This window comes from Alkalihalobacillus deserti, from assembly GCF_020734105.1.
GTDB classification, from domain to species: Bacteria; Bacillota; Bacilli; order Bacillales; family Bacillaceae_D; genus Halalkalibacter; species Halalkalibacter deserti.
The window spans coordinates 1-57,671 of the sequence record NZ_JAJAFR010000003.1; the positions used below are offsets into that span (position 1 = coordinate 1).

A 57,671-nucleotide genomic window follows, 5' to 3' on the forward strand; every position below is an offset into this window, starting at 1 on the left:
CGTGCAGTGTAACGGGGACGATCGCTAATTTTTGTTGGGGCATAAGAAAAGCACCTCCTTTATTTAATACATGTATCGTACCAGGAGGCGCTGCGTATTTATATGCGTTGTTTGAATGGGGGCTTACAACTATTCCATTAAAGGGCTTGGTGTAGAAATAAGAAAAATCAGAAGTGGCCATTTGTTGCGTAGTACAACGATACTGGCAGACACAACCATTAAAAGACGATTATGCTTAGCGTAATCGTCTTTCTTCTGCATAAAGAATATCAGCCCAAGCAAAATACGAAACTATCTTATTCTAATGTATTTTTTGCGTTTGTATAGGAAATCCTTAGTTTATTAATAACATTCTAAGGAGAGTTGATAATTATGAACTTAGGAGAGCAAATATTATCCGATTTAGTGGCAGCTTTAAAAGAGTTGTACTCTAACATTGAAGTGGAAAATACAAAGAATAAATTGGCTACTGTTCTATCAGAGTACTATATTCAAAGAGTTGAGTTAGGTGAGGTTCATCCTGATCTTGAGGATAAAATACAATTTTTCATTGCAGCCAAAAGACTCGAAGGGTTAAGTTCTATTACTCTAGACAACTATCTCTTAGAATTAAGTATGTTTGCTGATATCGTAAAAAAGAAGGCCGAAAGGAACTAGAAATGTTAAGAGAAGCCTGTGAAACAGTTAGACAACGTGCTTTTCTTGAAGTATTGTATGCAACTGGTTGTCGTTTATCTGAAGTTCATGGATTAAATAAGGCAGATATCAACCAACAGAATATGAGCACATTAGTTATAGGTAAAGGTGATAAACAAAGGGAAGTCTATTTTTCAATTAGAGCAATGTATCATCTAGATAAATATTTAAAAGAACGAAAAGATGATTGTCAAGCATTAATGATTACAGAGAGAAAACCTTATAGAAGATTATCTAAACGAGGAATACAAAGAGAAATAGGAATGATCGCTAAAAGGGCAGGATTGCAGGAAAAAGTAAGCCCCCATGTTTTAAGACATACCTTTGCAACATTAACATTAAATAATGGAGCTGAACTCGTAGCAATTCAAGAATTATTAGGCCATAGCTCGCCAGAAACGACACTTAGGTATGCAAAGATAACTCATGAAAGAAAACGTGAACAGCATAAAAGATATCTAATTCAATAATTGTCATTAGACTCTTAATGCGCAGCAAAGATCTTCATTTTTTAGAGAACTTTGTTAAGGAATGCACTTAAACAGCAGCATAGCTTAATAAGAGAAATAAATATAGAGGATGCAGCACATACTTCATCCTCTAGGCTTTGCCGAACCGTTCCTTTGCAGGTTGAGGGATATAACGACTACGGAGTTTTTTATGACCAAGCCTCTTTTAAAAGATTTACACCTAACTGGATTTCCTCACAAGTAAGATTACTGAACCCAAGTTTAATAATTGGATCATCAGAATGATTTTTTATGGAATAAATGGAGGTAGGATACACTTTAACACCAAAATAGGAAGCGTGTTCAATTAGCCATTCCTCTGAACGTTTTAGATGTATCTTAACTAATAAGTACAAACCAGATTGCTCCCCAATAATAGATATATTTTGTTTGAATTGCTTTTTTAATTCTGAAACTAAGCATTGCATTTTTCGCTTATAAACAAGACGCATTCGTTTAATATGGCGAATCCATTCTCCATCTTCCATAAATTTAGCCATTGTAAGCTGGCTAAGAAGTGAAGTGGTACTCTCGAAATGAAGAAATTGATTTTTATAACGGTTTAAAAGTTTCTGTGGCAATACCATATAACTTAAACGGATTCCTGGAAGAAAGGACTTTGAGAAATTCCCTAAGTAAATGACTCTTGTTGAATCAATGGAAGCAAGTGCTGGAAATGGTTGTTGCGTATAGCGAAATTCACTATCATAATCATCTTCGATAATAAAACCATCCTTCTTGTTAGCCCAATGATTTAGCATTTGCCTTTGTTGGATAGACATGCTTACTCCGATTGGACTTTGATGGGAGGGTGTTACATAGATTAACCTTGAAGTCATTTGTTCTAATTTTGAAAAATCAGTACCTGATTCATAAACTGGTAAAGTTTCAAGCGTGAAACAATGAAATTGAAAAGCCTCCCTTGCTCCATCATAACCTGGGTCCTCTACAATAATGCTAGTGAAATTATCCTTCAGGATTTGTCCGAGATAAATTAACATTTGTTGGGTACTACTGCCTATTATAATTGCATTTGGATCTGTTTTCACTCCACGAGATTGGAATAAATATGTAGCGATTTGTTCACGCAAGCACAGTTCACCAAAGGGTTCCCCGTATCGATAGCTCTCCTGTAATGTTAAAACTCGGTTTGCTATTCTTCTCCAAATTTTTAGGGGAAAATTGGTTTGATCTACGGCTCCTGCTCGGAAGTCAATTAGGGATGGTGTCACCGACTTTGTTTGCTTTTTATTAGAAAGAACTGAGGCATTTTGAAATAAAAGTGGATCTAATTCATTTACAAAATACCCTTTTCGACCTTCTCCACGGATATAACCTTCAGCTACAAGCTGCTCATATGCCATTAATGTCGTATTGCGGCTTACTTGAAGGGAGTCTGCAAGTTGGCGAATGGATGGCAGTGGGTCACCAGCTGGTACGTCGCCACTCTCTATAAATAATTTAAACTGCTCATAGATTTGTTTGTATTTGGGGGAGTCATCCTTAAATGCAAAAATGGCATTTTTCATTTGTAATCACCTCTGACATATTCATTTATTAATAATTGTACCTTTTTAAATGTCAGTTTGCATAATAGAATAACTCATATAAATCCTAAATTTTAAAATTTCAGATAGCCACATTACAAAGGCTTTATCAAGGAGGATCTAAATCGTGTATATACCAAAACATTTTCAACTCAATGATGAAGAAATGATTTATGATTTTATCGAAAGGTACAGCTTTGCCACTTTATTTTCTCAGCACAATGGAGAACCATACGCTAGCCATCTTCCACTTACATTAAATAAAGATGAAAGTGCTTTATATGGTCATTTTGCCCGCCCGAACGAACAATGGAAGGATATAGAAAGCCAACAAGTTCTTGTGGTTTTCCAAGGTCCTCACTGTTATATATCTCCATCTTGGTATGAAACAACGATGGCAGTCCCAACTTGGAATTATTTATCTATCCATTTATATGGAAAGATGGAGATTCTCGAAGATCAGAAAGTCATATTTGATTCTCTAAATGATATGGTAAACAAATATGAAAGTCCAAATAGCTCATACAATTTAAAGGAATTTGATTCCACATTTATTGAAGGAATGAATAAAGGGATTGTAGCATTTAAAATAAAAATAACAAAAATTGAAGCGAAAGCTAAATTAAGTCAAAATCACACAGTCGAACGACAACAGTTAGTGATAAAACAGCTTGAAAACTCTTCTGAACAAAACAATTTACAAATAGCATCTCTCATGAAAAATAACCTCAAAGAATTTAGGTAAAATAATCTTTAACGAAAGGAAGTATTGGATAGATGGCAACATTTATTTGTTTTGGTGTTATTTTTAACGCCAGGTCCAGCTGTATTTTTTCAGTAACAGGTGGTAAGAAAAATGGGATTGCGAGACGATCACCTTTATAGGTGGTCGTCTTTCATATTTGACAATTACTGCGCAGCAAATAACTTCTTAAAGTAAAGAAGTATCTTTTTATTTATAGGTGTTTGGTAGTTTCAACAAACAGGCCATTTAACGGAATAAGAATTCCAAATAAATTTGGATATTTAAGTTAATATTGGGTATAAGCGTGAAGAAATGGCTTTACTAAAGGGCAATTTAATGGAATAGTGGTTCAGAAAAAGTTTGAAATTTAAATGGATAGTGATTTTGTTAAATAATTAAAATAAAAGAGTTAGTGAAGGGATATGGTGATTTGGAAGTTAAATATACGAATGCTATTAAACCATTTAGAAGGTTGAAATTACTTGGAATGACCTTGATTACAATCATTTTGCTTACATTGGTCTCAGGGTTCCTTTATGAATATACCAGTTACAAAAATGTTAAAAGCAACTACCCTCCAGATGGACAAATGATTGATGTCGGGGACAGAGAAATACATATGAATATCAAAGGAACCAAAACGAGTTTGCCACCTGTTGTTATTGAAACAGGAACTGGTAATTGGTCCTATGATTGGTCGAACATTCAGAAAATACTATCGAAACATACCCTAGTAATCACTTATGACCGAGCAGGGTATGGATGGAGTGATCCGCCTCCTGATGGATTTTCTATCGATACGACGATTAATGATTTAAGGAAGATTCTCGAATCTTCTAAAATTCACACCCCTGTAATATTAGTGGGACATTCCGTTGGAGGGATTTATTCTCGTCTCTTTGAAGAAAAGTACCCAGAAAAGGTTTCTGGATTAGTACTTGTTGATTCTAGAAATGAATATTTTTCAGAACAAGCAAAATCATTTAATGACAAGTTTTTCGAGACACAAGACCAATCGATGAATCGCATATTATCTCAAATTGGAATAGTGCGACTATTCGGGGGAAATATGTTTTCAGATTCAATGCCAAATTACCTTTCTGCAAAAAAGTATGTAAATGTTCATTGGGACACTTCATTTTTCAAAGTATTGAATGAAGAAATTAAGCAAATAAAAATCAATGAGAAATTACTGGAAGATACTCACTCTTTAGGAGATAAGCCTTTAACAATTATCACACCGAGTGACGTAGAATTGCAGGCAACAGAATTAGGATTCTCAGAACAAGAGGTAGATAGCTTTGAAAAGATGTGGATGGACTCTCAAAAGAAATTGACCAATTTATCCACTAATAGTGAATTCATTTTAGTTCCTAATAGTAGTCACTCAGTAATGTATGACCAACCTGATGTAATAATAAAAGCTATTTTGAAAATGGCTGATGAAATACAAATTGATTATGAAATGTATTAAACATCGTGCTTAAATAAATTTTACAGATATTATTGTGCTTTGTTCCATAATCGGGCGCTATTCTAAAAAAGTTGATAAATTAACATTGATTGCTGAACAGTACAAATATACTGGCATACACAACTATTAAGACGATTATGCTCAGAATCGTCTTTCTTCTACATATAGAATATCAACCCAAGCAAGATACGAAACTATCTTATTCTTATAATGTATTTTTTGCGCTTGTATAGGTAATCCTTAGTTTACTAGTACAATCTAATGAGAGTTGTAATTATGAACTTAGGAGAGCAAATATTATCAGGTTTAGTGGGAGCTTTAAAAGAGTTATACCCTAACATTGAAGTGGAAAATACAAAGAATAAGTTGGCTACTGTTCTATCAGAGTACTATATTCAAAGAGTTGAGTTAGGTGAGGTTCATCCTGATCTTGAGGATAAAATACAATTGTTCTTTTCGGCAAAAAGACTTGAAGGATTAAGTTCAATTACTCTTGACAACTATCTCCTAGAATTAAGTATGTTTGCTGACATCGTAAAAAAGAAGGCCGAGGACATATCTACAGCAGATGTTCGAATGTACCTAAGTCAAGAGGGGACCTTAAAAATGAGCACAATTAGAAAGAAACTATCAATTTTAAAGAGTTTTTTTAGTTGGTTAGTTTCAGAAGAATATATTAAATACGATCCGACTATTAAATTAAAAGCTCCAAAAGATGAATTCCGACTTCCTAAAGCCTTATCAATAGAAGAGCTGGAAATGTTACGAGAAGCCTGCGAAACAGTTAGACAACGTGCTTTTCTTGAAGTATTGTATGCCACCGGTTGTCGTTTATCTGAAGTTCATGGATTAAATAAGGCACATATCAATCAACAGAATATGAGCACATTAGTTATCGGTAAAGGTGATAAACAAAGGGAAGTCTATTTCTCAATTAGAGCAATGTATCATTTAGATAAATATTTAAAAGAACGAACAGATGATTGTGAAGCCTTAATGATTACGGAGAGAAAGCCTTATAGAAGATTATCTAAACGAGGAATACAAAGAGAAATTGGAATGATCGCTATAAAGGCTGGGTTGCAAAACAAAGTAAGTCCCCATGTTTTAAGACATACTTTTGCAACATTAACATTAAATAATGGAGCTGAACTGGTAGCCATTCAAGAATTGTTAGGCCATAGCTCGCCAGATACTACACTAAGGTATGCAAAGATAACTCACGAAAGAAAACGTGAGCAGCATAAAAGATATCTAATTCAATAACTGTCATTAGACCTATACTGCGCAGCGAAAGATTTAATCCACCTTGTTGCCAACCATTAATAACAGCACCGATGTAGGCTGGAAAAGTAAATAAAGGATCTGGTACTGCTCGTGCTGTCAGTAACAAGCAAAAGGAATTGTTCCTCACTTAACCATCCAGATGGAATGAATTTTCTTTCAAGCAATGCTAATGGCATAAAAAATATTTTTAAACATCTATATAAAAATGTAATTCGATCAAGAAAATCTTTTATGTTCTTCGTTAAAAACGAACTGAATATAAGCATGATTGGTGATGCATATTTTCCTTTTGGGGAAAGGAGTGCAAATTCTCTTTTGCACTCCTCTTTGAGGGGAATTTTAAATAATAGCTTATGTTTTAATTCTATACGAACGGTTGTAGACGAAAGAAAGCCAATCCCATAATTATTTAAAATTGCTTGTTTTATTGCTTCATTTGTACTTAGTTCAAAAAGTTTTTTTGGAAATGAATTTATAATATTTAATTGTTCTTCAACACATTCCCTCGTGTGAGAGCCTTGTTCTCGCAGAATGAGGGTTTCGTTTTTTAATTCTGTTAAACAACTTATTTCTTTATATTTTTCTGCTTGTTCTATTGAACAGTAAGCATTAATTTTATCTTGAAAAAAGGGTTGGTAGTTAAACTTAGAGTCATTCATTCTTTTAGCAACTATGGCAAGATCAATTTTATTATCAATTAGCTTTTCAATAATAGTTGATGTGTTGTCGATGATTAGTTTAATCGTTATATTGGGGTGCTTTTTTTGAAAATCAATAACTAAATTTGAAATGACATAAGTACCGATTGTGGTTCCACACCCGACATGAAGCTCTCCACTTTCTAAGTTTGTAAGCGAAGATAATGCTGTTTCTGCCTGATCTGCCAATAAGATAATCTGGATTGCATATTTAAGCAACTGCCTTCCCGCGTCCGTTAATTCAACTTTTTTCTTAGTACGGTAAAATAAAGGTAACTCATAAGTATGGTCTTTCGGTTACTGGCAAAATCCCAATTGGAGAACGTTTTATAACAAAAAAAGGTGCTTGTGTTGGTGATGTCGTCGTTTTAACCAAGCCCATAGGAATAGGTATTTATACAACCGCAATCGATCAAAAGGTTGCATCCAAGGAACAGCAAGAAGTAGTTGTTACTGAAATGTTAAAGTTGAACAAGGATGCCTCTTTGGCAATGAGACATGTTCAAACACATGCCTGTACTGATGTCACTGGTTTTGGTTTGCTTGGACATTTATGTGAAATAGCCGAAAACAGTCAAGTATCGATTGAACTAGATTTACAAAATATCCCTTATTTGCAAGATGTATTCTCCTTATTAAAAGAGGGTGCATCTTCTGAGGGAATGTATAATAATCTTTCTACCTACAAATCGAAAGTTCATTATACAGAAGGCATTACTTCAGAAGAAGAGTTATTACTACACGATCCTCAAACATCTGGCGGTTTATTAATTGTAGTTCCACAGGATCAAGTAGATGAGTTACTTGCGAAATTATCGAAAAAAGATACATCAGGTTATGTTATCGGTCGCATAACTGAAAAAACTGATGTTCCGATTTTAACAAAGGATTCTTTTTTGTAAAGCAACCCAACTAGGGTTGCTTATTTTTATTTATACGCTAATTGCATTATAAACATAATAATAATGCATTTCACTTATTAGTTAAACCCTTTTACAATGAAATTAGAAATAATATATTGGGGTGTGACCGTCAAGTAGAATGACACAATTTTTGCTGATTAATTTGAAACACTCTGTTCTCCAAATATGGTTTTTCGGTGCTTCATTCTCCAACTATCTTCATTCAAATGAATAATCTCTACTCGATGTAAGACTCTATCCAAAATTGCTGTAGTAATGGCCTGGTCACCTAATAGTTCACCCCATTCTTTTGGGCCTTTATTAGAAGTTAATATAATAGAAGATTGGTTATAAAGGTTATTTATTAGATGAAAAAACATGTTAGCTTCTTGTTTATCCATTGCCATAAACATCAAATCATCGATTATTACTAAATCGGCTTCTCTTATTCGTTTCATTCTTGTTTTTGACTTCCTAGTAATCTCTTCTGTTTTTAATGCATGAATTAGGTCTCCCATGGTACTAAAAATCACTTTATAACCTTGGTTTAAAGCTTCAATTCCTAATCCGATCGAAAGATGGGTTTTGCCCACACCTGGCGGTCCAAGAAAAATAATATTATAGAGCTGCTCAATCCATGTTAAGTCCTTTAGCTGATTTAACTTCTTACTACTTAATGATTTTTGCTCTTTCAAATCATATTCATCCACTGTACTGTAAAACGGAAATGTGGCCCACTTAAATCGCTTTTCTAATTGTTTTTCCTCTCTACGGGTTTGCTCATAGGTTGCTACATCTAGGAGAAACTGAGTAAAGGACAAGTCCTTTTTCTCAGCCTCTCTTATTAATTCAGGTAACTGATTTGCTGTTTCAGCTAAACGAAGGTTTCTCATTAAATCTTGTAGTTGATTCAATTCAAGTCACCTTCTTCCAACAAAACAGTATAGGTATCTACTTTTCTCTTTTGTGCTTCTGTTTCCACAATCCAGCCAGAAATACTGTTTAATGGAGAAACAATCTCAGCGTTGTCATTGACTGTTTCATTAACTCGTCGTTGTCGTTTTAGGTATAAAACGATATCGCTGAAATCTGTTGCACTGTATAAGTTTCTTTTAATACATTCTTGTAGTGCTTCTGTTAAAACTTGCTCATTATGTTGTTTTGTCTCTCTTAATATAATTTGTAACTGATCCCGGATATACCGAGGATACTTCTCGCGAAGTTTATCTAGGTAGTCATATGCCACTTCTGTTTCCTCAAATCGATTTTCCACTGTATCAATAAATGCATCTATACCTTTGGTGCGATCTCTTGTATGCTTTCTATCTTTAATTAATTGTCCTTTACCATCGGGAATCTTATGTTTGGCAATTAATTCGCCTGTTTCAGAAAGATAGATTACTAAATGCTTATCATCCGTTTCCTTTATTGAGACAGTTTGATACTTATTAAAGGTTCCTAGTGAAAGAGAGTACCTATTAGACTTATACCGTATGGTATTGTCCTTATGGACACTTCTTGTTATACTATTTTCATGATTGTTTAGGAAATTGATGTTTCCTGTGACTGGTCTTAAGTGTTGCTTTTCCAAGGAGAACACTTCGACTGGTCTTTTTTTTGTTGTATTATGGATTTTATAGTTACCTGTTCGATTTAACCATTCCCATCCTTGCTCATTCCAGGAATCGATATTATGGAATACTCTATGTTTAGCAAAATTGTACTTTATAAAACCGACCACATTTTCAATCTTCCCTTTACTTTCAGGGTCAGCTTTCCGACAAACCCGAAGATTTAATTTCCTAGTTTCTTTATATTGTTGGAACTCTTTTGTCAAAATAAGATCCCCGCCATTTTCGCTGACCACCATCAAGCTGTCCTGGTCATAGACTAGTTCCGCGGGAATTCCACCGAACCATCGAAATGCACTTTCATGAGCTTTAATGACATCTTGTGTTGTAAAAGGTCTATCTAACCATTCTTTATATTTATATCTAGAGTTAGATAAAACAAAGGCAATAAAGTTAAGCTTAGCTTCTTTATTATCAGATGTTTTTTGTTTTGTGTGACCAAAATCAACTTGAATCTGTTCCCCCATTGGTGAGTCAGGGATAGCTTCATAGTCTCTTGGTGAGGTTTCTTTAGCTATTTTATATTCTTCACGTAATCCTCTAACGTAGGATCGAACAGTACTTTCACCAACTTTTAATGTCTTATATCTTTCCTGTAACCAATCTTGTACTTGTGCAGCTGACATGTCAGGATGTTCCCTCAACCATGATAAAATTAACTTCTTATAGGTATCTAATTTTCTTCTTCTTGTTTGTATGGATTCTACCCATTCGGCCATATCCGAAGGAGACTTTTTAAGATTACGATATACAGTTGATCTAGACACCCCTAACTTTCCAGCTACTTTAGACTTACTAAATCCTTGCTTAATTAACTGATGTATTTCCATATACATTTCCCACTTATCCACCTTTTCTGCGCCCTCCATTGATGTATGATTATCAGTAAATCATAAACATCATATAATGGTAGAGCTTTATATTTTACTGGTATATTTGGGTAAATAAGTGTTTCTTTTTATCTAGCGAAAACTGTCTACTTTAGTTTAGCAGTCACATGGGGAGTGTTTGAGATGAAAATTGGGATCATTATTGAAACAAAGGAGCCTGAAAAAGCCTGAAATACGTTTCGTTTTGCCAATGCTTGTTTAGGTAGGGATCATGAAGTTAAGGTGTTTTTGATGGGGGAAGCAGTTGAATGTGAACAAATTGATCATGAAAGATATACTGTTCCAAAAGAAATGAACAAATTTCTTGATAATAAAGGTATATTATTTGCTTGTGGTACATGTATCCAATCACGGAAACTTGAAGATCAAACGGTTTGTCCGATTTCAACAATGAATGATTGTGTAGATGTAGTTGAATGGGCTGATAAGGTAGTCACATTCTAAGCAACTGACGATCAAATTCTATAAAGAAGGTGTTTAACCATGTCTAATGAAGCCCATAATTTGGCTCAGAATTATATAGATTCTCCTGAAAAACAAAAAAAATTATACAAACGTACACTGGTCATTGTGAGTATTTCTCAGATTTTTGGTGGGGCAGGATTAGCGGCTGGCATTACGGTAGGTGCTCTTCTTGTACAACAAATGATGGGAACCGATGCATTTGCAGGATTACCAGCTGCTTTATTTACGTTAGGGTCAGCAGGTGCCGCTTATATAGTAGGAAAGCTTTCACAAAGTTATGGACGACGCATAGGGCTAACGGCAGGTTTTATAGCAGGTGGTCTAGGAGCAATTGGGGTTGTGATTGCGGCTATCATAAATAGTCTTTTCCTTTTATTTATTTCCCTTTTTATTTACGGTGCTGGCACAGCGACAAATTTGCAAGCCCGATATGCAGGTACGGACTTAGCCAATAAGAATCAGCGCGGTACTGCTATTAGTATCGCAATGGTTTTTACAACAGTAGGTGCTTTTGCTGGTCCCAATTTAGTGGATGTGATGGGGGATTTTGCTCTTTCTATTGGAATTCCAGCACTTGCTGGTGCTTTTATATTATCAGGGACTGCTTTTATATTATCAGGTCTTGTCATTTTTCTTATGCTTCGTCCTGATCCATTTTTAATCGTAAAATCAATGAAAGATTATAGTCAAAGTGAGGAATCTGCAGTAGATGCCGTAGAGGAAGTAAAAACAAACAATAAAAAAGGCATTACGGTAGGTGCAACGATCATGGTACTTACCCAAATGGTGATGATCGCGATTATGACAATGACACCTGTACACATGGAACATCATGGTCATGGCCTAAGTGAAATCGGACTTGTGATTGGAATTCACATCGGTTCAATGTATCTGCCTTCACTCATTACCGGTATTCTTGTTGATAAAATTGGTCGTACAATTATGGCTATCGCTTCTGGGGTTACATTGCTTCTTTCAGGTGTAATAGCAGCAATTGCCCCAGGTGATTCTCTGGTTTACCTTATCATTGCTCTAGCGTTACTTGGAATAGGATGGAATTTTGGTTTAATAAGTGGTACAGCTCTTATTGTCGATTCAACTGAATCTTCAACTCGTGCTAAGACCCAAGGTATGGTAGATGTTTTTATCGCTCTATCAGGAGCAACAGGTGGTGCTATGTCTGGTATGATTGTTGCTGGTTCAAGTTACACAACACTATCATTTGCTGGTGGAATCTTATCCTTACTACTTATTCCAGTCATAATATGGTCTCGTAGTGGTAAATGTTGAATTGGATTATTTTATAAATAAATTGAAGATTTATAATTTAACGTCAGATTTGATAAAATAGATGAACAAGACTGAATGTTTTGTTTTATATGATTTGATTTATTTGATTTTTAATTATTAGTTTGCGAGGAGGTGTGCCAATGTCTCTATTTGATCATTCTGCAATAGACTATGATTCATGGTGTACTACTCCGATCGGTTCTTATGTAGATTCACTTGAAAAACAATTAATTGATGAAGTTGCTGTATCTAGCCCAGAATTAGTAATAGCTGAAGGTTTAAGAGTATTAAAAAAAGGGGGAAGGTTAGTTGTTGGCATGATCGGTAAGCAAAGTGAGTGGGCGAAAATGTATGAAACACGAGCAAAGCAAAAGAAAGATAGTGTCTTTGCACATGCCCGATTCTTTTCAAGTAAAGAAATAAAGAACCTTTCTCAAACAAAACCATCTATTTTGCGATATGGGTTATATATCATTCCTGCTAATTATAAAAATTACGAAGAAGCTGATCAAATTGAAAAGGAAAATAAAATGTTAAATCAAGAAAAAGGTGCTGGCTACATTGTATCTAGGTGGGATAAAAGTTAATTTGAGTAGCACACATCATCTATAAATAAAGTTGATGTGTGCTTTCGTTTTTTTTTTTAGTACTTTTGCCTTTAGAAACAAGTACCTGTCATAATAAACTATAAACACTTATAATTTTATAATAATTTGAGGTGTAGTAATTGTTTACTATTGTACAGGGGCTTTAGTTGAACAAGAACCGTCACTTATAACTAGGATCTTTTGTTGCACAGTACAACGATACTATTCAATAGAAAATGATAGTCCACAATCAGGCGCGATTATAGAAGACCATAAGCCTAATTCCTCGGTAAAAATAAGAAGGATTAGGTTTTTTCACTTAAAAAATCCTTGGCGTTTTTCTATTGGTAAACACGTTGACAGCAAGTGGTAAATTTCGTGGCAACTGCTGGTAAAAAACGTGGCAGAGATGGTACATTCTTGTTGCCGTAATCAGACCATATGAATCACCAGTTGAAGTATCAGTACCAATACAGAGAAGCGGGATTTTTTCGTTAAACCCTTTAGGGATGGAATAAGATATTGTTCGGGCAAGTTGGGTTACTGCATCTGTTTCGCTAATATGTATAATTTTTTTCATAGTTAAAACCTCCTTTAGAAAATAGTTTTATAGTAACTCCCAATTGCTCCTATAACAATTTTTCATGAGGCTTTTTTGGTGTCGTAATAAAACATTTTTTCTTTCTGTTGAAATTTTTCGACTGTTGTTGCCGGAACATAAAATCTCTTTTAAGATTAAATCATAGATAGATTCATTAATTTAATAAACCCAAGGGAAGCACCCTCACGAAGCCTATTTACTTAGGGCTCGTTTGGGTGCTTTTTCTTATTTAAGGAGGAGTTGTGGATATTGAAAGATGTAAAAATCAAAGTAAAACTAGAAGATGCATTTCAGGAATTTCTTTTCCAAAAGGATTTGGAAGGGTGCAAAAAACGCACTATAGATGATCATAAAACCCACTTTTATTATTTTCTGAAATATTTAGCAAGAAAAAAGAAAAAACTAACTTACGTTTCAGATGTTACTGAAGAAGTGTGCAAAAAATACATACATTTCATGAAAAAGGAAAAGGTTAAGTGGGATGATCATAAAACCATTGAGAAAAGTGAAATGGGTCTTGAGCATTCGACAATTAATATTAGAATTACATCCTTAAAAGCCCAATTTAACTTTTACAAGACCGAGAGATATATTAAACAATCTCCATGGGGTGATATTAAAAAGTTAAAAGTTGATCAGCCTAAGATAAAGTTTTTAAGCAAAGAGGATTACTCAAAGTTACTAAAGGCTCCTGATCGGAGTACTTTTGTCGGGTATCGTGATTATGTGATACTTAATATTTTGCTTGATAATGGGCCTAGGATTTATGTAACCTTAAATATTTCAATAGAGGATATTAACCTTGAGGACGGCTATATTCTTTATCCTGGAGAAGTTACAAAAAATAGAAGATTTCGAGTTGTTACGATGGATAAGAGAATTGCGTTCTTGTTGAAACAGTTGTTAGAGCTTAATAAACAAGTTAATGATCAAGCTTTTCACATATTCCTAAGTAGTAATGGTGAAAAGCTACATAACAGTAGTTTCAGATCTAACCTAAATGAATATAGAAAAAGAAGTGGTATTAAGGTAAGTGTTACCCCGCATATATGTAGGCATACTTTTTGCGTCTGGTCATTTAACTTATAAAGCAGCAAAAGAATATACTAAACTCGCACCTGAAATCTATCAAGAAAAAAATGCTAAGCATTCACCTCTTAGTATCAAAAACTATTAAAAGTATTATTGGTCCAACATCCTAAAGCAAAAAAAGAGAATTATACAAATTATTTACTCTCTATTATTAGGAGGAGGTGAGCATCTCCAATACAATCTTAATGTATAGTATTAATTTAAAGGGGAGTACCAACAGGTATTGGTGTTTTATTGCTCTTTTTGATTCTCAAGTAGGATGTTGTATAAAATTATTACCTTTTTCTTGGACATGCAGGACAAAAGCTTTATAAGAGTAGTTTCAGATTAATCTGTATAAATATAGTAAGAAAAAGTCACATTATAATTAATGCACTCCAGACCGTAGACAAAACGCCTTTGAGAAAAAACTCTCAAAGGCGTTTTGCCTACGGTCTAAATGGTTGCCTTATTAGGCAACCGTATAATAGCTAAATTTTTAACAAATGCTGAATAGGACTATATTGATGATGTTGTGATTTTATATCTTCACCATTCATCTGAATGTATTTTCTCACCATGTTCATGCTAGAATGTCCAAGTATTCGCTGCAGTGTAAAAGGGTCACCACCATTTAAAATATAAAATTTCGCAAATGTATGCCGGAATGTATGAGGGGAAACTCTTACATCTCGTATGTCTGCTTCATCTCCATAATCAATAATTCTTTCTCTTATCCCACTTGCATCTAACTTCTCTCCGAAGTTGCTCAAAAAAATGTTATCAGCGGGATTTTCAAATGCCCTACTTTCATTGATTAATATTTTAAGTAACTTTGCTGTTTTTTGTGAAAGAGGAACAATCCTTTCTTTACCATTCTTCGCTAAATGTGCAGGAATTGTTATTGTCTTTTGGATTTCATCGAAGTGCTTTTTCACTATGCCCAATACTTCTTTGCATCGGATTCCTGTATCAATAAACGTAACCATTAACACATAATCCCTAAAGCCTGCAAAAGTCCTTTGATCAGGCTGCTTTAACAGGTCTTGGACTTGTGTTGTTGAGAAGGACGGAATGGTATCTTCTGTCGTTTTTAATAGCTTTATTCGTGCCGTCGGGTTAATCCGAATATAATTTTCATCAAATAAAAACTTGAAAAAGCATTTCAGGGTTCTCAGCCGTACATTAACTGTGACAGGGGAGAGACCCTTCTTCTTTATATGCTTATAAGCTAAGCTTGTATGATTATCCCAAAGCATCTTTTCTTTTGTCATGTAATAAATATAATCCCTCACCATTTCAGTAGTAATGTCTATGCCTAGTGTAACCTCTGGATAAGCATTGTTTAAAAATGAAACAAAATACCGAAAGTGGGTACTGTGATCCTTAAGTGTACGTTCTCTTAAACCTTCAAGTTCTTTTGACTTCATAAAGGTCTCAAATAATATCTCTAACTGTTGCTCCTTTTTCTCTTCAGCTAAAGGAACTTCATCATAAAACGTTCTTTGTATGATTGTCTTCCTACCCTTACGTTTACTTTGGTTTGCCAAAATAAAAACCTCCTTCGATTTGAGGGGAAAGATCCCAACATAGCAAAGGAGGTCGAACGGTTTTCTTTGTTTTGCCCACACGGTCTATATGTAAAACCTAATTTTGATTAGGTCTTAAAAACGTTGATTTGGCGGGACTGTGTAGGAATCGAACCTACCGGAGACGGCACGAGCCTCCCAAGCGGTTTTGAAGACCGTGGCGAACACCAGTGTCACAGCCAGCCCCAAAAAAGACCGTCAAATCAATGTTTCTATAATATACCCACACGGTTTCTACGTAAAGTCCCACACGGTTTTACTTGTAGTTCGCACGTATTCAATTATGCATATTTTTATAAAACAAATCAATAGAAAAATTACTTGTTTTTCTTAAAAAGAGGGATCGAGGTTCTTATTAAAATTAAAGAATAATAGAAAAGTTAAGGCTTTTATCGTTTTCCTACTGCAAACTTTACTAGAACATTTCGTAGTAAAATATAATCATTTTTTGAAAGCTCTTATAACTATCTAAGTTAAGTTGTTCTTGAGATTTAGGGCACTTTAACCCCATTTGCATATCGCGAACGAGGTTTTTATAATGAGCTAAATATGGGATTATTTAGTGATAAATCAATAGTACCCCCTGGTAAAGCGGTCATATATAGCCCTTTCACAGCCACGTATATTGTTCATAGTGCAGGGGAAGGCAACAGTAAGACGGCAGGCAGGCCAGGGAAGGACAACGGTCAATCATGAATGTGCTACAATAAAATTGTGTAGATATAAATGGGGGTTAATTATGGAAATTGATTATACAGGTTGGAAATTCAGTGATGATTTACATCGTTTATATGAGAGTGAAGGACACCATTATATGAGATATGGTATTGTTACTGTCCCGGTTGAAAGAATAACGGGGTTATCGTATTCAGGTGTCTTACGACAAGAAAAACTAAATGCCTTAGATAAGTCCGTAAAAAAAAATGGCTTTGATCTCCAAAAACATTCACCAAATGATTTAAATCTTACTCTATATCCGAATGGTGAATTTTCAGTTGGGTCAGGTGGAAATCATAGAACATACTTGGTAAAAAAAATAGGCTTGGAAACTATAACTGCATCCTTAGACGTTCTGGTGTTAGAGGATCAACTTAACGACGAAGAAATCAAGACATTAAGTAGATTAGGGATTTTTGAAAGAGATGATTATTTAAGAGGAATAGTTGATAGACTTGGCATAATACCAAACATTAATAAATGAATTAAATACAAGGCTGGTAATATGGTACGTTTAAACTGTACAAGCACGACTCAAAATCGTGTTCCTTCTGGAGTGCCGGTTCGACCCCGGCCACCGGTATTCTAAAACTAAAGAAACCCTTATAGGTCAATGCTTTGAGCAATCAGAGTGTTGACCTTTTTTGTGCTTTATTATGATAAAGTGACTTGCTAATCGTGTGGACAAGAAATTACGGTTTATTAGGTACCTTTGAGAACTATTTATAGATCTTAAAGGGAGATGAAGGACGTTGGCAAAAGTGAAAATTATGCAAAGGGCTGGATTAGAAAAAACAGTTGAGGAGTTATTTGAGGATTTTCAATTAGAGAACAGAGTGAAAAATTTATCAGAAATGACGATCCGGTTTTATGACCAGAATCTGATCCACTTCTTTCACTACTTAGAGGAGATTGAGATCCAGTATGTACGAGAAATTGAAAAAAGGCATGTTGATAAATTTATTCTTCATCTTAAAGCGAAGGAATTACAGGATACAACAATCAACACGTACTTGAGAGCTACGAGGGCTTTTTTATATTTTGCTATGAAGGAAAGTTATCTGATCAAATTTGAAATCAGTCTTATTAAAGCCAACAAGCAGCAAAAAGAGCCTTACTCGGAAGACGAGATAAAGAAGCTAATTAAAAAGCCAAACTTTAGAGAGTGTGGTTTTGTGGAGCATCGTAATTGGGTGCTGGTGAATTATTTACTTGAAACAGGGAATCGATTAAATACCGTACTTAATTTGAAATTGCTTGATGTTGATCTAGAAAACGGCATGGTTGTGCTGAATACGACGAAAAATAGAAAAGCCCAGTACAACCCTATGAGTGAACACCTTGTAAAAGTCGTAACTGAATACCTACGAATCTATCGGCTGAAGGGCGAAGACTACTTGTTTGTAAATGAATATGGTGAGCAAATGACTCGTAACTCGATGCAGCATGCTATAGCTAGGTATAACAAAAAAAGAGGGGTAGAAAGAACTTCTATTCATGCGTTCAGACATACGTTTGCTAAGCACTATATAACAAGTGGTGGAGATGCGTTTAAATTGCAGCGTTTGTTAGGTCACTCTTCTCTTGATGTTACTTTAAATTATGTCAACTTGTATTCAAAAGATTTAAAGGACGGTTTTGATAATCATAGTATATTAGCAAGTCATTCTGAAAATAAAAGGATGAAAAGGGGAAAGAGGTAATAAGAGATTAACAGCTAAACAAATAAAATAGCATTACAGTGACGCCGTGGATTTTTTCCATGGCGTTTTTTTACCGACTTTCTGTTGCACTAACATTGGTAATGTACTTTGCCAATTAAAGCATTTAAAACTTTTATTTCTCTTTAGATGAGTGAGATTTCAAAACTGAATGTGTAAAGGGTGAACCCTTTGAACCCACTTGGAGAGGAGTGAACCCTTTTTTTATCCCTTTAAAACCCTTGATACATAAGGGGTTTGGGTAATTTGGTTTTTTTCATTGCTTAAAATTGAATAAATTTTTAAAATCCTATTTTATAATTTAGCTATAGCAAATACAAGGGAGGTAAGAAGATGAATGCGCTAAAGTATTATCGAACAAAGAAAAATCTCACGATAACTCAGCTAGGGAATTTGATTGAAATGCACCCTTCTAATATTTCAATGGTAGAACGAGGGCATAGAAAAGCTTGGAGAAACATGAAACTAAGGTTAGCCGAAGCTCTTAATGTCACTGAAGATCAGATGTTTGATGAAAACAACAACTTGAAAATGTACTTTAAAAACATTAAGGAGTGATAAAAATGAAGGAAGTTCTTGATTTGTATCTCTTAAATTACTGGAAAATGATTGATAGTGAATGTTTAACTGATTCAGAATAAATTTAAATTTTAACAAAGTGGCATGAAATCTTATCTGAGAAATTTGAGGAAGAATATGCAAAGAAATAAATAGTTAAATAAGCTACTACTTTAAACTAGCTAAAAAGGCAGCAACCACCTTGTCTGCCAACAAGGTGGTTGTTCTAAATATTGTATTTTCAAAACACCATGAAAGTTGGTGAACGAAAATTAAACACACTATTCATTATATCATCGAGCAAATTAAAGACAAGATTCCTATTCTAACGGTTGCTGAAGAATCCAACTTGCAACTCAAAAAGAATGGAAGAAGAACTTACAATTGTTTATGTCCGTTCCATAGCGAGAATACACCTTCGTTTACTATATATTCGCAAGATGATCCTCAAAATGATCGCTTCCATTGTTTTGGATGTGGCGCCGATGGTGATCAAATTAATCTATATGCGATGTTGAATCACTTGGAGAACGGACAAGCCATTGCTCATCTTGCTCATCGTATTGGTTTGAAGGGTAAAAAAATAACTAGAAAACAACAACTAGAAGTGAGTAGGCGACAAAAGGATAGACAGCTTGAGAAGTTGTTTAAAGATGAGTGTAACAGTTTGTTTCGTTTCTTTTGTGATCTGCGAAAGCACGTGAAAGAAAGAGCTGAGTTTTATGGGGAAGAGGATTCGCTTCTGGTTTATTACCGTCAGAAGGAAACATATTATGATTACTTATTAGACGGACTGTTAGAAGGACTTAACGGAGAAACTCAGTATGATGATCTAATCGAAGTTTACAAGATTAGTAAGGAGGTTAGGAAAGAATGGAATATTTTATTGGCAGAACACGTGCAGACCTACTTAGACAGCATGGAATAGACCAGGAATTAGATTCACCACAAGAATCAAGGATTTTAGAGTTAATTAGAACAGCTCCTGTTCCTTTCGGGGCAATTGTTCCGGATGGATGGCTTTTAGATGAAACTGGGCTATATGAGCGAAGATTCTCTGACAGAGAAGAAGAGTCAGAGCCGAAAAGGGTTAGCTATGAACCGATCGTTATAAGTGAGGTCTATGAGAATATAACAAATAATAGCGAAGGGTTAACGGTTTCCTGGTGTATAGGAAATCAGTGGAAGTCGGTGTCTCACTCGAGAGATTACTTCATGGTAGCAAACAAAATAATTGACTTGTCCAATACCGGGTTCCCTGTTAATAGTAACAACGCCAAGAACGTTATTAAATTTATAACTGATTTTTTGGCTTGTAATCGTAATATCTTACCGTTTAAACACTATACGGAACAACTTGGTTGGACTTCTAATAAATCCGGTTTTCTTTTAGGGGAGCATTTTATATCGGGTGAAGGAGATGATATTTCTTTTCTTCCTTCTGATATAGGTGAACAACAGCTCGTAGAAGGGTTTGACTCGAAAGGGGATCTAGAAACTTGGCTTCAACTTACTCGGCGGTTAATTGGCTATCCAAAAGTCATGATCGGTGTATATGCCAGTTTTGCCAGTGTTCTATCCAGCATCTTCAATGTAGGTTCTTTCATCTTTGAATGGAATGGCGAAACATCTAAAGGGAAAACGATTAGTATGAAAGTGGCTGCTAGTGTTTGGGGCAATCCCTCAACGGATCAAGGCGGCATAATCAAAAAGTGGAACGTTACACCTGTCAATATTGAACGAACGGCTAGCCTTCTGAAGAACTTACCTCTCTTTTTAGACGACACAAAAGATTTATCGAGATCAAACCAAATCTCTGGGCTTATTTATAACCTAGCCAGTGGACAGGGGAAAGGTCGGGGGAGCATAAAAGGAAGTCAGAAAACGAAATACTGGAATACGATCACGTTTAGTACCGGAGAACAAAAGATTACGTCATTTACCAAAGATGGGGGAACAGCCGGGCGTGTGCTTCCGATTACTGGCTTACCTTTTGATAATGATGATATGGAAACGGCTTGCCTTGTTGAAGGCATAGAAATGGATCTACTAGAGTGTCATGGACAAGCTGGACAAAAGTGGATTCGGTATCTACTGGAGAATAGGGCTTCATGGTCGGAGTGGAAGGTATATTTCAATCAGATGAGGCTGTATTTCCTTCAACAAGCCAACGGAAACTCAGTTGTCGGGCGTTTAGCAAAGTATATGGCTATGATCGATACAGCGGCTATGTTATTCAATGATTGCTTTAGTGAGGCATATGATTTTCGATCAATGTTGGACACAGTTTGGCATGAGGTTGTTACAGAGAATGCAGAAGTGGATCGACCCTTAGAGGCGTTAAAAACTGTTTATAGTTGGATGGTTGCCAATAAGCATAAATTCAAAAATGATGACTGGTCGGACAGTTACGGTATCTGGAATCATGAAGGGATTTGGGATGAAGTGTATATCCATCCGCATATCCTTGAGGAACTTTTATCAAGCAAAGGCTATGATCCGTCATCAATCTTTGAAAGTTGGAACAATCGGCAATGGCTTATCACGCAAAAAGATAGGGGATGGAAAAAGCAAAAAACAGTTAAAGGTGTTAAATCCGATTATATCGTGATTCGAAGGGAAGCACTTGAAAGCTAAGGAGCACAGTAAGAACAGAGAAAGAACAGACCGATTGTTCTCGTTTTAGCCTAATGTACCAAGGGTTTCACTAATAGAGAATAGATAGAACAATACTATATATATATTAATCTATGATGCTTCCTTCTAAGCTTTGAGTATATATAGTGTGTTTTTTTCGAAAAACTGTTCTCTTAAATGAAAACTAGAAAAAATATTGATATGACGGGCTAAATTGAGAACATGAAGTCTGTTCTTTTACAGTGCTAAGTCTGTTCTCCAGCACATAGAAGATAAGGATTTTGGCTGTTGTCCTTTTTTTATCAATTACAAGGTTGGTGATGAGGTGTTAAACATTATCCCTTACAGTTATAAAGACGCAGAAATCAAAGAGTTGCTGAACAGTATGACTATTTTAATCGATACAAGAGAACAACGAAATGAACATATTACACAGTATTTTGATAGCAAAGGCATAGCCTATAAAACTAGAAAACTTGATACAGGAGATTATATGACCTTAATGCCGGCGAATGAAAAGTTAGGTGTTATGAAGCCGATTCAATTCAAAGCAGCCATTGAACGAAAAAATAGTGTTGAGGAGCTAGCGCAATCGATAAAGGATCGTACCAGATTCGAAAATGAATTGATCCGTTCACAAATGTTTAATTTTACACTGATCGTCGAGGATTCAAACGGTTATGAAAACCTACTTAAAGGAAATTACCGTAGTCAATACAGCCCACAGGCTCTGCTTGCTAGTTTGAAAACCTTTGAAAGTCGGTATGGTTTTACAACTGTTTTCCTCCCTAAAAGAGCGGTAGGGAATTATATATACTACCACTTTTACTATCTTGTTAGAAATCTGGTCAAGGGTTAAAGGAGATTGGCAAAAGAGGAGAAAACACATCAGAAAGGGTGGGGGTTTCATGGAGCTACAGGTGAATGATTTAACACCTAAGCAACAGGCGTTTGTCCATGAGTATATTAAAGATTACAACGCAACACAGGCAGCCATACGTGCTGGTTATAGTCGTCGTAGAGCGTCTGAGATAGGTTATCAACTCCTACAGAAAAATACAGTTTCAGACGCTGTACAGGCTCTCCAGGACGATATAAAAAGTACATTAAGAATGCAGTTCCTCAATGACGCCAGATTAGCAAGAAACGTTCTATACGAAGTAATGACAAATCCAGAAAGCTCGGATCGGGATAAGATTACGGCTGCAAAAGATTTTCTTGATCGAGCTGGCTTTAAGCCGTCAGAGAAAAAAGAGCTAAGTGGACCAAACTCCAATCCGATTGAGATAGTTTTTGTTGATCCGGAAAAATAGCCTAGGGAGAAAATTTTCTCTAGGTTATTTTTCAATAAGCGGGTGGTAAAATATATATATAAATGACAACTTTTATTGGTGAATTTTCTTTAGAAGTTATATCTTAAGTAAGGGTGAAGCAAATGTCATATAGTACTACTGATCACTTTGAAAAATTAAAGGAAGGACTATTTCAAGAGATCATTTCAATTAATTCTTTTCTTGAACTGTATATCCATATTAGAAAGAAAAGAAATGACCGTTTAGAAATATTAAACAAAGCACCAGCATTTTTTCAATTAACGCAAGAATCATTATTAACAAGTGTTATTATAGGACTGGCTAAAATTTATGAAAAAAGAAATAAAAAAGGAAGGACTATCTTTAACTTTTTAGACTTTATTGAAGCAAATTACAAAGGAATATTCTCTAATAATTTAGAGCTTATGAAAAAGCAGTCTAGAGATTATGAAATAACAAATGAGCTGATAAGTGAACATAAATTATTACTTGAGAAACAAGAACCTATATTAAATAATTTGTTTGCGTGGAGAGATAAAAGCTTTGCACATATGGATAAAAAATATTTTGATGATCGAGGGTTATTAGGAGAAGATTACCCTATTACAATTGAACAGATAAGACATTTGATTGAGTTACTGACTGATATTCTAAACAAATATGGTGGGGCTTACAATGGGAACATTCAAATTGTTAAAGCGACTAATGTTACTGATATAGATCGAATATTAAATTGGCTACATAAAGTGGAGCCTTATAAAATTGAAATTAACAAGCTGATAAGAGAGAGAGAAGAAACTCTTGAAAGTTAATCCTATAACCTTGTATGTAAAGGGGAGAGCTAAATGTGCGGACGTTTTACACTCACTACTGATCTTACGTCTTTGCAGCAGCAATTCGATTTTGACATTGCTCAAGAACTCACACCACGTTATAATATCGCACCTAGCCAACCGGTATTGACGTTGACTTCAGAAGGCGGCAACAAAGAAGGGAGCATGATGAGATGGGGTCTGATCCCTTTCTGGGCAAAAGATCCAAAGATCGGCTATAAGCTCATCAACGCAAGGGCTGAGACAGTCAATGAAAAGGCTAGTTTTAAACATGCCTTCAAAAGAAGACGCTGTCTGATCTTAAGTGATGGGTTCTATGAATGGCAAAAGACAGGTGGTGGCAAGCAGCCTTATCGCTTCGTGTTGAAGGAACGAAGACCTTTTGCAATGGCTGGCTTGTATGAGGAATGGAAGCAAGGGAATGCTCCCATCACGTCGTGTACGATTATTACGACTAGACCAAACGAGTTGACTAAAAAGGTGCATGATAGGATGCCGGTCATTTTGCCGGGCGATACATATGATACATGGCTTGATCCAAGGATGGATGATATAGAGTATTTGAAGTCGCTCTTGATCCCGTATGACGCTGACAAGATGGATTTTTATCCTGTCTCGACGCTGGTTAATTCGCCTAAAAACGATATTGCAGAGCTGTTGTCGCCACTAAATAGTTTATAAACCTCTTTGGTCTTTTCCCCATAAATTTCTGAAAGTTTAAATAGCATTCATAACCTCCTATTGTGGGCTATTCCCAACAATAGGAGGTTAGTTTCATAAGGTCAAGCAAATCTGTCTTAGTTAGATTTTCATAGCATTTATTATTAGGTTTCTGAGGAGTATCTGTTCTCTCATCTCCTTAATAAAAGAGGACACCGACAGACTACAGTTGTTCTGTAATCAATCAGTGTCCTTAGGCGTTCCAGCTTTGATTATTTAATTTCAAATGATTTTAATGAGAGGCTTACTTCTCCTTTTCCGCCACTGTGTCTAAAGTCATATGAATCTATACCTTGATATGGGGTAAAAGTTATTCTTTCATATCCACTTATATACGTCTGTATTAATTCAAAAGTGGGTATTCTTTGAAAAGTATTATTTACTAACTTCATTTTTTCACTAACGCTGTTCACGTACCAAAAATATCCTATATCTGGCCTAGTAATTGAATCCATATCCCCAAATCTTTGACCTTTAAAGAGAGGTAGTTCCATAATTAACTCATATTTTTCCATGTTAAAACTCACAGCTACGTTATCTTTCACCTCACCTAGCCTCTCGAAAGTATCAATTGCTCCTTCGAGTTCCTTAGGGTTGACCAAAAAAATTTTATTTGCTACCAATAGTAAGCCTGTTCTATTTTTTTCTAGTATTATTTTTTCATAATATTCATTGAATTCTAAGTGATTCTCTAATTGTAAACCAACGTTTGTGATGAAATTCGAGAATATAAAAAGATGCAAGCCATCTTTTGAAATAACATCCTCAATGTTTACTTCCAATTCAACTTGACCTTTAACATAATCCTGTCTTAGCGGTGAGTATTTAACAAATTCACCTTCATATATCCATCTATTTCCTTCTTTCAACGGGAAATAGTCTGTTGTAAGTTCTATGTCCCAGAAAGGGATTTCTTTGTAAGTGTATTCAATTGTTTCTACAGTAGTAATTCTTGCAGCATAGACAGTTGCAAATACAAGTAATGCAGTAGAAATTAAACTGGCAATTGTAGTAATCCAAATATGCTTACCATTGTCTTTTTGTAGAATTCTTTCTCTTTTCTGTTTTCTAATAATTCTTTTCAAAGTAAGCCCCCATTACAATAATTCACCTTCTTCATACTTTATTGTAGCAATTTTTCCATTTGCTGTCTCTATTATAGTAAAACCATGTTCAACTGCCTCTGCTTATTAACAAAAAAATAAGAGTAGGGAAAGTCAATCTCTAACGCTAATAAGTTCGACTTTTTTGGGAATTAACTGATCGGTATCTAAATCGCAATACCATGTAATATATTCTCCAAAAGAAGTTAACCTTTAGAATATTTAGATTATTCTATTATTATAACAATGTCGAAAGGGGTGGCGATATGTCGCTTTATGATAAACTTCCTGTTGATGTGCTAGTTTCATTCTATTATGAAATATTGAAAAATATTGAAAAATATCGAAAAATATCGAACAAGGAATCCTAACCGAAAGAATGTATGTGGAACTCGAACTGATTTGCAATGCAGCTGAACGTAAAAATGTAACAATCTTCTATAAAAAACATGCTTAATCAACTTCGTTTTCCTTCTCGAATGAGCTTTTGATCATGGTGGTTTATGGCGATAGTGAAGCTATCCGACAAGCATCCTAAATACTTTCTACCGCCTTGAGACAATCAATGCGGATATACTCAAAAGTATCATCGATACGCAATTTGATCTTCTTCATTTGCATATCAACTCGATCCACAACCCCTATAATTTCATGGTAATATCCGTCTCTCCAGTAGGCAATACACACATCTAGCGCATGGTTCAACGAATCCATAATAACTAAGCCGATCTCTTCTAATTCCTGTTCATCTAACTCGTGTTTTGGTAGCTTTTCCTGTTCTTCTTTGCGGTGCCGTATTGCTTCAACATGTTCCGGTAGCATCATACGCGAGCTTTCCCACATCATATTAGAACCTTTTGATATTTTATTCATTAGAACACCTCATCTCGTTATTCTAATTCATTATATGAGAATGTATGTTCTGTTATCAACTTGTAATAAGAATGTGTGTTTGAGTATAAGGAATACAGGATAAAGGTTTTCTAATGTGAAGGCGGTTCATGTTCTTGTGTCCTAATGTTACTTTTGATTTATCAATAACAGTCAGTAATGTGGAGTAAGTAAATCATCGCTTGCTTCATGTGTAGTAGACCATTACTGCGAAACAATGTCTTCATTTTTGGGTGACTTTGTGAAAGTGTAATTTTAAGAAGCATTTATTTAATAGTCGGTATTATGGTACTATTTTATTGAGAGATTTAAAATTAGAAGGCAGATTAAAGAAAATATTCTTCATACATAAAAATTCAAAAATAAGGTGAGTAGATGAAAATTAGAAAAAAAGGTGTACCAGTAATCATTTATAAGAACAATGTGCTACTCGAAGAGTTTCCAATAATTAAAGAGGCAGCTCACTTTATGAAAGGTGAGCTAGGGCGAGAACTCATTCCCTGGTCGATTATCAATAAGGGAATTCATGAAAATAAAAGTTATACACACATAAATGGTGCAATTTTCTTTTTAAACAATTGAGTGAAAAAGTACAAGATTATAGTACTAAGAATTTCAAACCAGAGGTCGATAAGTATACTTCTAATAAAAATAAATTTTCTAGATTAGAGTTCATTGAATTTATCAGCCAACATTTAGAACAAAGCATTCATTTAAAGCTTCAGATAAGTGATCAACGATTGCGTCAATACCATTTAAGTCCCAAAGGGTTGGGAGATGATTTATATTTTCTAACGGAGAGTTATCATCGTCAGAATAACTTGTATAATGGTAAATACAGCATGACGGACTTTATAACACCAAAAGCTTTAATCATACTGCAACAAAAAGAAAAGGCAAAACTAATTTTTGAGCACATGGTACCAAAGAACCTTTATTTAAGTATGTTAGTGAAAAAAGCACAACAAGGAATTTTGACTTATGCTGAAATCTACAATGTGATGATGAAATATTACTATACGTGCACAGTAACAAAGGAAGAGGGTTATCTATTACCCTCAACAAAAATGCAGGAAGATTGGGATGGGCAAAACTCTTTCTATCGCTATCAATTAGCTGGTATTGAATTTATCGAGAATCCAAAATTATTTTAATAATATTTACAATTATGCATGTTGAGCATTTAATGAATATGTCCACAATACATCATTACCTAACAGATTTAACCTTAAGCGAGGTTTTTGTTGGTTCCCTTACTACTTAGTACAACAATAATGGATTAAATATCTAAGAGACGGTTGCATTCCTATGTAATCGTTTTTTCTTATTTGACTTATACCGGATAGAAAAAATCTCCATTTTTAGGTGACTTTGGGAAACGATGTACTTAAGCTAATGGAGTTTAGTTGAATAAAAATATAGAACTTAAAGGCAAAATACAAAGGGATGTAAAACGGCACTAAGGGTCAACCGTCATCACATAAAAAGAACGGAATAGTTGATTGAAAAATCAAAACTTTATGCTATGAAGGGAAAATGCTATGCAACTTATTAAAGATGGACTGCTAATGATTCCGTTATTCCATGGTACTTCAACCTTATTTTTGGACGAGATTTTATCAAAAGGGCTAGGGGGAGTAAATCCGATAATAAAGTATAATATAATGGCAACACTTGAGAAACTAGTGCAAAAAGGTTATGAGTATTTGCCAAAGTCAGAACAAAGGTATTTGGCAATAAGTAATATGAAGCTTAAACAAACAGTAGGAAATTTTAGATATAATGGTGTCTATTTATCCCCAAGCAAAATTACTGCAGTTAAATACTCAAGGAATAGATATGGCTCTGAACTCATTACACATACTGTAGATTTATATCTTTTTTTAAAGGAATGTTCAGTTCCTGTTGAGATGGACAATGATTTTCTAAATCATATTATAAATAGTTCGTATCAACCAGTAGTAATTATGGCTTCAGGAATTCCTCGTTCTTTGCTGAAATCAGAGAATAATAATATATCTATCGATGTTAATTTTAAAAAACTTCAGTCTTTATTGGATGAGCCAACTAAAGATTTTCAATATTTTTCCCAACAAACAAATTTTGAATTACTTTCTCCCAAAATAATTACCTCGGAGCATCTTACGGTACTGAGTGGAGAAGAATACAATAACATTAGAGAAAAGTATAAGTCAGCTTTTCTTAGGTAAGGCTTTTTCCAGAATTTAAGGAGGAAGACTGGGCGAGGCTTAGCAAAAGAATAAATTAATAAGTTGAAAAATTAGAAACCAATACAATTATATATTGGTTACTCAATGAAATTGAAAAATAGATTGCGGGATCCATTCATAGTAATAAAGGGTACTATCAGTTGAAATAGGTAGGTTATGGAAATAGCCTGCCTTTCTTTATTGAACAATAACTGCTTGTTGTGCACAAAAACAATGTTTTACTATGAGGTACTTTGTTATAGTTTTAATCAAATTATAGAAACCAAATTTTGCATAAAATAATATTAGATAGAACATGGTACAATAGCCCTTGTAAGTTTGATATTTTTAACAAGGTATCGTTTACAGTATAATTATTAAATATCACGACATGGAAAAAGTAGGAGGATTTAAATGAATTATGATGTATTTAGTTTTTTAGTTTGGACTAGTATTATAGGTTTTCTTCTCTTCTTAATTATAGGTATTGTAGTCTTTGTTAAGAATAAACGTAGGAGTGCCATTAAATGGTTTGGATTTATGATTGGATGTTTAATATTTTTTATAGCACTTTTTCAATTTGTTTATCCTGAGGAATTACTAGTTGTAGACCATTCAACTGGGGAATCTGAACTGACAGATAGTTCAGAGGAAAATAAAATAAAACTTGATAGCAATAGTTTTAATATTTCATTAAAAACAACAGAGTATGATTCTGAGGAAAATTCATTACATATTGAATATGAAACTGGGCTACCTGATGGAACTGTAGTAGAGATAGCACGTTTTTCACCATCACTTCCAGATAGTTGGGGAGAGAAATATAACCCTTTTTCTTTTTCATATACTTATCGATTAATACCAAGGGGTGTGGAAACAACAGTTAAAGATGGATTAATAAGCTTTTCATTTGATAATTACGATTTTAATGATCTACTCTTCCTAAATTCACTCTTATTTACAACAATAAATATTTATTCAACAGACGAAATAAACCCATTTATAAAAGAAGAGTTTAGCACAGCAGATGAATTTAATGAAACGACTTCGGAACTTAAGAAAAAAATGAAGGAAAATGGAAAAGAGATTTTTGCATCAGATAATGAGGATGGTCTAGAAATCAAATTTTTTGATAAATATGAAATGAAAAATGCACATTCAATCGATGATATTTATGCTTATTATAATAAAGAATCTATACCGTATAAGGAGTTAGAAAAGAATCCATCCAAGTATGAAGGAACACCTATTTCATTTACAGGGAAAATTCTACAAATACAGACTGAAGAAGTAGATAATCCTGAATACAATATGTTGGATAACTATTCGGTTATTCGCTTAGCAGTCAATGGAGATTTAGACCAAGTAGTATTTGTAACAGTACAAGATATAAATGGTATGGAAGGAATAGTTAGTGATGATACCATTACAGTATATGGTGAATTAACTCGTTCAACAACATATGAATCAGTAGCTGGATATAAAATTACCCTTCCGTCAATAGATGCTGTAATATATGAGAAATAAAGCTATTATTAATAAAATACAGTTCGTAAAGAGAAAGAAGGAGAGCAGATGCTCTTCTTTTTTATTTAGGTGTGCCCGGCATGTCTAACAGCTAGGTGGTGAAAGTCCACTACAGGCTTGGCAGTGGAACTGTTAGCGAATGGCAAGGGTGTCTAGGGTGACCTAGAATCTGAAGGAAGCCGGACGCAAAATCTCGGGACAACGAACAGAAACTGGATATAAGGATGACTGGAGACGGACGAGTTTGCCTAAGAGGGACAGGGACAGGTCCCTTGTCCCAAAAGAAAACAGAGTGAAATGATTAAATTTTCAGTTTTTTAAGAGGATAAAACCAAACGTTGCTGTGCTCAGCTGGCCGAGAAGATGTGGTGACTACCTTCGTTAAGGGTATTGTGTTTGGGTCACTGATTACAGCCATTGAAATGTACCACCTCTGACATAGCATTTACCACCAAATGACAAAAAGTGTACCAAAGAATGACAGACTGTTTACCACTGCAATCCTTCTGGTGATAAAAGATATAAAACCATAGTTTTGAGAATCAAAAATGGCATAAAAAATTGATTGATTTTCCAATAAGATCAGTCTTCTGCAAACGGTCCAGATTAAATCTTGTATTACGTAGTAGACCAATACTACGCAGCAAAGATCTTTAGTTGAAGAATCGAGACTGCCTTAGTCAGTCTTTATTATTGCTAGTAGATATAATGTAGATTGTATCAAACGCCAATAGTTTTATAGAATATCATGTTAAACTGGATATAGATTTCGAAAAGTTGTTAAATATCTTTTAAGTAGAATTTTGAGGTGACATTTTGGAAGTCTTATACGATATTCTTTATAAAATAGTTATTGCTTTAGTTGTTGGTTTGCTTTCTTTTTGTTTTAAACCAGTAAGGGAAAAATTCAAAAAAACTAAATTATATTCTTTTATTATGAGGAAGCTGGGGAAAGAAAGGTATAAAGTGATTATAACTGGAAGTGTTTTTCATAAATCTAACCAAAGAAATGAAATATGCACTTTTGAAGTTGAATTACCGTATAAAGATATTAGCGAAGATTCAATGCCCATATCTCGGTCTAATGATTTAATAATAAAAGAAGTTAATAAAAAATATGGACGTAAATTCAATACATCAGAGTATTGGTTAAATCATATAGGTTGCAGAAACGTTACATATTATAAAAAAGATGATGTTTAACTATTGAACAAACGGGTGCAATCCTTTAAGAAGCAGGGATTGCTCTTTTTCTTATTGAAAGGGCAGAATAATGGAAGACGCAGCGAAATGAAACATTAAGAGGAGAAATGAGGTTTAAACATGCTTTTAAATAACTATATGAGTGAAAATTTTCCTAACTTAAATCTCAGACCACCACTATTTTATAATTGGGATATTGGTATTCGTTTTGAATTAGGTGTGGACTATGATGTTGAGTATGCTTATGAAAATAGTCCATATTTAAAAGGAGTTTATAAAAGAGCAATTACTTTATTTGAATCTTTACATTCACCAAATGATGATATTTATATTGTACTGGATGTGAATGACTTTGCAGACGGAGAAATCTTCAAACATAAATTAAACATCTTTTCTAAGTATGTAAAAGAGAAATCAGTTTTATCTAGGTTACAACAAAATACAATCCCTTATATTGTTCCAGAAGATGATGAAGATGCCATGTATAGAACACATAGATTTATTCTGAAGTGCAAAACATCTGACTTTAAATATACTCCTATGCTAAAAGCAATCTGTAATGAAGATATGGGAATAAAACCAAGTATTTTTCACAACGTATATTTCATAAATTCTAATAAGGACACTATATTTCAAGTTTATGATGATAGGGGTTGTGATTTGCTGGCTACCTCATCTGATACAATACGAGAGATTTATGAAAAGTACAATGATTGGATATTAGATTATGACCGAAGTGAAATTGATAAAGTCTTTAAAAAAAATTATTAAGCTAACGGTTGCGATGCTTGAACAGTGAAGCATCGCTTTCCTTGTTCCGCTAACTTGGCAGGTTTGTGGAACAAGAAAATTCATTTAGAACCCCTTCAATGGGGTTCTTAGCACTTAAGGTGTTCCTCCTACAATGCCGTTTCCGTTTGGCGGTGTTGGAAAAGCCACAGTTGGAGAAGTTAGTGGCTCACAACGGTCAGGTCTTGCATATACAATAAACATTTAAAAGTATTAAAGAGTTAGAGAGAAAATCTCCAACCCTTTAATTAAAGGTCTCTTCCAGATTAGTAGTCGTAATTATTATCATAGGGGTAGTAGTCATCTCTACAACGGCGTACCCATCTACATTCACGAACCCAACGACAGCGTGGTGGTCGAGGGGGATAAGGGGGATAGGGATAATAAGGCGGCTGTCCATAGGACTGTCCAATAGGCTGTCCCTCGAGTTGTCCAAAACGCTGTTGTCCATTTAAAGAATCAAGGTAATAAAATTGTTGTAGTTCGTTAGGATTCATTTGGGGTTGGTTATGGTAATTCAATAAAATCTCTCCTTTCTAATAAGTTCACTATACATCAACACTATATGTTTAAATAATGAAATTAAGTGGACTTATACCCAGAAAACGAGCCTGATTTTAGGTAAATAAACTAAAAAAGCTCTTTAGGTAAACTTAATGATAAGAGTAAATTAAAAGGAGGGATTTGAATAAAGATCACAATATTTAAAGATTATTCGGCAGATAAATAAAGAATGGTTTTACCTAAACAGGCTGGGAAACGTTTCGGACCGAGTGAAGACATTATGTGCTATCGTTTATCCGAAGGAAGATTTAGTTTTTCACATGGGAACAGGGATTATCTGGACTTTGTTTAATGGTTTTTTCTTTTTGATTACTATCTTAAATAAATTTTGCTCTTATTGAATTAACGGGTGCATTGATTGAATAAGGTCAGCACACTTCTTGTTGCATTAACGAGGTAATTAACTGGTTAAGAATAATAAACATCGCATGACATACCTTTTATTGAGGAGGTGTGTCCATTGAAGCTATTAGTTATTGATTTGAAATCAAAGTGGTGTTTTATTGTTTTAATTTTGTTCTATATTTCTTTGGTGTTATTCGTTAGCTTTGTAGGAGTCTGTTCGTTTTATCCAGGAAGACTTGATGGGATTTATACTGGAGTGTCACATAATTTTGTCCCTTTTGCTACCATTGGCACTTACCTATTTAATATTCATAGCTATAATTCTGCTACTTGGTTTTATAATACTTTCGGTGTGGTGTTACTATTTATCCCAATAGGAGTTTTAATTTCACTCCTTTTACCTAAATTAAAGAACGCTTTGACAATAGTATTAATATTGATGTTTAGCCTTACTATTGAGTCAGTGCAATACGTTACTCAATTAGGTGTGTTTGATGTAGATGATATTATGTTGAATTCATTAGGTGGATTTATAGGTATTTTGTTTTTTAGTTATTTAAAAAGAAAAAGGTTATTCAAAAGGGTGCGTTAGTGAAACAAGCGAAAGAAGAAGGATGCTGAGGAAATTAAAGAACTAGATTACAAGAAAATGGATGATTGGGACGAATTTGTAGAAAGAGCTGACGAACTAACCGCCTTTTCTTAAAGGTACAATATCACCATTAGGGAATTCCTTAACAAGTTTTCCTTCTTTTTCATATACGATATATGTGTTGTAAACTTTTGCATCAATTCTTGCTCGTTCACCAGTCATTTTAACCCATTTACTTAACCATTCATATTTTCTTTTAGGTTCATTGTTTTGTTCTTCTAACATAGGGGAACACCACCTTTATATAAATTATATCAGATTGATAATAAAATTTTTAAGTGATTAGAAATGTAGTGACAATGATTTTTTTTTGAAGTGTTTTGTTTAAAACTATCGCACTTGTTTTGAAGAAGAGTAACTAACAAAAAAAAGTCATTTGCTGCGCAGTACAACCATACTGCGCATTCAAAACAACATCTATTTGCACTTTTTCAAAAGAAGTCACTTGAAGGAACGGGTGCTTGAGTTTAATAAATAGTAATTTTAAACCAGGATCGACGTTGGTCCTGGTTTTTAGTATAAATTGCTGAATAGTAAGATTTAAACTTTTCGTTGCTCCTTAGCTTTAGCGTAAATAGTGGATCGAGGAACTCCAGTCATCTTAACAATGTCACTTACACTTAAGCCATTTGATTCTCTTTCAGTATATAGCTTCAAAGCCTTCTTCACGTCTTTCTCAGCCTTCCCAACACGCCCCATGTGCTTTCCTTGTGCCTTGGCTCTTTCTCTTCCTTCTGCCGTTCTTTCAGCTATTAAATCGCGTTCAAACTCGGCAATGGCACCCAGCATCGTAAACATTAGCTTGCCAGGTGGTGTGGTAAAGTCTATCTGCTCTTTCAAGAAGACTAAACCTATTCCTCGTTCTTCTAGTCCTTTTGCAATCTTATGTAAATCAAAAGTACTTCTAGCTAACCGATCCAGCTTGTACACGACGAGCTTATCTCCATCTCTCAAGTAGTCTAAAGCTCTAGCTAGTTCCTCACGATCGCTTTTAGCACCGCTTTGCTTTTCCATGAATATCTTCTCGCAGCCGTAATCTTTGAGCTTGTCTAGTTGTAACTCTAAATCCTGGTCTTTGGTTGATACCCTTGCATATCCGACAATAGCCATGTTGTTTATCCTTTCTCTAGTTGTCTAAAAGTTTCATAACTTCTGTACGATTAATATTAGACTAACTTCTAGACAGTGTAAAGAGGTTTTTCTTTAAGAGAGTGAGCTTGTTTTTCGTATGTCCAAAACTTATAACTTCAAGATTAGTATCCATATCTCCCTAAATGGAACAAATACTATCGCGCAATTAAAACTGTAATATGTTTTACCACGTAACAATGGCTGTTCTGTAGGTAATTTGTTATAGTATATATGTAAACAATTTACAAAATTGTGAAGTTGAAGAGGGTTAGATTGGAGGGAGAGCAATGTGTCAACCAACCTATAACAAAATTTACAGGTTGTTATCTTAAAGAAATTTTATAAAGGGAGGTAGTATTGACATGACTTACAAAAGATCTTCAGATGTATTTGGTATGTCAAATACGATATTAAGTGATTCCTATATTGATAGAGGGAATTTAGATACTGTCATTCAGAGGTACCTCGATAGAAGAACACATATTGCCTTACGCGGCGAATCGAAGTGTGGGAAATCTTGGTTCAGACAAAAGAATATACCTGACGCAATTGTTGTACAGTGTAGGTTCGGTAAGAGTGTTAAAGATATTTACACTGATGCACTATCTCAACTTGGAATAAAGCTTATAGTGGAAGAAACAAATGGTTCAAATATTCTTGGTCGTGTAGAAGCAAATGCTAGTATTGGTACAAGCTTATTAGCTAAATTAGGCGTAAAGTCAACTATTGAATCATCGAATAATGATGGCACTAAAGCCGAAGTGGTCGGCAGAGATATAAACGATTTAAAGTTTATTGCAGATATAATCATCAACTCAGGTAAAAGACTTGTAATAGAGGACTTTCACTACCTTTCAATCCCAGAAAGGAAGGCGTTTTCGTACGATTTAAAAGCTTTATGGGATTATGGCTGTTTTATAGTAATAATTGGGGTCTGGTCACAAAGTAACATGTTATTAGATCTTAATCCTGATTTATCAGGTCGTATATATGAAATGTCCATTTACTGGTCACCACAAGATTTAAAACAAGTAATAGAAAAGGGTAGCAAAGCTTTGAAGATAGAGTTTTCAGATGAAATTATCCCCTTGCTTATTTCTGATTGCTTTGGAAATATAGGCCTATTACAAAATTTGGTTTTACATACATTGGATATAGAGGAGATATTTGAGGAGCAAGCTATTAAAAAGTCGATTTCGAATATAAGTAATTTTGATCTTGCAGCAGCTGCATATGCAAATCAACTTGACTCTTTATATCAAAAGTTCGCTAGTAGGGTTTCGACAGGGATAAGAAGTAGAAATGACTCTACAGGAATCTATGCACATGCAATGGCTGTAATAGTAGAAGCCGATAATGATAAGTTAATTAATGGGCTGGGGCTTAACGAAATTTATGAAATAGCTCATTCAAGACAACCAAGAATTCAAAAAGGAAATTTAAGAACTATCCTCGGTAAGTTAGAGGAGCTACAGGTTGACAGCGAAGGTAGAGGTCTAGTTTTAGCGTATAATAATTCAACTGATGAAATAACTGCCGTTGACAGACAGCTACTCTTCTATAGAAAACATCTAACCCTAAACTGGCCATGGGAAGAAATGATAAGTGAATTGCAAGCATAACGCATTGTTTTTTTTCTAATATTAGGTCTTGTTTTTTAGAGTGTTAAATACATTTATTTATAGGTGAACAAAGCTACATCCTTTATTTGGAAGTTTATTATCTACAATCAGCATTCGACACATGTGGAGTGTATCTCGCAACTCATTTTAAAAGAAGGCAACTAACCCTTATGGGCGTTGCCTTTTTACGTTTCTTGCATGGGATTAACAAAGCTGTATTGAATACGGATACTACCGTCATGCTCACAAGTAATCTTTTCATAGAGTGAGTGCAGGATATTTGGTGTAAGCTCATAAAAGGATATAATTGTTTAGGACCTAAACTTTTAATATCTTACAGATTCGACATTGTTGAGTGTTGCAAGATATGAATTAAAATAAGAAAGCAGAAGCCAATTAGGTTTCTGCTTTTTAAACGTTACCAACTCTGAATTATGAAACTTAATAAAACATATTCTGAATGAGTAATGTCTGGAATATATTTATTTGATGAATAAATTTAGGGAGGAATTTTATTTGAAAAAGAAGTTATTAATTGCTGTGATAGGGCATCGGAACTCTGGTAAATCAGAAACATGGAAAAAACTATTTGATGACCTAAACATTCGTACAGCACAAAAATCACTTAGGTCACTTCAAGTTGGTCCAAATGGAGAATATACTGATGTGTTTTTGATTAATGGTTCCCCACAAGAAAGAGGAAAAACAGTTGAAGAAATAATTCAAGTAGATTGTGAACCTGAGATTGTATTGTGTTCAATCCAATTTAAGCGAGATGCACTAAGTACGTTAAAGTATTTTCAGAAGAATAACTATTTTATATATTTACATTGGCTCAACCCTGGATTTAATGATAGTTATGAATATCCTGATTCAGAAGATATTATCCCAGAGATATTAAAGATGGACTGCATTATTGGAAAAAGGAATGGAAAAGTTAATGCAGATGAACGAGTTCTAGAAATTCAAAATTTTATATATGATTGGGCTAACCGAAACGGATTACTTAAAAAAGGCATTGTAAAAAGCAAATAGAGATGAAGAGAATCATTACTATAAATGGTTAAATCTTTTTTATGATTTTTAAGATTTTTTTATTTAGAGTATTTATAAAAACCTATTACACAAGGTTTTTAGCTGGTGGCAACTTAATCATAATTGCCATCAATTTCATCTTATTAGATCCTACTCATCAAAAACAAGAGCCTATTAAATCAACGACTCAAACTGTTATAATCCTATCAATCAATCTATCCACCTTGACAGGGTGGGGTTTCTTAAAAGTTAATAAAGAAGGCATGTCCATTAGTGGGTGCCTTCTTTTTTCTGCATTAGATCAGTTAAATAGCTACTCTAATACCATAAATAATGTGTGGAATAAAGCAAATTTATATCTTACTAAAATATAGAGTTTATTGGCGAAAAAGAGTTATGTTGTCTTCTTACATCAACATCTGTCATTTGGATATATTTTCGAACCATTGACATATCAGTATGTCCCAAAATCTTCTGAAGGCTAAAAGGATCTCCACCGTTCAAAATATACAACAATGCTCCTGTATGCCTAAATGTGTGAGGACTTACACGTTTATTATTTATACCAGCACGTTCTCCATATTCCCTTAATTTATGGCGTACGGTACTAGGGTTAATACTATGGCCATCATACGTTAAAAACAATTCCTCTTCACCAAAATCTTCAGTCTCGATAATGTATTCATTTAACAGCTTCATTGTTTTTGATGATAAAGGAACAGATCTTGTTCGACGTGTTTTGGTTTCTTCAGCTTCTAATTTAATGAACCCAGCTTTTAAATCAACATTTCTTCTTTTTATAGCTACTAATTCAGAAATTCTCACCATAGTATCAAGCAATATAAAAATGATTACATTATCTCGAAAACCCGTATACAACTCGTCATCAATAACTGATAGTAATTTTTTTATTTCTGCTGGTGTTAATGATTCCAAGGTATCTTGTGGTGTTTTTACCGGCTTGAAAATTTCGTGAACAGGATTGGATAAGTAGCCCTCGTTATAACAGTAACGCATAAATGCTCTCATTGTTCTTATTCGTACATTTGCAGTTACAGGAGAAAGCTTCTTTTCATGCAACATGTACCCGATAAAACCACGCAATAAATCTGAAGTAATTTCCTCACTTGTCAGATCATTACGTAGATATTCTTTGAAGTAGTCAAAGTGTTTATAATAGTCATTAATCGTCCTATTGGCTAACGCTTCTGTTCGTTTATAAACCATAAATTTTTCAAACATCTCATGTAAGGTTAGTGAATGTAGTACATTGCTCATCTGTGTTGTCGCTTGATTTCTTTTAAGTTTCCTCATTGTTTTTTTCTGCATAAAAATAAGCCCCCTATAATTTTTATAGGCGACTACAAGTGATTGTTCCTCACGGTCTAAGAAAACGGTCTGCAACGGTTTCCTCTTTTTTGACCAAAAGACCGTGGGGGAATATCCATTAAGAAATATGTATGAGTTATCAAGCAAACACTTGATATAAAGGCATTTTTGGCGGGACTGTGTAGGAATCGAACCTACCGAAGACGGCACGCGCCTCCCAAGCGGTTTTGAAGACCGTGGCGAACACCAGTATCACAGCCAGCCCCATGATACGAGTCTTATTATAACTCGTCTGATTCACATTTTCAAGATAAAGATCTTATCTTACTTGTTTGAATATTTCATTTATCGTAAATTATGCAAAATAAAAAGGGATAAACCCTACGTAGAATACGTTAAAGTCTATCCCTAATTATAGTATTGTTATACATGTGGGGCTTTTCTTTTATTTAAACCCCCTTGTAAAGAAAGTATTTAAAAAGGAGTTTGAAAACTGTAAGTAACGAGAGAGCGAGAATTAAAAGTTTTTTACAAGTAGGGAGTGATCCCTCTCTCATCTAACTCTTCTTTTAAGATAAAGATAAAATCTTCCCCAAGTCATGTTCCAAGGCTTTATAATAAACTTCTAACATAGCTCGATCATCTAGGTTTTTGAACATATATTTAAAACCTCTTTCTTAAAATACATAAGCATATTTAGTATGTAGATACGAATTCAATTTAATTTCCATTTAAGTAGTTGGTATTATTTTACAAGATTAAAGTTTCTGAATTATTCCTAATTTACTTTTTAAATCACTTAATCTTCTATAGGCTTGTTGATACTCCATATTAATATGGGTTACTATTTCTATAGTAATAATACTACTGTAATCCCTACGCAATGCAGCAAAAACTAGAGGCTTTTTCTGTTTCATAATTGTCATTACTTCCTCAATAGGCAGAGTTACAATATAGGTTTGTGTTTTTAGTAATCTAGTAATGAATCTTTTGAATACAGGTACATTCTGTCTATGATCAGGAGTTTCTAATATCAAGGTATCAAATTGATTGAGTACAGCTTTAAGCTCTGGTTCTTTTAAGTCCATTTTTATCACTCCTTACAAAATTAATGCCAAATGAAAATACTACATTAACCCTGAGGAGGTAATTTTCATCGACAACTGGCAGACATGGGTTTCCCGTTAGTCCCTATAGCTTTGCGTCCTTACTTTTCAATAAGTTTGCCTTTTCTTATCTTTGTGTCATATATACCCTATCTTTACTATGATTAAACATGCACATTTAAGTATGAAAAATGTTTCTACTTTTTGAGAATACTAGATATTACATAAGCCTTACAAAGTCATCTAAGCATCCTTAAGTAAATCTTTCCTGACCCCACATGTCGTTTTATTTCAATGAACTCATTCTATTTTGGACTTTTCTTTTCATAATAACGATGTCATCATTCTTATGATAGAAGCTTTTTGTCATCTGTTATACAACACCTTACACATAATAAACGAACCATTTACATTTACAGATATAGGAAAAATCCTATATGTCAGATGAACTCAAAAGGCTCGTTTATTTTTAGTTCTAATCGTTTATGAAAACAATAATGTTTATGTATAAAAGAGGGGGATTAAATATCCTTTTCATTTTTGACATGTACTCTTAACAAGTAATAGTTAAACAATCCAATAAGTGCAATTGTCGAAAACATTGCTATATAACTACCTAAATTACTTGTTGCTGTAAAACTTGCTGTAACTGAAATAATAATTCCAAGTAATATCGCTAGTAATATCACAAATAATTTAGGAGTTACCTCATAATTATTCATAATGTGAAACCTCCTATAAGCTCTGGTTCTTTCAAGTTCATTTTTACTACTCACAAAATTAATGAAATGAAAATACTACATTAACTCTAAGGGAGTAATTTTCATCCCCGACTGAGAGAATTCGGTTTCCCGTTAGCCCTATGGTTTTGCGTCCTTACTTTTTAATAAGTTTGCCTTTTCTTATCTTTGCATTATTTTTACCCTGTCTTGACTGTGATTAAACATGCAAAATAAAGTATATCAACTTTGTATTATTCAACTTTTGAAAGAAGGGTGAATTTCTTAGTTAGTTGAAATCGATCAATAAAGCACAGACACAAATAGTTTCTTTGAATTTGTTCTCATGGATTCATACGTAAGATACGTTCGGTCTTTGTTTTAGTTCCATCTGAGTCTTTTTCAAGAAAAAGACCTCATCTTAGGTCCTCGCCTAAATATTTCATTTACTTTAATGATTTGGAAATTTTTGTTGACACTGTGTTTTAGAGCGCTTACACTTAAGGTAGTTATTAGACATTAGCGATTCATAGTTAAAGTGAAAGAGTTGTTGTTTAATGGGTTTAAACAAAAACCGTCGAATTGGTCGAAATGCCATTCTCTTGTTGCTTTCTGAGGATTCAGCTGAACAGCTTGCCAAGTTGGAGCAGTCGAATTGGAAAGGGTGTATAGGGAAAGTTGGTTCGATGGAAGCGCATAAAGTAGTGGCGGCCATTGAAACAGCAGCTAAGAAAAATGGAATTATCCAACCGAATGTGTACCGCGAATCTCATGCGCTTTATCATGCGATTATTGAAGCGTTGCATGGTGTGACGCGGGGCCAAGTTCAGTTAGGGTCAGTCCTGAGAACAGTTGGCTTAAGCTTTGCTGTATTACGGGGGAATCCGTATGATAGTGAGCAAGAGGGAGATTGGATTGCGGTTTCTTTATACGGAACGATAGGTGCACCGGTTAAAGGATCCGAGCATGAAACGATTGGCTTAGGAATTAACCACATATAACTGCCCATAGTTATTTTAGTTAATAGGGGGCTATATCTTGAAATCAAAAAATGATTTCAATGATATAGCCCCCTTTTCTATTAGTCCTTTACTAAGGTAAAGAGATGAAGGGAGAGAGAGAAATGGTTACATTGAATGGTCAAACACTCACTTTTCCTGAGGTAAGGCGGGTGCTTTTTGATAGAGAGCAAGTAACAGCTTCTGAAGAAAGTATGAAAAAAGTGCAGGCGAGTCGAAAAGCCGTAGAGAAAATTGTCGCTGATGAAAAAATCGTTTACGGCATTACAACAGGTTTCGGTAAATTTAGTGATGTATATATTGGCAAGGATGATGTTGAGAATTTGCAATTAAATTTAATTCGCTCGCATGCATGTGGTATAGGAGATCCTTTTCCAGAGGTCGTATCAAGAGCAATGGTTCTTCTGCGAGCAAATGCCTTACTAAAAGGGTATTCAGGTGTTCGACCTGTCGTTATTGAAAGATTACTAGATTTAGTTAATAAAGAAATTCATCCAATCATTCCGCAGCAAGGTTCGCTTGGGGCAAGTGGGGATTTGGCCCCACTCTCTCATTTGGCACTTGTTTTAATTGGAGAAGGAGAAGTCTTTTATAAAGGGGAGAGAATCCCTGGAATTGACGCTTTAACAAAAGAAGGAATTTTTCCGATTACGTTAACCGCAAAAGAAGGTTTGGCTTTGATTAATGGAACGCAAGCGATGACAGCAATGGGTGTTGTTGCATATTTAGAAGCAGAGATACTAGCTTATCAATCAGAAGTGATTGCAGCGATGACGATTGAAGGGTTAAGGGGCATTATCTGCTCGTTTGATGAAGACATTCATTTAGCTCGTGGCTATAAGGAGCAAGTTCAGGTAGCGGAGAGAATACGTCGTCATTTAGCAGATAGTAAGTTAACAACAAAACAAGGAGAAATTCGCGTGCAAGATGCCTACTCGATTCGCTGCATTCCACAAGTACATGGAGCGACGTGGCAGACATTAAACTACGTCAAAGAGAAATTAGAAATTGAGATGAATGCAGCTACTGATAATCCACTTATTTTCAATGATGGTGACAAAGTGCTTTCAGGTGGGAATTTTCATGGTCAACCGATTGCGTTTGCGATGGACTTCTTAAGCATCTCAATGGCAGAACTAGCTAACATTTCAGAACGTCGAATTGAGCGTTTAGTTAACCCGCAATTGAATGATTTACCGCCGTTTTTAAGTCCAGAGCCTGGCTTACAATCAGGAGCGATGATCATGCAGTATGCAGCTGCGTCTCTTGTTTCTGAAAATAAGACGCTCGCTCATCCAGCCAGTGTTGATTCGATTCCGTCTTCTGCTAACCAAGAAGACCATGTCAGCATGGGGACGATTGGCTCACGACATGCGTATCAAATCATTACAAATGCTCGCCGTGTGCTTTCAATCGAGGCCATTTGTGCGATGCAAGCAACGGAAATAAGAGGGATAGATAAAATGGCATCGACAACAAGCCAGTTTTTAGAAAAAGGTAGAGAACTTGTTCCTCCGATTACGAAAGATCGCATATTTTCAAAAGATATTGAAGCAATAAACAAATGGTTAAAAGAAAGCCGTTTTCACTTTGATAGACAAACAGTCAATCGAGTTCATTTATAAAAGGAGAGAGAAAAGATGACTAAAACAAGAATCATTCAAGCAAAAACAGGTGTAGGAATAGAATGCAAAGGCTGGGAGCAGGAAGCGGTTTTACGCATGCTTTATAACAATTTGGATCCTGAAGTTGCCGAAAAACCAGAGGAGTTGATTGTCTACGGTGGAATTGGGAAGGCTGCAAGAAACTGGGAATCGTTCGATGCAATTGTTCATTCATTAAAGGATCTAGAAGCAGATGAGACGTTGCTTATTCAATCTGGAAAGCCGGTTGGCATGTTTAAAACTCACTCTCAAGCACCTAGAGTGTTGCTATCAAACTCCGTACTAGTACCGAAATGGGCGAACTGGGAGCATTTTAATAAGCTCGAAAAAGAAGGGTTAATGATGTACGGGCAAATGACAGCGGGAAGTTGGATTTACATTGGTACACAAGGGATCTTACAAGGTACGTATGAAACATTTGCGGAGATTGCGAGACAGCATTTTTCCAATAGTTTAAGAGGAACGTTAACGCTAACAGCAGGTCTAGGTGGAATGGGTGGTGCTCAACCACTCGCCGTTACGATGAATGACGGGGTTGTCCTTGTTGTCGATGTAGATGAAACACACATTCAGAAACGAATCGACACAAAATATTGTGACTTGATGACGCATTCTTTAAATCAAGCGTTAGAGTGGGCATTAGCGGCAAAAGAAAAAGGAGAGCCGCTCTCAATTGGTTTAGTTGGTAATGCAGCAACCATTCACCACGAGATCATTGCGCGCGGCGTTCATATTGATATTGTCACCGATCAAACGTCTGCTCATGACCCGCTCAATGGCTATGTGCCAGAAGGCTTTTCTCTAGTAGAAGCAATAGAGCTCCGTGAAAATGATCCTAGTAGATATGTAAAACTAGCCAACCAAAGTATGAGAAAACATGTGGAAGCGATGCTAAAATTACAGAAAAGAGGATCGATAGTATTTGATTATGGAAACAACATTCGTCAAGTGGCGAAGGACGAGGGACTTGAAGAAGCATTTAATTTTCCTGGCTTCGTTCCAGCTTATATTCGACCATTGTTTTGTGAAGGAAAAGGGCCATTTCGTTGGGTCGCGTTGTCTGGGGATCCTGAAGATATTTATCGGACCGATGCTCTTATTAAAGAATTATTCCCTGAAAATGAAGCACTTTGCCGTTGGATTGACATGGCACAAGAAAAAGTGGCATTCCAAGGCTTGCCTTCACGAATTTGTTGGTTAGGCTATGGCGAGCGCAAGAAAATGGGACTCGCGATCAATGAACTTGTTCGAACAGGTGAGTTAAAAGCACCGATTGTGATTGGACGCGATCATTTAGATTGTGGTTCAGTTGCTTCTCCCAATCGTGAGACAGAAGCGATGCTTGATGGCAGCGATGCTGTTGGAGACTGGGCAATTTTAAATGCGTTAATTAATACGTCTGCTGGGGCTAGCTGGGTGTCGGTCCATCATGGTGGCGGTGTAGGGATGGGTTACTCCTTACATGCGGGCATGGTTGTAGTCGCTGATGGAACAGAGTTAGCGGAACAACGATTGGAACGTGTGTTAACGACAGATCCTGGTATGGGAGTTATACGTCACGCTGATGCAGGCTATCAGCTCGCCAAAGACGCAGCGAAAGAGAAAAATGTCGTGATTCCAATGGATGAAAACAAGTGATTAGGAGGAATGGGATGACTCAACATGTTGATTTACTTTTAACAAATATTGGTCAGTTACTCACGATGGAATCAACAGGTCCAAGAGCTGGAAAAGACATGCAACGGTTAACGGTGATTGAAAATGCTGTCGTAGCTATAGTGAATGGGGAAATTACCTTTGTTGGTACGGTAGAATCGGCGCAAGGGTTTAAGGCAGAGACGATCATCAACTGTCAAGGAAAGCTCGTTACACCGGGTTTAGTTGATCCGCATACACACGCTGTCTTTAGTGGATCACGCGAACATGAAATGGCGTTAAAGCAGCAAGGTGTTCCCTATCTTGAGATATTAAAGCAAGGTGGCGGAATTCTTTCGACCGTTGAAAAAACACGTAAGGCAACGGAGGACCAACTGTATGAAAAAGCTCGTTTTCACCTTGACCGCATGCTTTCTTATGGCGTGACAACAGCAGAGGTGAAAAGTGGATATGGTCTAGAACCTGAAACAGAATTAAAGCAATTAAAAGTGGCAAAGCGACTTCAAGAAAATCATCCGATCGACCTTGTTTCCACATTTTTAGGAGCTCACGCAATTCCGCAAAAGTACACAAACAACCCAGAAGCCTTCTTAAAAGAAATGCTATCCATACTTAATCAGATAAAACAAGAAGAATTAGCGGAGTTTGTTGATATTTTTACGGAAACAGGCGTTTTCACAGTCGAACAATCACGAGCCTATTTAGCGGAGGCGAAAGCGAAAGGATTCGGGCTTAAAATTCACGCGGATGAAATTGATCCATTAGGAGGAACGGAGCTCGCCGCTGATTTAAGGGCCATATCTGCTGATCATTTGGTCGGAGCGTCAGATAAAGGAATTGAAAAGTTAGCTGAATCAGGTACGATAGCCGTCTTGCTTCCAGGTACGACTTTTTACCTCGGAAAAGAAATATTTGCAAGGGCCCGTAAGATGATCGAAGAAGGAGTAGCTGTTGCTTTAGCAACGGATTTTAACCCGGGCAGCTGTCCGACTGAAAACATTCAGCTGATCATGACATTTGCCGCTTTGAAGTTAAAGATGACTCCAGAAGAGATTTGGATTGCCATGACAGTCAATGCTGCTCATGCGATTGGTCGAGGTGATTCAGCAGGACAGCTAGTCGTTGGGCGCACAGCTGATGTCGTGATTTGGGACGCGCCGAATTATCTATACCTTCCATACCATTATGGTGTCAATCACGTAAATACGGTCATTAAAAGCGGCCAGGTTGTGTCAAAGAGGAGGGACGTCATTGATTCTACCTCATCTTCAAAAAGCTAATGCCTCGTTCCAAGATCGTGATGTAACAAAAGTCTCAGATCTTATTCAAGAATGGAAAGGGGGAACAATAAGCGGATTCGGGTTAATTGGTGCCCCTCTTTCGAAATCATCCATCAGTCATTCAGGAGCTTGTTTTGCACCAGGAACGATCCGCAAAGCGTTGTCAGCATTTTCTACCTATTCGATTGAAGAGAATGTTGATTTAGCCAGTTGCATCATTGATGATTTAGGTGATATTACGATGCATGTAACGGATATCGTGCAGTCACAAAATCGCGTGTATGAGACGATATTCTGTGCATTAAAAGAAAATCCAGCTTGGCTGCCGATTGTCCTGGGAGGGGATAATTCGATTACGTATCCGAGTATCAAAGGGTTTTCAGAAGCAAAGGGAAAAGTGGGCGTCGTACAATTTGACGCCCATCATGATGTCCGGAATTTAGAAGATGGTGGACCTAGTAACGGGACTCCTTTTCGCAGCTTAATTGAAACCGGAACGATTAGGGGCACTCATTTAATACAAATAGGAATTCGAGATTTTTCCAATAGTAAACCATATCATGATTATGTAAACAACAAAGGTGTCACGGTTTATACAATGAAAGATGTGCGACAGAAAAGGATGGGAAACATCATCAAGGAGTCACTCGAGAAATTTAAGGGAAAGGTCGATTCTATCTATGTGTCAGTTGATATCGATGTGATTGATCAAGCGCAAGCTCCGGGCTGTCCAGCCATTGGACCAGGGGGAATGGATGCGATAGATCTGTTTGAGTCCATTTCGTATTTAGGTGAACAAACAATCGTAGAAGGACTAGAGATTGTTGAAGTCGACCCAACAGTTGACTTTCGCGATATGACAAGTCGCGTGGCTGCGCATGTAATATTGAATTTTATGAAAGGAAAACTAAAAGCGGAATAAAAGCTTGGTTAAGCCTGTACTTATGACCTACTCAATCTATCAAGTGAAGAGAGGGGTTCTATTCAAAGAAGAAGGACGAAATTTCCTCATGATCTTTGCTTGAAGCCGATTTAAAATTCAGCTGAGAGGGAAACTAAAGAGGAAAGGAGGTCTTGTCTATGACCAATATTATCGATGGAATGGACGCTGCAAGATTTCAATCAGCCAATCACCCAGGAAACAAACAACGGGAGAAAAAGCTAAAAGAAGAAGAAAAGAAAATGCCTACAGTGTTACGAAATTTGAAAAATGGTTCATAAACTTAAGGTATCGATTAAAAGGTTTTAATTGACAAAAGAGGTTGTTCATAAAGGTGAAACCGAACCTTTTGAACAACCTCTTTTTATCGTAGAAATACTCACCTAAAGAGCATACAATATATAGGTGAGCATTAAACAGTCTGACGAAAGTAGGAGAGTTACTTACTTTGTTTCCAATGTAAAATTCAATTCCCAAAGGCTTTAAAAGAAACGAAGAGCTATATTGATAAATTTCATGAATTTGATACTTCTAATTTAGAGGAAACACATTTAAGCCTTTTTCAATCGGTAATTATGTTCATGTGCTATTAAACAGCTATATTATTATCAACCCACGTATAATTCTTTCCCCAGCTTTCTTTTGCGAGAGCTTCGGTTTTGTTAACCTTTTCGTTGTCGACGGCAAACGCATCTCCTTGTTCATATGGGTTATAATGAAAAGCATATAAACGAGAAACAAACTCATGAAACGGTAAGGACGATTCTCCAGGCTTCTCTCCATGTCCAGATACTGTCGGTTCAACCCCTTGTCCCCAAACTTGAGAACTATCATTATTAGGGTTGTAAAAATAAATTCTATATTTGCCATTAGAATCACGATCAATTCTTTGGATGGATACAGCATGAAGACCTAACAATTCCCCGAAAGAATTAGTGATAAATATCCCAACTGGATTTGGATAAATCAGCTCATGTCCATTATTGTAATCTGGGTGATGAGTTGAATAAAAAAGTCGTACAAACCCGCGGTAATCAACAACACTGGCTGTTAATGCATCGATAGTGGAACTAAATCCTTTTGAAACCCAACTTCCGTAAAAAGTAGGATTAACCCATTTGTGAACGTCTTCACCTCGCAGCTCTGACAGGCGAACGAGCTCACCATAAATACGGTCAAGGTGAGGAACTAAAATTAATGAAACAGGATCTAGCTCTTCATGAAGTTCGTCCACTAATCCACCACTTAGATTTTTAGAATGAATAGTTATCCCTTCAAACATAATGTCAATGTCTCCATCTCTTGCAGCTCTTGGAATCAGTTCTAGCAAATAGCCTGGGGCGTGAAGTGACCAAAGACTGATTCCACGAGCCGTTTGGCAAGTTGGGTTCATCCCTTGACCTACACCTAAAGGCTGTCCTAACACACTAATAACACCAGCTACCATAATGTCGTTTGCTGTTACACCTTCATCACCATTTATTGAATTCAACAGTACTTTTCGAACAGCAGGCTGCAAATCAAGTTCAATTAGCCTGCGAAGTCCTGGAATAACAGGATTAGACGATAACACTCCCCGTTCTAACATACAAGCCAATCCAAATAATGATTGTCGCATCGGTGGATGTATCGCTACCTTAATAAGGTCACTGATAGTAGAGAAATGTTCCTCTAGGTTGGCCACGCCCTTTTTGTTTAATCCAAGAGCTACTGGTAAAAGCTTAGGTTTATTTATGTTTAAATAGCGGACTAAAATGACATGGCAGTGTGAAACAAGTCCTGTACTTCTCATTGATTTAGCAAAAACTTTTGCTTCATCCTCTAATTCTTTATCACTAGCTTCTTTTAACTGTTTACGATAGTCACATGGATTTACATATTTCTTACTTTTCTTTGTAGGTCCTGAAATCGCATCGACATAACGTTTTATCGCTTTTTTGTCTTGTTCGTTAATCGTATCATTCAACAATTGTTTAGCGTCTTTAATCATTGAAACAATGCGATTCACCATAATCGGTTGTTGAGCAACAAGTTCATCGATTTCTTTTATTATCGTGCCAGATATTGAAGCTAATGAAAGTTCATCAGCTAAAAACCGAAATAACTTTTCTGCACGGTTTTTCTCTTTTATTTTTCCTTCAATTCGAGCTGCTTCCGTTTCTTCAGGAAATAAGATATCTACATTAAGCGCCATGACTGAATTTAAAAACTTGTTTGCCTCTTCCTTCGAGACGGATTTATGCTTGTATTTTCCTTTAGCAATGGCTACCATACGCACTTGACTTAATATATCTACGATAGATGTCATGCCGCTTGCCATTAAAGATCCTTTAACTAAACGTGGCTCTAATTTTGAAGGCTCAGCCCAAGGACCGCCTTCAAAAACTCCAGCCTGATCAAACCGCTCTACAAATTCATAAAGCTGTTTCATCCCTCCTTTTTCATCCATCAGTCTTGCAGCAGCTTGAAATAGGTCTGCTTGGTACATGCTTTTGGCGTACGGTAACGCCCCTTCTAATGTTTGCAGGGCTTGCTCAAAAGCCTCTTTTTTTGATACATTCGCTTCCGCTTCAACAATCAAACCTTCCACTCCTTTCAAAATTTCAAAGTACACTTCACAACCTATTAAATATAAAAGTCATGATCAACATAGCTCATTAATTGCTCTTTAACGAGTTCGCTATTAGCGTGATGAAAGAAAACAGTCCCGTAATGATTTCCGTATCCTTCTTGATCTTGAACTTTGCTTGCTGCCGGTTTAAACAATGTATGTTTATCAAAGCTAGGATGGTCTTCGAGATCTTCCGGAATATTAACGCCTTGAACATAATTAACTTTTGGATACACTAAAAAGCTACCAGCATGTCCATTTGCTTTTTCCTCATCAGGGAAAATCCCTTCCATCTCTTCTTTTGTTGTATTAGGATCACAACAAAGAATGTGAGCTTCATAGGGATTAAAATTATATGTCTTTTTCATTAAATCAAAGATGTGGCCTCCAGGAATTCGGTATGCTACTTCTCCAAAATATAACGTCTCATCTTCAGAAATAAAAAACTCTGGATGAATAACACCATGATCAATATCGAAAGCATCAACGACCTTTTGTACTTCTTCACGAATGGCAGGACGCAGCTTTTCTATTTCGGGAGAAGGGGGGACCATCATCGAATATCCAAAGACAACATACTCTGTAATATTCAAAAATTGAACTTTTCCTCTTTGAATAAAAGCTTCACACGATACCTCAATCCCTTCTAAGTGACTTTCCATTAAGCAAGGGAAATTGCTATCTGTAAGCTTCTGTTCTATATCGTTCTCAGACCGAATGATACGATGTCCAGCAGCCCCTGCTTTATTAAACGCTTTAATATGGATTGGATCTGGATCGTTATCGTGACGTCGTAGCAACGAATGATTGACACGGTTAAAAAATTTACGTACATCCTCAATCGTTTCTCCTTCCTCAAAAATACCGACGCGGAGCCCGCCTATATGTGCTCTTCTTTTCATCATCGCTTTATCTCGAAAAAGAATAGAATGATCAAATAAGCGAGGATCATTTCGAAAATGAGAGTTAAGCGCCCCTGCCCATTCTACCGATTCTTCGAAAATCGGAATGGCGTGGTCTACTTCCAGTTCTTTTAACTTTTCAGATAATTCATTTGAACGTTCATAAACTTGCTCATAGTTTAGTTTGTTATCAAAGTTCCAAGCCAAAAAAGGAATATCATGCTGCTTTGCATAATCCTCGAAATCAGGAAGACTGACAACAATATACGGACGACCTAGTTTGTCCAATGCTTCAATAGATGGAATACTCCATCCAATTAAGGCGATCTTCTTTCCTTCTTGTGGCTGTTTGTACTCTAACTTAAGAGGTCCTGTTTTTTTTTGTTGTATTGCATTTCGATCTTTTTGATTATTGATTTTAAATGAAGTGTCTTGAAATGTTGCTCCAAATGGCATACTAATTCTTCCCTTCCCATAACATTTTTTAGTAATGTGAAATTAGTTAGAATATGGTTTTTTTAATAAAACAATAAACCACTAATAATTATAAAAAAGAGAAAAACAAGAGAAGTTCCCTTGTTTTAAAAAAGATTACTGTCCTTTTGTAATACTCTGGCTTTTTCGTTTTTTTGCCTTTGTGAGCTATCTTGAAGCCTTCGACGGAAGACTTATTGATTGTCGGAAGCTCCCAGCATCTTGCTGCTGATGTCCAAAGGGCCGTAATTCCCCAAATTGAGTGTCTCGTTTTCAATTTAAACATGTATCCTTATCTAGACCTGGAAAAAATAAGATGCAACAATTTCCTCTTACGTTTCATCCATTTTTCAATATAAGTTTTCCCGTTCATTAAACCTCCTCCTATAACAAATCTACATATAAAATCTTTCCTTATTGCTCCTTTTTTATTCAAGCAAACCTGAAACAATGTTTACCCTACCTCTTTAACTCAAGAAATAAATTTTAAAGTTCAATATAAGGTCGTTTTTTACCTTGTTGAACAATCTTAAAATAAAAAAAATCTCTAATCAGTCGCTCTTTTTAAAGAACACATTTGATTAAAGATTTTCTACTATATTTTTTAGATTTTATAGTTTTCTATACCATATATTCATATTCTCCATGCTTCCGGCAATATTACTATTTCGTATCATTCGTCCACCATATTGGAAGTCATGCTTGATATTAACCAAATTCATCCCAATCGAGACAGATCGAGAATAAGAGAATAACGTGTTAATCCCCATCTCTTTAATTCTAGGGATTAAATGAGCTACTTGATAAGTTAACAATTGTTTGCTGCGATGCTCGGCATAGGTTACACAGTCTGACAGCTCTGCAGATTTAAATTCTGGTAACAAATCAGCTGAACAAGCACTAACAATTTCACTATCCTTTTCAACAATAAAAAAATAAACATCACTGCTCATCATGTCAATAATAAAGTTTGAATCATTCATTGGAGTAGGGTAAGATTTGAAGACGGTTTTGTATAACTTTGCCATTTGCGGTGCGTCCTCTTTTTTGGCCCATCTCATTTTATAATCTTTTGGCAGCTGATAATTAGAGTTTCCTTTATTCCTTTTTTTAATAAGATCTAGAACCGTCATTTCAGCTTCCGATAGGTGAATCTGATGTCTTTCTGGATTTAAAAATAGTGCGTAAATAAAAGCATCCTCATCGTTAAAAAAGGATTCAATTTTCCCTTCTAAGCATGTCATATGTTTTTTTATGACATGCTTTTCAGCTTCTTTCACATAAAAAATAAGTTTATCACATTTTCTTTGCTTTCCTAGCCTTTTCAATTTAGAAATAAATTGATCAATCATAGTGAGGTTTGGAAGCTTATAAATTTTCATTCGTTTACTAACAGGCTCAATAAGAATGGGCTTTCCATAGACCTTAACCTCACACGATGAATTCTTTACAATTTGCATATGTTTTTCAACTCACTCTCCTTTACCGACTGCCTAACACAATACTTATTAATAACCGTTGTTAATTATGCCTGGACTAAATTGTATTGTTCCCAAACATCTGAGTAATTCGAGTAATTAACTATACCTAATGAAACAACTGCTTCAGCCTTTCAGAACCAATCGTACCCACAGATGCTCCAAGTCAGACCCTTGACCACTATATCTATACACACATGTATCCAAAGATAAGAAGGAGTTGTATCAACCTTTTGGTAGATTTTTTTAACTGAAGAGTAGGTTAATTAAATAAATTATTTTATTGACCATGGATTTAACCCCTAAAGTTGCGCATGCCTAGTGCAAAAAACCCTCAACACTAATAGTGTCAAGGGTTCTAAAATCTTAATAGTTCTTTAGGTATTGGTCACGCTCCCAAGGGTGAATTGTGTGCGGAACAGGTATTAACCTAGTTAACGATTTCTATCCTTTAAGTAAAGCCTGTTAAATAGCGGTGTTATTATTTTCCGATTTTTCCTTTTGGCTCTGTTAAATCTAAGTTAATATAATCAACTTCTGTATGCGCATGATCTCTTTTTGGTGCTAGGGCTTTAGATATAAAGGTAAGAGTGCGGTCGGTATCTTCAAGAACTTCTTCAGAGAATACTTCATTTGTGTTAGGGTCAAATACAACCACTTTGAAAGTTTCATCCTCATTGTAATAAAGTTTCACAGCATCCCCAAATTCTTCAGGTGGACGTTCTTGAACAAAAACCTCAAATTCAACTTTTCCTTTTTGTACATGTTCAATCTTCTCTAATATCTCTTGCTTATCCATAATCATGCTCCTTTTTAATTCTTATTGTACATCGTTGCCTTTTTTTTAGTCAAAAGAGGGAGAAGAACTGCTAGTGAAAATCAGTAACTAACCTTAGGGCTTGTAGTAATAAGAACGGAGCAGAAAAATTTTACGTACGCACACTGAGAATTTTTGTAGGTGGTAATGGAAAATGGCATCCGAATAGATGCCATTTTTTAACGTTATATAGGAAATGATGTCCTTTTCTTTGTTTAAGAATAGCGTATATAGTATGATAATATAACGTGAATAAATGGTTGTGGAGAAGGGGAAAACGTGTGATGAATCATTATACAGTTGGGATGGCAGGTCATATTGATCATGGCAAAACAACATTAACTAAAGCTTTAACTAATATTGATACGGATCGTTTAAAAGAAGAGAAGGAACGAAGTATTTCGATCGAACTAGGCTATGCACCGCTCGTGTTAAATGATGAGATGGAAGTATCGATCATTGATGTACCAGGTCATGAGCGTTTTATTCGACAAATGATTGCGGGAGTTGCGGGGATCGATTTAGTTATGCTCGTTGTTGCAGGTGATGAAGGGATGATGCCTCAAACGCGTGAGCATTTGGATATTCTTCGTTTGCTAGGTATTGAAAATGGAATCATAGTTGTGTCGAAAGTGGATCGGATTGATGAAGAAATGCGTGAGCTAGTTGAACTAGATATAAGAGATAGTGTCGAAGGAACTTTTCTTGAGGAAAGCCAACTCTTTTTTGTAGATAGTGTCAGTGGTGAAGGAATTCAGCAACTAAAAGATGGAATTGCACGAAATTTAGTGGGGCATTCCAGTCGAGATGCAAGCGGAGCTTTTCGATTACCGATCGATCAGGTCTTTACGGTTCATGGTCAAGGAACCGTTGTTCGTGGAACGGTCTATGAAGGCATGGTGAAAGAAGGCGATGTGCTCGAACTTTTACCACAACGTATTCCGGTGAGAGCGAGACAGCTTCAAGTCCATCATCAATCCCGAGAAACGGGACGAGCAGGGCAGCGTGTTGCTGTTAATGTCGGTGGTGTTTCTAAAGAAGAGATTAAACGTGGTGACGTTTTGGTTGCAAGTGGGCATTATGAAACGACGGAAACAATTGATGTTGCTCTTACAACTGTAGCTGACCTGCAATTTACTCTTAAGCAACGTGGAGCGATTAAATTACATATTGGTACAGCAGAGGTGTACGGGAAGATCGTCTTTTTTGATCGAAATGAATTAATAGAAGGAAACGAAGAACTTGTTTGTCAGATTCGGTTAGAAGAGTCTGTTGTCACAAGACGGGGAGATCGTTTTATTCTAAGGCGTCCCACCCCGACGGAAACAATTGGTGGCGGTAAGGTGATTGAAGCTCATGGTGGGAAATATCGGTTCGGTGAAGATACGATAAACTCGCTCAGAGAAAAGATGGAAGCAACCCCTGAGGAACGCTTGTATCAGCTTCTATTAGATAAAAAGCTGCTAGCGGTAAAAGATGTAAGTAAAGAGCTTAATATGTCTGACGATGACGTAAAGGAGCTGGTTTCTCAGCATGATTTGCTATTTAGATTGCCAACTGGAGAATTAACAAGTGAATCAGTTATAAGCACTTTGAAAGGGTCAATTAAAACAGAATTGGAGCGTTATCATAACGAGTCTCCTTTACGTGAGGGGATCAAAAAAGCAGAAATCATTCAAGGTTATGAAAAAACGTATCCGAAACGATTGGTAGACTGGACCTTAGCAGAAGGAACGAAAGCGGGTTATTTGGATATTCGCGGCCCGTTTGTTGCGCTTAAGGGACATACACCACACCCACCGGAGCATTGGGTAAAACGCGTTGGCCATGTCTTATCGAGTATCAAATTAGAAGGATTACAAGTCACAGCTGTTCAAGATCATTTAGCGGCTCAGCAAATCCCTCAAGGGCTGCATGAAGAGTTAATTTTTTATTTTCATCAGCAACAGCTTCTCTATCAACTTGATGATAAACTCTCGATTCATGCAGAACCGTTTAGAAAAGCGGTCGAAACGCTATACAAGCAAACAGATGCGTTATTTACGCTTCAAAGCGCAAAAGAAGTAACGGGTTTGTCCAGGAAATACTTAGTTCCGTTTGTGGAGAAGCTTGATAAGCTAGGTTTGACACTACGTCAAGAACAAGAACGGAAATGGAGAGTGGCTGAAGTTGAAAATTGGCTCTATAACTAATCCTAAAATCTTGTTTTTAACTCCTTACTTTGAACAGAAGCGCGGAAATGCGACAACAGCTAAGCGGATTGTAAAGGGATTAACACAGTGGAACGCGACTGTGCGTGTGTTTGCTTATGAGGAACAATCGTGGAACGAAGAGTGGGAAGTATATTTTCATGAAGCTGATATTTATCATGTCATTCATTTAAAACGATTTGCAGAGTGGTTTAAACAGTATCCTCAACTTGAATTAAGTAAACCCTATATATTAACTTCTGGTGGAACTGATGTGAATGAAGATTTGAAAAATCCAGATGCGGCTAGGCTGATGAATGCAGTAGCGGATCAGTCATGTGGGATAACGGTGTTTAGTGAGGACGGCAAAGAGAAAATTGTAAATGAGAATCCGTTACTATCTGATCGAATTTATGTCATTCCACAAAGTGTCGAGTTGCCCGTAGGACAAGCTGCGAGTGTGGAGTTAAGTGGAAATCCGTTACTACTTCTTCCTGCAGGACTCAGACCGGTTAAAGATGTGTTTTATTTATGGGAAGAGTTAAAAAAGATACGAGAAACATGGCCGGAACTATCCTTTAAGATTGTTGGACCTGTACTCGATGAAAAGGTGTATAAAGACGTAATAGAGCGTGAAAAAGAAAATGATTGGTTTGATTATATAGATGTCGTTCCAATTGATCAGATGAGATCTATATACGAGAAAGCGGATTTTGTTTTGAATACGTCTATTTCAGAAGGGCAATCTGCAGCAGTATTAGAGGCGATGTCGATTGGAAAGATTGTATTAGCTAGAAATAATTCCGGGAATGCGAGTGTGATTGAAGATCGTGTCACTGGCTTTTTATTTGAAACACCAGGTCAATTTCATCAGCAACTAGTGGAATTGCTCGAGGCAGAGGAGCTGCGCTCTGACACCAGTGAAAAAGCTAAGGTATACATTCAAAAATATCATTCCTTGGAAATAGAAATGGAACAACTTAAACAAGTATATTCTCATTGTTTGTCAAAAGTGAATTCAAACTACTCTCAAGACTAAATGCTTTACAATATGTTAGCTGGGTGGTAAATTTTACAATGCAATTCTATTTATAAAAAGGTGGAGAGAACATGAAAAAATGGATCGTTACATTAGGTCTTGCGCTTACGTTAAGTGCATGTGGTGCAGCGGATGAGCCTGATGAAGTTGTACAATCACCGACGATAGATGAGAACGAGGCAACAGAACAAGACGATAGCGAGTTTGTAGTGGCAGTTATCCCTTCGCAATCAATGGGAGAAATGCAAACAGGTCTTGATAATTTAGAAATACATTTGTCAGAGCGTCTTGGTCGCGATGTAGTAGTGGAACAATATCCGAATTACAACGCGGTTGTTGAAGCAATCAACTACAGTCATATTGACCTAGCTTTCTTGGGACCGTTAACGTATATTATTGCTCACGAACAAAGTGGAGCACAAGCTATTATTACCCAAGAAGTCGATGGAAGCCCGTACTATTATTCGAATATTATTACGCATGCTGATCGTGAATGGGAAAATCTTGACGATATGCTAGAAGAAAGAGCAGAAGTTGACTTCGCATTTGCGAGTATTTCTTCAACGTCAGGTCATTTAATTCCAGGTCTTCATTTACGTAAACTAGGCTTTTATGAAAGTGAGGATGATCATGCCTTTAATCAAATTCAATTTGCTGGTTCTCATGACATCGTGACGACGCTTGTTCAAGATCAAACAGTAGATGCAGGTGCTGTTGATAGTGCGATCTTAGAAGCGCTCATGCAAGAAGATGAAGCACATGGTGGGACTCTTCGTGATGATATTAAAGTACTGTGGCAGTCCGAGCAACTTTATCAGTATCCTTGGGTTGTTCCAGCTGATACGAGTGACGAATTAATTGAGCAACTTCAACAGGCATATGCCGAAATCGAGGA

At 35.8% G+C, this 57,671-nt stretch carries 54 protein-coding genes, 2 tRNA genes, 2 pseudogenes and 2 riboswitches (1 of these 60 running past the window's edge); of the genes and pseudogenes, 37 read left to right on the top strand and 21 right to left on the bottom strand.

Going from position 1 to position 57,671, the window contains the following annotated elements:
* The first annotated feature begins 372 nt into the window (after positions 1-372).
* Positions 373-657: a hypothetical protein gene (locus LDX58_RS06260; RefSeq protein ID WP_227936004.1), complete on the top strand. Its 285-nt coding sequence runs from the start codon at positions 373-375 to the stop codon at positions 655-657.
* A 2-nt stretch (positions 658-659) separates the two neighbouring features.
* Positions 660-1,166, top strand: coding sequence for a tyrosine-type recombinase/integrase (locus LDX58_RS06265; protein WP_227936005.1), 507 nt, complete (start codon positions 660-662; stop codon positions 1,164-1,166).
* 188 nt (positions 1,167-1,354) lie between these two features.
* Here LDX58_RS06265 and pdxR read toward each other — a convergent pair whose 3' ends face one another.
* Positions 1,355-2,734, bottom strand: a complete 1,380-nt coding sequence (gene pdxR, locus LDX58_RS06270) for a MocR-like pyridoxine biosynthesis transcription factor PdxR (protein ID WP_227936006.1) — start codon at positions 2,732-2,734, stop codon at positions 1,355-1,357.
* A gap of 145 nt (positions 2,735-2,879) precedes the next feature.
* Between pdxR and LDX58_RS06275 the strand changes: the two genes are divergently transcribed.
* From LDX58_RS06275 to LDX58_RS06285, 3 genes are all read left to right on the top strand, one after another.
* Positions 2,880-3,497 (top strand): FMN-binding negative transcriptional regulator, encoded by a 618-nt coding sequence (locus LDX58_RS06275; RefSeq protein ID WP_227936007.1) that lies wholly within the window; start codon positions 2,880-2,882, stop codon positions 3,495-3,497.
* 430 nt (positions 3,498-3,927) lie between these two features.
* Complete coding sequence (locus tag LDX58_RS06280; RefSeq protein WP_227936008.1) at positions 3,928-4,971, top strand: alpha/beta fold hydrolase; 1,044 nt, start codon at positions 3,928-3,930, stop codon at positions 4,969-4,971.
* A gap of 276 nt (positions 4,972-5,247) precedes the next feature.
* A complete protein-coding gene (locus LDX58_RS06285) occupies positions 5,248-6,237 on the top strand; it encodes a tyrosine-type recombinase/integrase (RefSeq protein ID WP_227936009.1) in 990 nt (329 codons plus the stop codon).
* A 56-nt stretch (positions 6,238-6,293) separates the two neighbouring features.
* Here LDX58_RS06285 and LDX58_RS06295 read toward each other — a convergent pair whose 3' ends face one another.
* Positions 6,294-7,175 (bottom strand): LysR substrate-binding domain-containing protein, encoded by an 882-nt coding sequence (locus LDX58_RS06295; protein WP_372459119.1) that lies wholly within the window; start codon positions 7,173-7,175, stop codon positions 6,294-6,296.
* 47 nt (positions 7,176-7,222) lie between these two features.
* Between LDX58_RS06295 and selD the strand changes: the two genes are divergently transcribed.
* Entirely contained in the window at positions 7,223-7,858 is a 636-nt protein-coding gene (gene selD / locus LDX58_RS06300; RefSeq protein WP_227936458.1) for a selenide, water dikinase SelD, read from the top strand.
* A gap of 158 nt (positions 7,859-8,016) precedes the next feature.
* On the opposite strand, the gene istB is transcribed toward selD, so the two are convergent.
* Entirely contained in the window at positions 8,017-8,751 is a 735-nt protein-coding gene (gene istB / locus LDX58_RS06305) for an IS21-like element helper ATPase IstB (RefSeq protein WP_227936459.1), read from the bottom strand.
* Between the two features lie 17 nt (positions 8,752-8,768).
* Complete coding sequence (gene istA, locus LDX58_RS06310; RefSeq protein ID WP_372459120.1) at positions 8,769-10,358, bottom strand: IS21 family transposase; 1,590 nt, start codon at positions 10,356-10,358, stop codon at positions 8,769-8,771.
* Positions 10,359-10,565: 207 nt separating this feature from the next.
* Here istA and LDX58_RS06315 point away from each other — a divergent pair.
* The 3 genes and pseudogenes from LDX58_RS06315 to LDX58_RS06325 all read left to right on the top strand — a co-directional run.
* Positions 10,566-10,823, top strand: a pseudogene (locus LDX58_RS06315) (DsrE family protein); the annotation flags it as partial.
* 39 nt (positions 10,824-10,862) lie between these two features.
* The gene (locus tag LDX58_RS06320) at positions 10,863-12,134 is read left to right on the top strand and encodes an MFS transporter (protein WP_227936012.1); all 1,272 of its coding nucleotides are present in this window, start codon (positions 10,863-10,865) and stop codon (positions 12,132-12,134) included.
* 140 nt (positions 12,135-12,274) lie between these two features.
* Entirely contained in the window at positions 12,275-12,721 is a 447-nt protein-coding gene (locus tag LDX58_RS06325) for a hypothetical protein (protein ID WP_227936013.1), read from the top strand.
* A gap of 319 nt (positions 12,722-13,040) precedes the next feature.
* Here LDX58_RS06325 and LDX58_RS06330 read toward each other — a convergent pair whose 3' ends face one another.
* Positions 13,041-13,301, bottom strand: coding sequence for a DUF1256 domain-containing protein (locus tag LDX58_RS06330; protein WP_227936014.1), 261 nt, complete (start codon positions 13,299-13,301; stop codon positions 13,041-13,043).
* A 270-nt stretch (positions 13,302-13,571) separates the two neighbouring features.
* Here LDX58_RS06330 and LDX58_RS06335 point away from each other — a divergent pair, with 270 nt between their 5' ends.
* On the top strand, positions 13,572-14,411 hold the full coding sequence (locus tag LDX58_RS06335) for a tyrosine-type recombinase/integrase (protein ID WP_227936015.1): 840 nt from the start codon (positions 13,572-13,574) through the stop codon (positions 14,409-14,411).
* 473 nt (positions 14,412-14,884) lie between these two features.
* On the opposite strand, the gene LDX58_RS06340 is transcribed toward LDX58_RS06335, so the two are convergent.
* Entirely contained in the window at positions 14,885-15,943 is a 1,059-nt protein-coding gene (locus LDX58_RS06340) for a tyrosine-type recombinase/integrase (protein WP_227936016.1), read from the bottom strand.
* 129 nt (positions 15,944-16,072) lie between these two features.
* A tRNA-Sec gene (locus tag LDX58_RS06345) sits at positions 16,073-16,169 on the bottom strand.
* A gap of 552 nt (positions 16,170-16,721) precedes the next feature.
* Here LDX58_RS06345 and LDX58_RS06350 point away from each other — a divergent pair.
* From LDX58_RS06350 to LDX58_RS06390, 9 genes are all read left to right on the top strand, one after another.
* Complete coding sequence (locus LDX58_RS06350; protein WP_227936017.1) at positions 16,722-17,183, top strand: hypothetical protein; 462 nt, start codon at positions 16,722-16,724, stop codon at positions 17,181-17,183.
* 277 nt (positions 17,184-17,460) lie between these two features.
* Complete coding sequence (locus tag LDX58_RS06355) at positions 17,461-18,402, top strand: tyrosine-type recombinase/integrase (RefSeq protein ID WP_227936460.1); 942 nt, start codon at positions 17,461-17,463, stop codon at positions 18,400-18,402.
* Between the two features lie 351 nt (positions 18,403-18,753).
* Positions 18,754-18,978, top strand: a complete 225-nt coding sequence (locus LDX58_RS06360; protein ID WP_227936018.1) for a helix-turn-helix domain-containing protein — start codon at positions 18,754-18,756, stop codon at positions 18,976-18,978.
* 304 nt (positions 18,979-19,282) lie between these two features.
* Entirely contained in the window at positions 19,283-19,906 is a 624-nt protein-coding gene (locus LDX58_RS06365) for a CHC2 zinc finger domain-containing protein (RefSeq protein WP_227936461.1), read from the top strand.
* The gene (locus LDX58_RS06370) at positions 19,852-21,615 is read left to right on the top strand and encodes a DUF927 domain-containing protein (RefSeq protein ID WP_227936019.1); all 1,764 of its coding nucleotides are present in this window, start codon (positions 19,852-19,854) and stop codon (positions 21,613-21,615) included. Before LDX58_RS06365 ends, LDX58_RS06370 begins: the two co-directional genes overlap by 55 nt.
* A 385-nt stretch (positions 21,616-22,000) precedes the next feature.
* Positions 22,001-22,474, top strand: coding sequence for an ERCC4 domain-containing protein (locus LDX58_RS06375; RefSeq protein ID WP_227936462.1), 474 nt, complete (start codon positions 22,001-22,003; stop codon positions 22,472-22,474).
* Positions 22,475-22,523: 49 nt separating this feature from the next.
* Complete coding sequence (locus LDX58_RS06380) at positions 22,524-22,928, top strand: terminase small subunit (protein WP_227936020.1); 405 nt, start codon at positions 22,524-22,526, stop codon at positions 22,926-22,928.
* A 122-nt stretch (positions 22,929-23,050) separates the two neighbouring features.
* Complete coding sequence (locus LDX58_RS06385) at positions 23,051-23,740, top strand: AbiU2 domain-containing protein (RefSeq protein ID WP_227936021.1); 690 nt, start codon at positions 23,051-23,053, stop codon at positions 23,738-23,740.
* A gap of 33 nt (positions 23,741-23,773) precedes the next feature.
* Positions 23,774-24,442 (top strand): SOS response-associated peptidase, encoded by a 669-nt coding sequence (locus LDX58_RS06390; RefSeq protein ID WP_227936022.1) that lies wholly within the window; start codon positions 23,774-23,776, stop codon positions 24,440-24,442.
* Positions 24,443-24,693: 251 nt separating this feature from the next.
* Here LDX58_RS06390 and LDX58_RS06395 read toward each other — a convergent pair whose 3' ends face one another.
* The 3 genes and pseudogenes from LDX58_RS06395 to LDX58_RS06405 form a co-directional block, all read right to left on the bottom strand.
* Positions 24,694-25,566, bottom strand: a complete 873-nt coding sequence (locus LDX58_RS06395) for a hypothetical protein (RefSeq protein ID WP_227936023.1) — start codon at positions 25,564-25,566, stop codon at positions 24,694-24,696.
* Between the two features lie 12 nt (positions 25,567-25,578).
* Positions 25,579-25,656 (bottom strand): annotated as a pseudogene (locus LDX58_RS06400) (XtrA/YqaO family protein); the annotation flags it as partial.
* Between the two features lie 462 nt (positions 25,657-26,118).
* Positions 26,119-26,409 (bottom strand): YolD-like family protein, encoded by a 291-nt coding sequence (locus LDX58_RS06405; protein ID WP_227936024.1) that lies wholly within the window; start codon positions 26,407-26,409, stop codon positions 26,119-26,121.
* Positions 26,410-26,850: 441 nt separating this feature from the next.
* On the opposite strand from LDX58_RS06405, the gene LDX58_RS06410 reads away from it, so the two are divergent.
* From LDX58_RS06410 to LDX58_RS06435, 6 genes are all read left to right on the top strand, one after another.
* Entirely contained in the window at positions 26,851-27,057 is a 207-nt protein-coding gene (locus tag LDX58_RS06410) for a hypothetical protein (protein ID WP_227936025.1), read from the top strand.
* Positions 27,058-27,215: 158 nt separating this feature from the next.
* On the top strand, positions 27,216-27,629 hold the full coding sequence (locus tag LDX58_RS06415) for a hypothetical protein (RefSeq protein WP_227936026.1): 414 nt from the start codon (positions 27,216-27,218) through the stop codon (positions 27,627-27,629).
* Positions 27,630-28,016: 387 nt separating this feature from the next.
* Positions 28,017-28,685, top strand: coding sequence for a hypothetical protein (locus LDX58_RS06420; RefSeq protein WP_227936027.1), 669 nt, complete (start codon positions 28,017-28,019; stop codon positions 28,683-28,685).
* A 414-nt stretch (positions 28,686-29,099) separates the two neighbouring features.
* Entirely contained in the window at positions 29,100-30,212 is a 1,113-nt protein-coding gene (locus LDX58_RS06425) for a hypothetical protein (protein WP_227936028.1), read from the top strand.
* 816 nt (positions 30,213-31,028) lie between these two features.
* On the top strand, positions 31,029-31,415 hold the full coding sequence (locus LDX58_RS06430) for a hypothetical protein (protein ID WP_227936029.1): 387 nt from the start codon (positions 31,029-31,031) through the stop codon (positions 31,413-31,415).
* Between the two features lie 120 nt (positions 31,416-31,535).
* Positions 31,536-32,186 carry a DUF3885 domain-containing protein gene (locus tag LDX58_RS06435; protein ID WP_227936030.1) on the top strand — a complete coding sequence of 217 codons (651 nt, stop codon included), beginning with the start codon at positions 31,536-31,538 and terminating at the stop codon, positions 32,184-32,186.
* A 284-nt stretch (positions 32,187-32,470) separates the two neighbouring features.
* Here LDX58_RS06435 and LDX58_RS06440 read toward each other — a convergent pair whose 3' ends face one another.
* Positions 32,471-32,725, bottom strand: a complete 255-nt coding sequence (locus LDX58_RS06440) for a hypothetical protein (protein ID WP_227936031.1) — start codon at positions 32,723-32,725, stop codon at positions 32,471-32,473.
* A 503-nt stretch (positions 32,726-33,228) separates the two neighbouring features.
* Between LDX58_RS06440 and LDX58_RS06445 the strand changes: the two genes are divergently transcribed.
* Positions 33,229-33,705: a VanZ family protein gene (locus tag LDX58_RS06445; RefSeq protein WP_227936032.1), complete on the top strand. Its 477-nt coding sequence runs from the start codon at positions 33,229-33,231 to the stop codon at positions 33,703-33,705.
* A 96-nt stretch (positions 33,706-33,801) separates the two neighbouring features.
* Here LDX58_RS06445 and LDX58_RS06450 read toward each other — a convergent pair whose 3' ends face one another.
* Together LDX58_RS06450 and LDX58_RS06455 are read right to left on the bottom strand one after the other, a co-directional pair.
* Positions 33,802-33,990 (bottom strand): hypothetical protein, encoded by a 189-nt coding sequence (locus LDX58_RS06450; RefSeq protein WP_227936033.1) that lies wholly within the window; start codon positions 33,988-33,990, stop codon positions 33,802-33,804.
* 315 nt (positions 33,991-34,305) lie between these two features.
* Positions 34,306-34,875, bottom strand: coding sequence for a recombinase family protein (locus LDX58_RS06455; protein WP_227936034.1), 570 nt, complete (start codon positions 34,873-34,875; stop codon positions 34,306-34,308).
* A 383-nt stretch (positions 34,876-35,258) separates the two neighbouring features.
* Between LDX58_RS06455 and LDX58_RS06460 the strand changes: the two genes are divergently transcribed.
* Positions 35,259-36,518: a hypothetical protein gene (locus tag LDX58_RS06460; protein ID WP_227936035.1), complete on the top strand. Its 1,260-nt coding sequence runs from the start codon at positions 35,259-35,261 to the stop codon at positions 36,516-36,518.
* Between the two features lie 516 nt (positions 36,519-37,034).
* A complete protein-coding gene (locus LDX58_RS06465; protein ID WP_227936036.1) occupies positions 37,035-37,553 on the top strand; it encodes a hypothetical protein in 519 nt (172 codons plus the stop codon).
* A gap of 363 nt (positions 37,554-37,916) precedes the next feature.
* Here the strand turns inward: LDX58_RS06465 and LDX58_RS06470 are convergent, their stop codons facing one another.
* From LDX58_RS06470 to LDX58_RS06485, 4 genes are all read right to left on the bottom strand, one after another.
* Entirely contained in the window at positions 37,917-38,882 is a 966-nt protein-coding gene (locus LDX58_RS06470; protein ID WP_227936037.1) for a tyrosine-type recombinase/integrase, read from the bottom strand.
* 169 nt (positions 38,883-39,051) lie between these two features.
* Positions 39,052-39,148, bottom strand: a tRNA-Sec gene (locus LDX58_RS06475).
* Positions 39,149-39,640: 492 nt separating this feature from the next.
* Complete coding sequence (locus tag LDX58_RS06480; RefSeq protein WP_227936038.1) at positions 39,641-39,970, bottom strand: hypothetical protein; 330 nt, start codon at positions 39,968-39,970, stop codon at positions 39,641-39,643.
* A gap of 67 nt (positions 39,971-40,037) precedes the next feature.
* Positions 40,038-40,120: riboswitch (cyclic di-GMP riboswitch) on the bottom strand.
* 389 nt (positions 40,121-40,509) lie between these two features.
* The gene (locus tag LDX58_RS06485; protein ID WP_227936039.1) at positions 40,510-40,710 is read right to left on the bottom strand and encodes a hypothetical protein; all 201 of its coding nucleotides are present in this window, start codon (positions 40,708-40,710) and stop codon (positions 40,510-40,512) included.
* Positions 40,711-40,807: 97 nt separating this feature from the next.
* A riboswitch (cyclic di-GMP riboswitch) is annotated at positions 40,808-40,895 on the bottom strand.
* A 369-nt stretch (positions 40,896-41,264) separates the two neighbouring features.
* Between LDX58_RS06485 and hutP the strand changes: the two genes are divergently transcribed.
* The 6 genes from hutP to LDX58_RS06515 all read left to right on the top strand — a co-directional run bounded on the left by hutP (position 41,265) and on the right by LDX58_RS06515 (position 47,547).
* Positions 41,265-41,708 carry a histidine utilization transcription antiterminator HutP gene (hutP, locus tag LDX58_RS06490; RefSeq protein WP_227936040.1) on the top strand — a complete coding sequence of 148 codons (444 nt, stop codon included), beginning with the start codon at positions 41,265-41,267 and terminating at the stop codon, positions 41,706-41,708.
* Positions 41,709-41,830: 122 nt separating this feature from the next.
* Positions 41,831-43,351 (top strand): histidine ammonia-lyase, encoded by a 1,521-nt coding sequence (gene hutH / locus LDX58_RS06495; protein ID WP_227936041.1) that lies wholly within the window; start codon positions 41,831-41,833, stop codon positions 43,349-43,351.
* 15 nt (positions 43,352-43,366) lie between these two features.
* Positions 43,367-45,028: a urocanate hydratase gene (hutU, locus tag LDX58_RS06500; RefSeq protein WP_227936042.1), complete on the top strand. Its 1,662-nt coding sequence runs from the start codon at positions 43,367-43,369 to the stop codon at positions 45,026-45,028.
* 14 nt (positions 45,029-45,042) lie between these two features.
* The gene (gene hutI / locus LDX58_RS06505; RefSeq protein WP_227936043.1) at positions 45,043-46,326 is read left to right on the top strand and encodes an imidazolonepropionase; all 1,284 of its coding nucleotides are present in this window, start codon (positions 45,043-45,045) and stop codon (positions 46,324-46,326) included.
* Positions 46,298-47,248 carry a formimidoylglutamase gene (gene hutG, locus LDX58_RS06510; protein ID WP_227936044.1) on the top strand — a complete coding sequence of 317 codons (951 nt, stop codon included), beginning with the start codon at positions 46,298-46,300 and terminating at the stop codon, positions 47,246-47,248. The genes hutI and hutG overlap by 29 nt, the downstream gene beginning before the upstream one ends.
* Positions 47,249-47,406: 158 nt before the next feature.
* Positions 47,407-47,547 carry a hypothetical protein gene (locus LDX58_RS06515; RefSeq protein ID WP_227936045.1) on the top strand — a complete coding sequence of 47 codons (141 nt, stop codon included), beginning with the start codon at positions 47,407-47,409 and terminating at the stop codon, positions 47,545-47,547.
* Positions 47,548-47,855: 308 nt separating this feature from the next.
* Here LDX58_RS06515 and LDX58_RS06520 read toward each other — a convergent pair whose 3' ends face one another.
* From LDX58_RS06520 to LDX58_RS06535, 4 genes are all read right to left on the bottom strand, one after another.
* Positions 47,856-49,847 (bottom strand): hypothetical protein, encoded by a 1,992-nt coding sequence (locus LDX58_RS06520; RefSeq protein WP_227936046.1) that lies wholly within the window; start codon positions 49,845-49,847, stop codon positions 47,856-47,858.
* Between the two features lie 44 nt (positions 49,848-49,891).
* A complete protein-coding gene (locus tag LDX58_RS06525; protein WP_227936047.1) occupies positions 49,892-51,235 on the bottom strand; it encodes an ATP-grasp domain-containing protein in 1,344 nt (447 codons plus the stop codon).
* Positions 51,236-51,864: 629 nt separating this feature from the next.
* Positions 51,865-52,713 carry a putative beta-lysine N-acetyltransferase gene (ablB, locus tag LDX58_RS06530; protein WP_227936048.1) on the bottom strand — a complete coding sequence of 283 codons (849 nt, stop codon included), beginning with the start codon at positions 52,711-52,713 and terminating at the stop codon, positions 51,865-51,867.
* Between the two features lie 499 nt (positions 52,714-53,212).
* Positions 53,213-53,530, bottom strand: coding sequence for a hypothetical protein (locus tag LDX58_RS06535; RefSeq protein ID WP_227936049.1), 318 nt, complete (start codon positions 53,528-53,530; stop codon positions 53,213-53,215).
* Between the two features lie 302 nt (positions 53,531-53,832).
* Here LDX58_RS06535 and selB point away from each other — a divergent pair, with 302 nt between their 5' ends.
* The 3 genes from selB to phnD form a co-directional block, all read left to right on the top strand.
* A complete protein-coding gene (gene selB / locus LDX58_RS06540) occupies positions 53,833-55,740 on the top strand; it encodes a selenocysteine-specific translation elongation factor (RefSeq protein ID WP_227936050.1) in 1,908 nt (635 codons plus the stop codon).
* Complete coding sequence (locus LDX58_RS06545; protein WP_227936051.1) at positions 55,718-56,776, top strand: glycosyltransferase; 1,059 nt, start codon at positions 55,718-55,720, stop codon at positions 56,774-56,776. Before selB ends, LDX58_RS06545 begins: the two co-directional genes overlap by 23 nt.
* A 71-nt stretch (positions 56,777-56,847) precedes the next feature.
* Positions 56,848-57,671, top strand: the 5' portion of a protein-coding gene (gene phnD / locus LDX58_RS06550) for a phosphate/phosphite/phosphonate ABC transporter substrate-binding protein (RefSeq protein ID WP_227936052.1). The gene runs 115 nt beyond the window's last position; 824 of the gene's 939 nt are visible here — the first part of the coding sequence; the start codon lies at positions 56,848-56,850; the stop codon falls past the right edge of the window.

Coding starts and splice junctions, on each gene's coding strand:
- LDX58_RS06260 (WP_227936004.1), top strand. CDS start 373: ATGAACTTAGGAGAGCAAATATTATCCGATTTAGTGGCAGCTTTAAAA.
- LDX58_RS06265 (WP_227936005.1), top strand. CDS start 660: ATGTTAAGAGAAGCCTGTGAAACAGTTAGACAACGTGCTTTTCTTGAA.
- pdxR (WP_227936006.1), bottom strand. CDS start 2,734: ATGAAAAATGCCATTTTTGCATTTAAGGATGACTCCCCCAAATACAAA.
- LDX58_RS06285 (WP_227936009.1), top strand. CDS start 5,248: ATGAACTTAGGAGAGCAAATATTATCAGGTTTAGTGGGAGCTTTAAAA.
- istB (WP_227936459.1), bottom strand. CDS start 8,751: ATGAGAAACCTTCGTTTAGCTGAAACAGCAAATCAGTTACCTGAATTA.
- istA (WP_372459120.1), bottom strand. CDS start 10,358: ATGGAGGGCGCAGAAAAGGTGGATAAGTGGGAAATGTATATGGAAATA.
- LDX58_RS06320 (WP_227936012.1), top strand. CDS start 10,863: ATGTCTAATGAAGCCCATAATTTGGCTCAGAATTATATAGATTCTCCT.
- LDX58_RS06325 (WP_227936013.1), top strand. CDS start 12,275: ATGTCTCTATTTGATCATTCTGCAATAGACTATGATTCATGGTGTACT.
- LDX58_RS06330 (WP_227936014.1), bottom strand. CDS start 13,301: ATGAAAAAAATTATACATATTAGCGAAACAGATGCAGTAACCCAACTT.
- LDX58_RS06350 (WP_227936017.1), top strand. CDS start 16,722: ATGGAAATTGATTATACAGGTTGGAAATTCAGTGATGATTTACATCGT.
- LDX58_RS06360 (WP_227936018.1), top strand. CDS start 18,754: ATGAATGCGCTAAAGTATTATCGAACAAAGAAAAATCTCACGATAACT.
- LDX58_RS06370 (WP_227936019.1), top strand. CDS start 19,852: ATGGAATATTTTATTGGCAGAACACGTGCAGACCTACTTAGACAGCAT.
- LDX58_RS06375 (WP_227936462.1), top strand. CDS start 22,001: ATGACTATTTTAATCGATACAAGAGAACAACGAAATGAACATATTACA.
- LDX58_RS06380 (WP_227936020.1), top strand. CDS start 22,524: ATGGAGCTACAGGTGAATGATTTAACACCTAAGCAACAGGCGTTTGTC.
- LDX58_RS06385 (WP_227936021.1), top strand. CDS start 23,051: ATGTCATATAGTACTACTGATCACTTTGAAAAATTAAAGGAAGGACTA.
- LDX58_RS06390 (WP_227936022.1), top strand. CDS start 23,774: ATGTGCGGACGTTTTACACTCACTACTGATCTTACGTCTTTGCAGCAG.
- LDX58_RS06405 (WP_227936024.1), bottom strand. CDS start 26,409: ATGATGCTACCGGAACATGTTGAAGCAATACGGCACCGCAAAGAAGAA.
- LDX58_RS06410 (WP_227936025.1), top strand. CDS start 26,851: ATGAAAATTAGAAAAAAAGGTGTACCAGTAATCATTTATAAGAACAAT.
- LDX58_RS06420 (WP_227936027.1), top strand. CDS start 28,017: ATGCAACTTATTAAAGATGGACTGCTAATGATTCCGTTATTCCATGGT.
- LDX58_RS06425 (WP_227936028.1), top strand. CDS start 29,100: ATGAATTATGATGTATTTAGTTTTTTAGTTTGGACTAGTATTATAGGT.
- LDX58_RS06435 (WP_227936030.1), top strand. CDS start 31,536: ATGCTTTTAAATAACTATATGAGTGAAAATTTTCCTAACTTAAATCTC.
- LDX58_RS06450 (WP_227936033.1), bottom strand. CDS start 33,990: ATGTTAGAAGAACAAAACAATGAACCTAAAAGAAAATATGAATGGTTA.
- LDX58_RS06455 (WP_227936034.1), bottom strand. CDS start 34,875: ATGGCTATTGTCGGATATGCAAGGGTATCAACCAAAGACCAGGATTTA.
- LDX58_RS06460 (WP_227936035.1), top strand. CDS start 35,259: ATGACTTACAAAAGATCTTCAGATGTATTTGGTATGTCAAATACGATA.
- LDX58_RS06470 (WP_227936037.1), bottom strand. CDS start 38,882: ATGCAGAAAAAAACAATGAGGAAACTTAAAAGAAATCAAGCGACAACA.
- LDX58_RS06480 (WP_227936038.1), bottom strand. CDS start 39,970: ATGGACTTAAAAGAACCAGAGCTTAAAGCTGTACTCAATCAATTTGAT.
- LDX58_RS06485 (WP_227936039.1), bottom strand. CDS start 40,710: ATGAATAATTATGAGGTAACTCCTAAATTATTTGTGATATTACTAGCG.
- hutP (WP_227936040.1), top strand. CDS start 41,265: ATGGGTTTAAACAAAAACCGTCGAATTGGTCGAAATGCCATTCTCTTG.
- hutH (WP_227936041.1), top strand. CDS start 41,831: ATGGTTACATTGAATGGTCAAACACTCACTTTTCCTGAGGTAAGGCGG.
- hutU (WP_227936042.1), top strand. CDS start 43,367: ATGACTAAAACAAGAATCATTCAAGCAAAAACAGGTGTAGGAATAGAA.
- hutI (WP_227936043.1), top strand. CDS start 45,043: ATGACTCAACATGTTGATTTACTTTTAACAAATATTGGTCAGTTACTC.
- LDX58_RS06515 (WP_227936045.1), top strand. CDS start 47,407: ATGACCAATATTATCGATGGAATGGACGCTGCAAGATTTCAATCAGCC.
- LDX58_RS06525 (WP_227936047.1), bottom strand. CDS start 51,235: ATGCCATTTGGAGCAACATTTCAAGACACTTCATTTAAAATCAATAAT.
- ablB (WP_227936048.1), bottom strand. CDS start 52,713: ATGCAAATTGTAAAGAATTCATCGTGTGAGGTTAAGGTCTATGGAAAG.
- LDX58_RS06535 (WP_227936049.1), bottom strand. CDS start 53,530: ATGGATAAGCAAGAGATATTAGAGAAGATTGAACATGTACAAAAAGGA.
- selB (WP_227936050.1), top strand. CDS start 53,833: ATGAATCATTATACAGTTGGGATGGCAGGTCATATTGATCATGGCAAA.